At 72.2% G+C, this 50,857-nt stretch carries 51 protein-coding genes; 21 read left to right on the top strand and 30 right to left on the bottom strand.

Annotated elements, in window-relative coordinates; translation table 11 throughout:
* Positions 1-98: 98 nt before the first annotated feature.
* The 4 genes from ACZ6KY_RS02660 to ACZ6KY_RS02645 all read right to left on the bottom strand — a co-directional run bounded on the left by ACZ6KY_RS02660 (position 99) and on the right by ACZ6KY_RS02645 (position 2,975).
* Entirely contained in the window at positions 99-617 is a 519-nt protein-coding gene (locus tag ACZ6KY_RS02660) for a SixA phosphatase family protein (RefSeq protein WP_469308459.1), read from the bottom strand.
* A 217-nt stretch (positions 618-834) separates the two neighbouring features.
* Positions 835-1,050, bottom strand: coding sequence for a hypothetical protein (locus tag ACZ6KY_RS02655; protein ID WP_469308458.1), 216 nt, complete (start codon positions 1,048-1,050; stop codon positions 835-837).
* Between the two features lie 264 nt (positions 1,051-1,314).
* Complete coding sequence (locus ACZ6KY_RS02650; RefSeq protein ID WP_469308457.1) at positions 1,315-1,431, bottom strand: SGM_5486 family transporter-associated protein; 117 nt, start codon at positions 1,429-1,431, stop codon at positions 1,315-1,317.
* Positions 1,432-1,532: 101 nt separating this feature from the next.
* Positions 1,533-2,975, bottom strand: coding sequence for a CynX/NimT family MFS transporter (locus ACZ6KY_RS02645; protein WP_469308456.1), 1,443 nt, complete (start codon positions 2,973-2,975; stop codon positions 1,533-1,535).
* 112 nt (positions 2,976-3,087) lie between these two features.
* On the opposite strand from ACZ6KY_RS02645, the gene ACZ6KY_RS02640 reads away from it, so the two are divergent.
* Positions 3,088-3,774 (top strand): FadR/GntR family transcriptional regulator, encoded by a 687-nt coding sequence (locus tag ACZ6KY_RS02640; protein ID WP_469308455.1) that lies wholly within the window; start codon positions 3,088-3,090, stop codon positions 3,772-3,774.
* A 294-nt stretch (positions 3,775-4,068) separates the two neighbouring features.
* Here ACZ6KY_RS02640 and ACZ6KY_RS02635 read toward each other — a convergent pair whose 3' ends face one another.
* The 3 genes from ACZ6KY_RS02635 to fabG form a co-directional block, all read right to left on the bottom strand.
* A complete protein-coding gene (locus ACZ6KY_RS02635) occupies positions 4,069-4,428 on the bottom strand; it encodes a hypothetical protein (RefSeq protein ID WP_469308454.1) in 360 nt (119 codons plus the stop codon).
* A 154-nt stretch (positions 4,429-4,582) separates the two neighbouring features.
* Positions 4,583-5,350: an enoyl-ACP reductase FabI gene (gene fabI / locus ACZ6KY_RS02630; protein WP_469308453.1), complete on the bottom strand. Its 768-nt coding sequence runs from the start codon at positions 5,348-5,350 to the stop codon at positions 4,583-4,585.
* A gap of 5 nt (positions 5,351-5,355) precedes the next feature.
* Positions 5,356-6,060 (bottom strand): 3-oxoacyl-[acyl-carrier-protein] reductase, encoded by a 705-nt coding sequence (gene fabG, locus ACZ6KY_RS02625; RefSeq protein ID WP_467761029.1) that lies wholly within the window; start codon positions 6,058-6,060, stop codon positions 5,356-5,358.
* Positions 6,061-6,339: 279 nt separating this feature from the next.
* Here fabG and ACZ6KY_RS02620 point away from each other — a divergent pair, with 279 nt between their 5' ends.
* The 3 genes from ACZ6KY_RS02620 to tyrS are packed head-to-tail and all read left to right on the top strand — an operon-like array spanning position 6,340 to position 10,567.
* Positions 6,340-7,863 (top strand): TldD/PmbA family protein, encoded by a 1,524-nt coding sequence (locus ACZ6KY_RS02620; RefSeq protein WP_469308452.1) that lies wholly within the window; start codon positions 6,340-6,342, stop codon positions 7,861-7,863.
* On the top strand, positions 7,860-9,254 hold the full coding sequence (locus ACZ6KY_RS02615; protein WP_469308451.1) for a metallopeptidase TldD-related protein: 1,395 nt from the start codon (positions 7,860-7,862) through the stop codon (positions 9,252-9,254). Before ACZ6KY_RS02620 ends, ACZ6KY_RS02615 begins: the two co-directional genes overlap by 4 nt.
* A gap of 44 nt (positions 9,255-9,298) precedes the next feature.
* A complete protein-coding gene (tyrS, locus tag ACZ6KY_RS02610) occupies positions 9,299-10,567 on the top strand; it encodes a tyrosine--tRNA ligase (RefSeq protein WP_328556309.1) in 1,269 nt (422 codons plus the stop codon).
* A gap of 78 nt (positions 10,568-10,645) precedes the next feature.
* Here tyrS and ACZ6KY_RS02605 read toward each other — a convergent pair whose 3' ends face one another.
* Complete coding sequence (locus ACZ6KY_RS02605) at positions 10,646-10,930, bottom strand: GlsB/YeaQ/YmgE family stress response membrane protein (protein ID WP_328556308.1); 285 nt, start codon at positions 10,928-10,930, stop codon at positions 10,646-10,648.
* A 243-nt stretch (positions 10,931-11,173) separates the two neighbouring features.
* Here ACZ6KY_RS02605 and ACZ6KY_RS02600 point away from each other — a divergent pair, with 243 nt between their 5' ends.
* Both ACZ6KY_RS02600 and ACZ6KY_RS02595 read left to right on the top strand, forming a co-directional pair.
* Positions 11,174-11,560 carry a DUF3099 domain-containing protein gene (locus tag ACZ6KY_RS02600; RefSeq protein ID WP_469308507.1) on the top strand — a complete coding sequence of 129 codons (387 nt, stop codon included), beginning with the start codon at positions 11,174-11,176 and terminating at the stop codon, positions 11,558-11,560.
* Positions 11,561-11,898: 338 nt separating this feature from the next.
* A complete protein-coding gene (locus ACZ6KY_RS02595; RefSeq protein WP_469308450.1) occupies positions 11,899-12,153 on the top strand; it encodes a hypothetical protein in 255 nt (84 codons plus the stop codon).
* Between the two features lie 13 nt (positions 12,154-12,166).
* On the opposite strand, the gene moaA is transcribed toward ACZ6KY_RS02595, so the two are convergent.
* The 3 genes from moaA to ACZ6KY_RS02580 all read right to left on the bottom strand — a co-directional run bounded on the left by moaA (position 12,167) and on the right by ACZ6KY_RS02580 (position 15,330).
* The gene (moaA, locus tag ACZ6KY_RS02590) at positions 12,167-13,156 is read right to left on the bottom strand and encodes a GTP 3',8-cyclase MoaA (protein WP_469308449.1); all 990 of its coding nucleotides are present in this window, start codon (positions 13,154-13,156) and stop codon (positions 12,167-12,169) included.
* Between the two features lie 183 nt (positions 13,157-13,339).
* The gene (locus tag ACZ6KY_RS02585) at positions 13,340-14,977 is read right to left on the bottom strand and encodes a solute symporter family protein (protein ID WP_469308448.1); all 1,638 of its coding nucleotides are present in this window, start codon (positions 14,975-14,977) and stop codon (positions 13,340-13,342) included.
* On the bottom strand, positions 14,974-15,330 hold the full coding sequence (locus tag ACZ6KY_RS02580; RefSeq protein ID WP_469308447.1) for a DUF485 domain-containing protein: 357 nt from the start codon (positions 15,328-15,330) through the stop codon (positions 14,974-14,976). The genes ACZ6KY_RS02585 and ACZ6KY_RS02580 overlap by 4 nt, the downstream gene beginning before the upstream one ends.
* 375 nt (positions 15,331-15,705) lie before the next feature.
* Between ACZ6KY_RS02580 and ACZ6KY_RS02575 the strand changes: the two genes are divergently transcribed.
* The 3 genes from ACZ6KY_RS02575 (at position 15,706) to ACZ6KY_RS02565 (ending at position 20,039) form a co-directional block, all read left to right on the top strand.
* The gene (locus ACZ6KY_RS02575) at positions 15,706-17,232 is read left to right on the top strand and encodes a S8 family peptidase (protein WP_469308446.1); all 1,527 of its coding nucleotides are present in this window, start codon (positions 15,706-15,708) and stop codon (positions 17,230-17,232) included.
* A 106-nt stretch (positions 17,233-17,338) separates the two neighbouring features.
* On the top strand, positions 17,339-18,760 hold the full coding sequence (locus ACZ6KY_RS02570; RefSeq protein ID WP_469308445.1) for a CoA transferase: 1,422 nt from the start codon (positions 17,339-17,341) through the stop codon (positions 18,758-18,760).
* A gap of 79 nt (positions 18,761-18,839) precedes the next feature.
* Entirely contained in the window at positions 18,840-20,039 is a 1,200-nt protein-coding gene (locus tag ACZ6KY_RS02565) for a CopD family protein (RefSeq protein ID WP_469308444.1), read from the top strand.
* Positions 20,040-20,126: 87 nt separating this feature from the next.
* Here the strand turns inward: ACZ6KY_RS02565 and ACZ6KY_RS02560 are convergent, their stop codons facing one another.
* From ACZ6KY_RS02560 to ACZ6KY_RS02525, 8 genes are all read right to left on the bottom strand, one after another.
* The gene (locus ACZ6KY_RS02560; protein ID WP_469308443.1) at positions 20,127-21,170 is read right to left on the bottom strand and encodes a zinc-dependent alcohol dehydrogenase family protein; all 1,044 of its coding nucleotides are present in this window, start codon (positions 21,168-21,170) and stop codon (positions 20,127-20,129) included.
* A gap of 40 nt (positions 21,171-21,210) precedes the next feature.
* Positions 21,211-21,882 carry a lysoplasmalogenase gene (locus ACZ6KY_RS02555; protein WP_469308442.1) on the bottom strand — a complete coding sequence of 224 codons (672 nt, stop codon included), beginning with the start codon at positions 21,880-21,882 and terminating at the stop codon, positions 21,211-21,213.
* Positions 21,879-22,808, bottom strand: coding sequence for a sterol desaturase family protein (locus ACZ6KY_RS02550; RefSeq protein WP_469308441.1), 930 nt, complete (start codon positions 22,806-22,808; stop codon positions 21,879-21,881). Before ACZ6KY_RS02550 ends, ACZ6KY_RS02555 begins: the two co-directional genes overlap by 4 nt.
* A 142-nt stretch (positions 22,809-22,950) precedes the next feature.
* Positions 22,951-23,661 (bottom strand): VIT1/CCC1 transporter family protein, encoded by a 711-nt coding sequence (locus ACZ6KY_RS02545; protein ID WP_469308440.1) that lies wholly within the window; start codon positions 23,659-23,661, stop codon positions 22,951-22,953.
* Between the two features lie 96 nt (positions 23,662-23,757).
* Positions 23,758-24,999 carry an amidohydrolase family protein gene (locus ACZ6KY_RS02540; protein ID WP_469308439.1) on the bottom strand — a complete coding sequence of 414 codons (1,242 nt, stop codon included), beginning with the start codon at positions 24,997-24,999 and terminating at the stop codon, positions 23,758-23,760.
* Entirely contained in the window at positions 24,996-26,279 is a 1,284-nt protein-coding gene (locus ACZ6KY_RS02535) for an amidohydrolase family protein (RefSeq protein WP_469308438.1), read from the bottom strand. Before ACZ6KY_RS02535 ends, ACZ6KY_RS02540 begins: the two co-directional genes overlap by 4 nt.
* 9 nt (positions 26,280-26,288) lie before the next feature.
* Positions 26,289-27,173 (bottom strand): SDR family NAD(P)-dependent oxidoreductase, encoded by an 885-nt coding sequence (locus ACZ6KY_RS02530; protein ID WP_469308437.1) that lies wholly within the window; start codon positions 27,171-27,173, stop codon positions 26,289-26,291.
* Complete coding sequence (locus ACZ6KY_RS02525; protein ID WP_469308506.1) at positions 27,173-27,970, bottom strand: acetoacetate decarboxylase family protein; 798 nt, start codon at positions 27,968-27,970, stop codon at positions 27,173-27,175. The genes ACZ6KY_RS02530 and ACZ6KY_RS02525 overlap by 1 nt, the downstream gene beginning before the upstream one ends.
* Positions 27,971-28,938: 968 nt before the next feature.
* Between ACZ6KY_RS02525 and ACZ6KY_RS02520 the strand changes: the two genes are divergently transcribed.
* From ACZ6KY_RS02520 to ACZ6KY_RS02495, 6 genes are all read left to right on the top strand, one after another.
* The gene (locus ACZ6KY_RS02520; RefSeq protein WP_469308436.1) at positions 28,939-29,892 is read left to right on the top strand and encodes a TerD family protein; all 954 of its coding nucleotides are present in this window, start codon (positions 28,939-28,941) and stop codon (positions 29,890-29,892) included.
* A gap of 123 nt (positions 29,893-30,015) precedes the next feature.
* Positions 30,016-31,014 carry a DEDDh family exonuclease gene (locus ACZ6KY_RS02515; RefSeq protein ID WP_469308435.1) on the top strand — a complete coding sequence of 333 codons (999 nt, stop codon included), beginning with the start codon at positions 30,016-30,018 and terminating at the stop codon, positions 31,012-31,014.
* A gap of 78 nt (positions 31,015-31,092) precedes the next feature.
* Positions 31,093-31,326 (top strand): hypothetical protein, encoded by a 234-nt coding sequence (locus ACZ6KY_RS02510; RefSeq protein ID WP_467761010.1) that lies wholly within the window; start codon positions 31,093-31,095, stop codon positions 31,324-31,326.
* An 89-nt stretch (positions 31,327-31,415) separates the two neighbouring features.
* The gene (locus tag ACZ6KY_RS02505; protein ID WP_469308505.1) at positions 31,416-32,207 is read left to right on the top strand and encodes an SURF1 family cytochrome oxidase biogenesis protein; all 792 of its coding nucleotides are present in this window, start codon (positions 31,416-31,418) and stop codon (positions 32,205-32,207) included.
* 103 nt (positions 32,208-32,310) lie between these two features.
* The gene (locus ACZ6KY_RS02500; protein WP_469308434.1) at positions 32,311-34,125 is read left to right on the top strand and encodes a glycoside hydrolase family 15 protein; all 1,815 of its coding nucleotides are present in this window, start codon (positions 32,311-32,313) and stop codon (positions 34,123-34,125) included.
* 14 nt (positions 34,126-34,139) lie between these two features.
* The gene (locus tag ACZ6KY_RS02495) at positions 34,140-34,895 is read left to right on the top strand and encodes an SDR family oxidoreductase (RefSeq protein WP_469308433.1); all 756 of its coding nucleotides are present in this window, start codon (positions 34,140-34,142) and stop codon (positions 34,893-34,895) included.
* 523 nt (positions 34,896-35,418) lie between these two features.
* Here the strand turns inward: ACZ6KY_RS02495 and amaP are convergent.
* The 5 genes from amaP to ACZ6KY_RS02470 form a co-directional block, all read right to left on the bottom strand.
* A complete protein-coding gene (gene amaP / locus ACZ6KY_RS02490) occupies positions 35,419-35,997 on the bottom strand; it encodes an alkaline shock response membrane anchor protein AmaP (RefSeq protein WP_469308432.1) in 579 nt (192 codons plus the stop codon).
* 6 nt (positions 35,998-36,003) lie between these two features.
* Complete coding sequence (locus tag ACZ6KY_RS02485) at positions 36,004-36,690, bottom strand: DUF6286 domain-containing protein (protein ID WP_469308431.1); 687 nt, start codon at positions 36,688-36,690, stop codon at positions 36,004-36,006.
* Entirely contained in the window at positions 36,687-37,106 is a 420-nt protein-coding gene (locus tag ACZ6KY_RS02480) for an Asp23/Gls24 family envelope stress response protein (RefSeq protein ID WP_469308430.1), read from the bottom strand. The genes ACZ6KY_RS02485 and ACZ6KY_RS02480 overlap by 4 nt, the downstream gene beginning before the upstream one ends.
* 3 nt (positions 37,107-37,109) lie before the next feature.
* A complete protein-coding gene (locus tag ACZ6KY_RS02475; protein WP_261703263.1) occupies positions 37,110-37,295 on the bottom strand; it encodes a hypothetical protein in 186 nt (61 codons plus the stop codon).
* An 84-nt stretch (positions 37,296-37,379) separates the two neighbouring features.
* Positions 37,380-37,862, bottom strand: a complete 483-nt coding sequence (locus tag ACZ6KY_RS02470) for an Asp23/Gls24 family envelope stress response protein (protein WP_351537614.1) — start codon at positions 37,860-37,862, stop codon at positions 37,380-37,382.
* An 87-nt stretch (positions 37,863-37,949) separates the two neighbouring features.
* Between ACZ6KY_RS02470 and ACZ6KY_RS02465 the strand changes: the two genes are divergently transcribed.
* Positions 37,950-39,107, top strand: a complete 1,158-nt coding sequence (locus tag ACZ6KY_RS02465; RefSeq protein ID WP_469308429.1) for a hypothetical protein — start codon at positions 37,950-37,952, stop codon at positions 39,105-39,107.
* A 57-nt stretch (positions 39,108-39,164) separates the two neighbouring features.
* Here the strand turns inward: ACZ6KY_RS02465 and ACZ6KY_RS02460 are convergent, their stop codons facing one another.
* From ACZ6KY_RS02460 to ACZ6KY_RS02450, 3 genes are all read right to left on the bottom strand, one after another.
* Positions 39,165-39,968, bottom strand: coding sequence for an enoyl-CoA hydratase/isomerase family protein (locus ACZ6KY_RS02460; RefSeq protein ID WP_469308428.1), 804 nt, complete (start codon positions 39,966-39,968; stop codon positions 39,165-39,167).
* A gap of 146 nt (positions 39,969-40,114) precedes the next feature.
* Positions 40,115-40,336 (bottom strand): helix-turn-helix domain-containing protein, encoded by a 222-nt coding sequence (locus ACZ6KY_RS02455; protein WP_006123601.1) that lies wholly within the window; start codon positions 40,334-40,336, stop codon positions 40,115-40,117.
* A gap of 374 nt (positions 40,337-40,710) precedes the next feature.
* Positions 40,711-42,309, bottom strand: coding sequence for an ABC-F family ATP-binding cassette domain-containing protein (locus tag ACZ6KY_RS02450; protein WP_469308427.1), 1,599 nt, complete (start codon positions 42,307-42,309; stop codon positions 40,711-40,713).
* 450 nt (positions 42,310-42,759) lie between these two features.
* On the opposite strand from ACZ6KY_RS02450, the gene ypfJ reads away from it, so the two are divergent.
* The gene (gene ypfJ / locus ACZ6KY_RS02445) at positions 42,760-43,650 is read left to right on the top strand and encodes a KPN_02809 family neutral zinc metallopeptidase (protein ID WP_469308426.1); all 891 of its coding nucleotides are present in this window, start codon (positions 42,760-42,762) and stop codon (positions 43,648-43,650) included.
* Between the two features lie 177 nt (positions 43,651-43,827).
* Positions 43,828-44,241 (top strand): VOC family protein, encoded by a 414-nt coding sequence (locus ACZ6KY_RS02440; protein ID WP_469308425.1) that lies wholly within the window; start codon positions 43,828-43,830, stop codon positions 44,239-44,241.
* Between the two features lie 49 nt (positions 44,242-44,290).
* Here ACZ6KY_RS02440 and ACZ6KY_RS02435 read toward each other — a convergent pair whose 3' ends face one another.
* The 3 genes from ACZ6KY_RS02435 to ACZ6KY_RS02425 all read right to left on the bottom strand — a co-directional run bounded on the left by ACZ6KY_RS02435 (position 44,291) and on the right by ACZ6KY_RS02425 (position 48,081).
* Positions 44,291-45,694: a hypothetical protein gene (locus tag ACZ6KY_RS02435; RefSeq protein WP_469308424.1), complete on the bottom strand. Its 1,404-nt coding sequence runs from the start codon at positions 45,692-45,694 to the stop codon at positions 44,291-44,293.
* Positions 45,695-46,164: 470 nt separating this feature from the next.
* Entirely contained in the window at positions 46,165-47,292 is a 1,128-nt protein-coding gene (locus ACZ6KY_RS02430; protein ID WP_469308423.1) for an alpha/beta hydrolase family protein, read from the bottom strand.
* 105 nt (positions 47,293-47,397) lie between these two features.
* Positions 47,398-48,081 (bottom strand): class II aldolase/adducin family protein, encoded by a 684-nt coding sequence (locus ACZ6KY_RS02425; protein WP_469308504.1) that lies wholly within the window; start codon positions 48,079-48,081, stop codon positions 47,398-47,400.
* Between the two features lie 245 nt (positions 48,082-48,326).
* Between ACZ6KY_RS02425 and ACZ6KY_RS02420 the strand changes: the two genes are divergently transcribed.
* The 3 genes from ACZ6KY_RS02420 (at position 48,327) to ACZ6KY_RS02410 (ending at position 50,732) form a co-directional block, all read left to right on the top strand.
* Positions 48,327-49,073 (top strand): lysozyme, encoded by a 747-nt coding sequence (locus ACZ6KY_RS02420; RefSeq protein WP_469308422.1) that lies wholly within the window; start codon positions 48,327-48,329, stop codon positions 49,071-49,073.
* Between the two features lie 178 nt (positions 49,074-49,251).
* Positions 49,252-50,493 (top strand): inorganic phosphate transporter, encoded by a 1,242-nt coding sequence (locus tag ACZ6KY_RS02415; protein ID WP_469308421.1) that lies wholly within the window; start codon positions 49,252-49,254, stop codon positions 50,491-50,493.
* Between the two features lie 20 nt (positions 50,494-50,513).
* Positions 50,514-50,732, top strand: coding sequence for a hypothetical protein (locus tag ACZ6KY_RS02410; RefSeq protein ID WP_328556277.1), 219 nt, complete (start codon positions 50,514-50,516; stop codon positions 50,730-50,732).
* Positions 50,733-50,857: the final 125 nt, after the last annotated feature.

Genomic DNA, 50,857 nt, shown 5'->3' with positions numbered 1-50,857 from the left:
ACCCAACAACCACCCCCCCCCCCCCCCCCCCCCCCCCCCCCCCCCCCCCCCCCCCCCCCCCCCCCCCCCCCCCCCCCCCGTCCGTCGTAGGGGCGGGTTCACTCCGTCGGGGCCCAGTAGTCGGTCAGGGCGCCCGATCCGGGCTCCAGGGACTTCCAGGGGCCGTCGAAGGACAGCACCGCGAAGGCGGCGGTATGGAAACCGTGGGCTTGCATCCGCGCACGGGTGTCGCCCTCGGCCTGGCCCGCCAGGACATCGGCGAGGCCGTGTACACCCGGGTTGTGACCGATCAGGATCACGTTGTGCGCGTCGTCCGGGGTCTCGTTGAGCACGGCGATCAGCTCGCCCGGCGAGGCTTCGTAGAGCCGCTCCTCATAGACCGTTTTCGGCCGGTGCGGGAGCTCCTGGACGGCGTGCTTCCATGTCTCGCGGGTCCGGATCGCGGTGGAGCAAAGGGCCAGGTCCAGGGGGATGCCGATGTCTGCCAGCCTGCGTCCGGCGACGGCGGCGTCCATGCGGCCCCGGTCGGCGAGCGGCCGCTCATGGTCGGACATCTGCGGCCAGTCGGCTTTCGCATGCCGGAAGAGGACGATCCTGCGGGGTTCTGCGACGCTCATGCGTCCCAGCTTCGCACGAAACATGCCATGGGGCGCAGGGAGTTGATGCGGTCCCCCGGCGGGGGTAATGCCCTGCCCCGTCAGGGGTGATGCCGTACCCCTTGGGAGGTGGAGCGGTCTCCCCGGGTTGCGGACGGCGTCCGGCTGTGCGGGATGGCGCGATCCGGAATGGCTCAGTGGGGCGTGGCTTGATTGCGGTGGGTGGGGCCTCGGCGGCTTACGGAGTGTTGTGCAGGAACGTCTGCTGGACGCGCTCGAACATGTGGGTGATCGCCGGGTCGCTGCCCGCGGCGTGCGCGTCCGCCGGGTTGAGGATCATGAGCAGCAGGGAGATGAAGGCGAGCGTGGGCAGGGCGAGGGCCCACCAGGGCAGCCGGATGTCCACGCGGCCCGTGGTCGCCGGGTGGGGCCGGGTGTGCGTAGGGGCCGACATGCCGCCTCCGTGAGTCTTCGAGTGGTCCTGGACCGCGTCTCACGGTCACAACTCGAAGTTACGGACTCAGCGGCCGGCAACCCATCCGGTGATCCACCCACTTGACCCTGACACTCGCCCCCTAGGGGATGGGGGGTTAGCCCTACCTCCGGGCGAGAGGGCGGTTCCGCGTCCGGGGCGGCGCGTTCTGGAGGGGCGTGCGGGCGCTACGGCACGGGTGCGGCGACGGTCAGGGTGACGCCGTCTGCGGCGGGGCTCCGCCGATCACGGGGACGCGAAGGACGCGATGATGCCGATGATCACCGTGATGGCCAGCATCGCGCCGAGCACGAGCAGCAGCTTCTTCTGGCCGTTCTGGGGGTTCGGGTCGAGCACAGGCATGCGGCAAGTCTCGCACCCTTCGTCCGCCGTGCCGCCGCCGGGGGCCCGTTTCCCGTCTCCAGGTCACCAGGGCACCGGCCATGGGCCACCGGGTCACCGGGTCACCGGGCGGCCTCGTCCTCCACCGTGCGGTTGCGGCCCGCCAGGATGCCGACGCCGATCTGCGGGACCATGAGCCCGGCCATCATCGCGAGCGGCAGGCCCCATCCGCCGCTGTGCTGGTACAGCACACCCACGAGCAGCGGGCCCGGGATCGAGATCAGATAGCCGGTGCTCTGCGCGAACGCCGACAGCTTGGCCACACCGGCGCCGGTCCGGGCCCGCATGCCGACCATGGTGAGGGCCAGCGGAAAGGCGCAGTTGGAGACACCGAGCAACAGGGCCCAGGCCCAGGCACCCGCCGCCGGAGCCAGATAGAGGCCCGCGTATCCGGCGAGTCCGCAGAGGCCGAGGGCGACCACGATGGGCCCCTGGTGGGGCAGGCGGGTGGCGAGGCGCGGGATGACGAAGGCCAGCGGCACGCCCATCACCATGGTGACGGCGAGGAGCAGTCCGGCGGTGCCGGCGGCGACGCCCGCGTCGCGGAAGATCTGTGCCATCCAGCCCATCGTGATGTAGGCGGCGGTGGCCTGGAGGCCGAAGAAGACGGCGAGCGCCCAGGCCGTACGGCTGCGGGTGATGCGCAGCCCGTCGGGCTCGTGCCGGGTGACGACGGGACCAGTGACGACGGGACCAGCGGGCCCGAGATCACCGGTGCGGGCCGCGGTGGCAGCGGCAGGCACCAGATCACCGATACGACCGGTGCCGGACGCGACGGACCCACGGTCACCGGCACGGACCGCGGCGGACGCGACGGACCCACGGTCACCGGTGGGAGAATCGGCGCCCCGCGCGCGTGCCAGCAGAATCCACGGGACGACGGCCGCCGCCGCGAGGCCCGCCCACACCACGAGCCCGGACTGCCAGTCGCCGCCCAGGGCGTCGGTCATCGGGACGGTCACCGCGGCGGCGGTCGAGGTGCCGAGCGCGAGGGCCATCGAGTAGAGGCCCGTCATGGAGCCGACCTTGTCGGGGAACCAGCGCTTGACGATCACCGGCATCAGGACGTTGCTGACGGCGATGCCCATGAGCGCGAGCGCGCTGGCGGCCAGGAAGCCGGCCGCGCCCCCGATGTACGGGCGCACGGCCAGGCCCGTCGTGATGGCGACCATGCCCCCGCAGACGACGGCGGCGGACCCGAAGCGGCGGGCGAGCCGCGGTGCCATCACGCCGAAGACGGCGAAGCACAGGGGCGGTACGGAGGTGAGCAGTCCGGCGACGCTGCCGCTCATGCCGAGGCCGTCGCGCACCTCTTCGAGGAGGGCGCCGAGGCTGGTGATGGCCGGACGCAGGTTGAGCGCGGCGAGGACGATGCCGGCGACCACGAGTCGCGTCGTCCACGCGCGCGTGACGGGCGTTTCGGGTGTCGTTTCGGGTGCCGTGCTCTCGGTGGAGCGGCGTATCGCTGGGGACGTCGTCGCCGTCCGGGTCTCCTCGATGGCCATGACGCCCATCATAGAATCATGGGATGATTGGCTGTCCAATCCTGCTGCGTTAATCTCCGGAACCTCCGGCCCCGCGCGAACGACCACACCCGGGCCCGTACGAAGGACCGTCATGCCGCTGAGCCATCCCCGCCGTTCGGCCCTGTCCGAGCAGGTCATCGCCGAGCTGCGGAACCAGATCACCTCGGGCGAGTGGCCGGTGGGCTCCCGTATCCCCACCGAGCCGGAGCTCGTCGACCAGCTCGGCGTCGCCCGCAACACCGTGCGCGAGGCGGTCCGGGCGCTCGCTCACAACGGGCTGCTGGACATCCGGCAGGGCTCCGGCACCTACGTCGTGGCGACCAGCGAGCTGGCGGGCGTGATGCACCGCCGGTTCGCGGACGCCGACCCGCGACACATCGCCGAACTGCGTTCCACGCTGGAGTCGAGTGCCGCCCGGCTGGCCGCCGAGCGGCGCACCGAGCGTGACCTCAAGCAGCTGGACGCCCTCCTCGTACGCCGGGAGGAGGCCTGGGAGTCGGGCGACGCGGAGGCCTTCGTGGCCGCCGACGCGACCTTCCACATGGCGGTGGTGGCCGCGTCCCGCAACGACGTGATGACGGCGATGTACGCGGATCTGGGCGAGGTGCTGCGCGACTGGCTGCGCGAGGACGTCGGCAAGGAGCTGACGCCGGACACGTACATGGACCACGACCGGCTCGTCGACGCGATCAGGACGGGCGACGCGGAGGCCGCCGCCGCGGAGGCGGCGAGCTATCCGTTCCAGTGCCGCCCCGGACGGCCGGGGGGCCAGGGGTAGGCGCGGGCGCCCCCCGCGCCGGGGGGGCCGGACGGATCTTGACCGGCAGGCACGGACCGGGGCGGCCGGCGGCGCGGGCCCGCGGCTGCCGGGAGGGCCGGAGGGCATGACCAGCAGGCGCGGCCCGAAGCGGCCCGCAGGCGCCGGACCGGGCGGCTGAGAGGCGCGGGCCCCGGCGGCCCGCAGGCCCCAGGCACCCGGCCCGGACGACCGGCAGGCGCAGGCTCCGGACCCGGGCGGCCGGACGTCACGGGACCCGCACGTGCGGGCACCGACTGCCGAGCGCGCCGGACCTCATGTCCCGTGGGTGATCCAGACCGTGCGGATCTCCTTCCAGCAGCGGCCGGTCAGCCGGACCGTCATCGCGGGTCCGACGTCGACCGGGGCGCTGTCGCTGTCGATGTCCCACCAGCGGGCGCACTCGACGTGCAGACTGACGCGGTCGGTGCCCACATAGAGGTTGTGGCAGTACGCGACGACATGGGAACCGGTGACGGTGGTCCGGCACTCGGCGCCGAACGGCTGGGGTACTGCGGGCGTCCGGGTCCCCTCGGTCGCACCCTCCACGCGCGGCTGGGGCATCGCTTCGTACGGTACGGCCATCACCAGAGCGACAGCGGCGAACACCGGGGCAAAGCGGCGGGACAGGCGCACAAGGGGACCTCCTCGGCCGTACGGCTGCGGGGCGGTGCGTTCTCCCAGCGTGCGGGTCACGGGGTCCGGGCCGCCCGGTCGAATGGGCCGAACGGGCGACGCCCCGCTCCCCGCGCGCTGCGGGAAACGGGGCGTCGATACGGGGCGTAAGCGTTTACGCGCCGATGGCGTGCAGACCGCCGTCCACGTGGATGATCTCGCCCGTGGTCTTCGGGAACCAGTCGCTCAGCAGGGCGACGACACCCTTGCCGGCCGGCTCCGGGTCCTTGAGGTCCCACTCCAGGGGCGCGCGGGTGTCCCACACCGAGGCGAGCTCGCCGAAGCCCGGGATGGACTTGGCGGCCATGGAGCCGATCGGGCCCGCCGAGATGAGGTTGCAGCGGATGTTCTGCTTGCCCAGGTCGCGCGCCATGTAGCGGCTGGTGGCCTCCAGGGCGGCCTTGGCCGGGCCCATCCAGTCGTACTGCGGCCAGGCGTACTGCGCGTCGAAGGTGAGGCCGACGACGGCACCGCCGTTCTGCATCAGCGGCAGGCAGGCCATGGTCAGCGACTTCAGGGAGAACGCCGAGACGTGCATGGCGGTGGCGACCGACTCGAACGGCGTGTTGAGGAAGTTGCCGCCGAGGGCGTCCTGCGGCGCGAAGCCGATGGAGTGCACGACGCCGTCGAGGCCGCCCAGCTCCTGGCCCACGATGTCGGCGAGACGCCCGAGGTGCTCCTCGTTGGTGACGTCCAGCTCGATGACCTTGGTGGGCTTCGGCAGCTTCCTGGCGATGCGCTCGGTCAGCGTGGGCCGCGGGAACGCGGTCAGGATGATCTCGGCACCCTGCTCCTGGGCCAGCTTGGCGGTGTGGAAGGCGATGGAGGACTCCATCAGCACACCGGTGATAAGGACGCGCTTGCCCTCGAGAATTCCGCTCATGGTGATCAGTGACCCATTCCCAGTCCGCCGTCAACCGGGATGACGGCTCCAGTGATGTACGAGGCGTCGTCCGAGGCGAGGAACCGCACCGTCGCGGCGATCTCCTCGGGCTGCGCGTAACGGCCCAGCGGTACCTGCGACACGATGTTCGCGCGCTGCTCTTCGGTGAGCGACTGCGTCATGTCCGTGTCTACGAAGCCGGGCGCGACGACGTTGAAGGTGAGGTTGCGCGAGCCCAGCTCCCGGGCGAGCGAACGCGCGAAGCCGACCAGGGCGGCCTTGGACGCGGCGTAGTTCGCCTGCCCCGCCGAGCCGAGCAGCCCGACGACCGACGAGATCAGCACGACGCGGCCCTTCTTGGCCCGCAGCATGCCACGGTTGGCGCGCTTGACCACGCGGAAGGTGCCGGTGAGGTTCGTGTCGATGACCGAGGTGAAATCCTCCTCGGACATCCGCATGAGGAGCTGGTCCTTGGTGACGCCGGCGTTGGCGATCAGGACCTCGACCGGGCCGTGCTCGGCTTCGATCTCCTTGTAGGCCTGCTCCACCTGCTCGGTGTCGGTGATGTCGCACTTGACCGCCAGGAAGCCGGCCGGCGGCTCACCGGACCGGTACGTGATCGCGACCTTGTCGCCTGCGTCGGCGAATGCGCGGGCGATGGCGAGGCCGATGCCCCGGTTGCCTCCGGTGACGAGAACCGAGCGGCTCAACGGATCACCCTTTCGTTAGCGGACTGAAACCCCTGCAATACAGGCGCCTTCCCCGAAAACCTATCGGTCCGCCAGGCCTCCCAGAGAATCGGGCACCGACAGTGGGTTCGGGTGACTGCTGTCGGGTCTCTACAGAAAGCCATGGCGGTACGGCCGGAAAGCCGAGGCGGTACGGCCGAAAGACGCGCCGGACGCGCCCGGTCCCGCAAAGGCGTGGCCGCCGGACCCGCCCGCGCGACATGATCGGACCCGACGGGCCACGACAGCAGGGAGACCTCGGTGCCTCATTCCATCGACGAAGCCTTCACGGCGCTACCGCTGCGCGCACTCGCCGACGCCGCGCTCGCGCGGGCGCGGGCGCTGGGCGCCGACCACGCGGACTTCCGGTTCGAGCGGGTGCGCAGCGCGTCCTGGCGGCTGCGCGACGCCAAGCCGGCCGGGTCGTCGGACACCACCGACCTGGGCTACGCGGTACGGGTCGTGCACGGCGGGACCTGGGGGTTCGCGTCGGGCGTGGATCTGACGATGGACGCGGCCGCGAAGGTCGCCTCGCAGGCCGTGGCGATGGCGAAGCTGTCGGCCCAGGTGATCAAGGCGGCCGGTTCCGACGAGCGCGTGGAGCTGGCCCAGGAGCCGGTGCACGCCGAGAAGACGTGGATCTCGTCGTACGAGATCGATCCCTTCTCCGTGCCGGACGAGGAGAAGGCGGGGCTGCTCGCGGACTGGAGCGCGCGGCTGCTGGCGGCCGACGGCGTCAACCACGTCGACGCGTCCCTGCTGACCGTGCACGAGAACAAGTTCTACGCGGACACCGCCGGGACCGTGACCACGCAGCAGCGGGTGCGGCTGCACCCGCAGCTCACCGCGGTCGCCGTCGACGAGTCCAGCGGCGAGTTCGACTCGATGCGGACGATCGCGCCGCCGGCCGGGCGCGGCTGGGAGTACCTGCTGGGCACCGGCTGGGACTGGGACTCCGAGCTGGAGCGGATCCCCGGGCTGCTCGCGGAGAAGATGCGGGCGCCGAGCGTCGAGGCGGGGGTGTACGACCTCGTCGTCGACCCGTCCAACCTGTGGCTGACGATCCACGAGTCCATCGGGCACGCCACCGAGCTGGACCGCGCGCTCGGCTACGAGGCCGCGTACGCCGGTACCTCCTTCGCCACCTTCGACCAGCTCGGCAAGCTCAGGTACGGCTCCGATCTGATGAACGTGACGGGTGACCGCACCGCCGAGCACGGCCTCGCGACCGTCGGGTACGACGACGAGGGCGTCGAGGGCCAGTCGTGGGACCTCGTGAAGGGGGGCACGCTCGTCGGCTACCAGCTGGACCGGCGGATCGCGCGACTGACCGGCTTCGAGCGGTCCAACGGGTGCGCGTACGCCGACTCGCCCCGGCATGTGCCCGTGCAGCGGATGGCCAACGTGTCGCTCCAGCCGGACCCGGGCGGGCTGTCCACCGAGGATCTGATCGGGGGCGTCGACCGCGGCATCTATGTCGTCGGCGACCGGTCCTGGTCCATCGACATGCAGCGCTACAACTTCCAGTTCACCGGCCAGCGCTTCTTCAGGATCGAGAACGGCCGGATCACGGGTCAGCTGCGTGATGTCGCGTACCAGGCGACCACCACCGACTTCTGGGGTTCGATGGCCGCGGTGGGCGGCCCGCAGACGTATGTCCTGGGCGGTGCCTTCAACTGCGGCAAGGCCCAGCCGGGCCAGGTCGCCGCGGTGTCGCACGGCTGCCCGTCCGCCCTCTTCAAGGGCGTCAACATCCTCAACACGACTCAGGAGGCCGGTCGATGAGCGCCCGTACGAGCAAGCCGCATGAGGTCGTCGAGCGCGCCCTCGAACTGTCCCGGGCCGACGGCTGTGTGGTCATCGCCGACGAGCAGTCCACCGCCAACCTGCGCTGGGCGGGCAACACGCTCACCACGAACGGGGTGACGCGCGGGCGCACGCTCACCGTTATCGCCACCGTCGACGGCCGCGAGGGCACCTCGTCCGGTGTGGTCTCGCGCTCGGCGGTGACCGCAGACGAGCTGGAGCCGCTGGTGCTGGCGGCCGAGGCGGCGGCGCGGGGCGCCGGTCCCGCCGAGGACGGCCGACCGCTGGTGACGGGCGTACCGGAGTCCCCCGACTTCACGGACGCGCCCGCCGAGACCTCTTCCACCGTCTTCGCCGACTTCGCTCCTGCGCTCGGCGAATCGTTCGCACGCGCGCGTGCCGGCGGCCGTGAGCTGTACGGGTTCGCCAACCACGAGCTCGTCTCCAGCTACCTCGGTACGTCGACGGGGCTGCGGCTGCGGCACGACCAGCCGAACGGCACGCTGGAGCTCAACGCCAAGTCCCCGGACCGTACGCGTTCGGCATGGGCGGGACGCTCGACGCGGGACTTCAAGGACGTCGACCCGGCGGCGCTGGACGCGGAACTGGCCGTACGGCTCGGTTGGGCCGAGCGGCGCGTCGAGCTGCCCGCCGGGCGCTACGAGACGCTGCTGCCGCCGACCGCCGTCGCGGACCTGCTGATCTACCAGATGTGGTCGGCCGCCGCCCGGGACGCGGCCGAGGGCCGGACCGTCTTCAGCAAGCCGGGGGGCGGCACCCGGATCGGCGAGCGGCTCACCGAGCTGCCGCTGACGCTTCGCAGCGACCCGAACGAGCCGGGTCTGGAGTCCGCTCCCTTCGTCCTCACGCACTCCTCGGGCGACGACGCCTCCGTGTTCGACAACGGGCTGCCGCTCAAGGCCACCGACTGGATCCACCAGGGCGAGCTGCGGCATCTGTCCACCACCCGGCACAGCGCCGAGCTGACCGGGCTGCCGGTGACGCCGACGATCGGGAACCTCGTCCTCGACGGCGGCGAGGACCGCTCCTTGGAGGAGATGGTCGCCGCGACCGAGCGCGGTCTGCTGCTGACCTGCCTCTGGTACATCCGCGAGGTCGACCCGGCGACGCTGCTGCTGACCGGGCTGACCCGGGACGGCGTCTACCTCGTCGAGAACGGCGAGGTCGTGGGCGAGGTGAACAACTTCCGGTTCAACGAGTCGCCGGTGGGCCTGCTGGGGCGGGCCACCGAGGCGGGGCGGACGGAGAAGACGCTGCCCCGGGAATGGAGCGACTGGTTCACCAGGGCCGCGATGCCCGCCCTGCGGGTGCCGGACTTCAATATGAGCTCTGTCAGCCAGGGCGTATAACCTCGTACCTGATTCACGAGACCACTCAAGGAGATACGAGAACCGTGACGGACATCGTCGACGAGCTGAAGTGGCGGGGGCTGTTCTCCCTGTCCACCGACGAAGATGCATTGCGCAAGGCGCTCGCGGACGGTCCCGTCACGTTCTATTGCGGCTTCGACCCGACCGCGCCCAGCCTGCACGTCGGTCACCTGGTGCAGGTGCTCACCATGCGCCGGCTCCAGCAGGCGGGGCTGCGGCCGCTCGCCCTGGTGGGCGGCGCGACGGGTCAGATCGGTGACCCGCGCCCGACGGCCGAGCGCACGCTGAACGACCCGGAGACGGTCGCCAACTGGGTGACACGGCTGCGTTCGCAGATCGAGCCGTTCCTGTCCTTCGAGGGCGAGAACGCCGCGGTCATGGTGAACAACCTGGACTGGACGGCCGGTCTGTCGGCGATCGAGTTCCTGCGGGACATCGGCAAGCACTTCCGCGTCAACAAGATGCTGACCAAGGACTCCGTGGCCCGGCGCCTGGAGTCCGAGGAGGGCATCAGCTACACGGAGTTCAGCTACCAGCTGCTGCAGGGCATGGACTTCCTGGAGCTGTACCGACGCTACGGCTGCACGTTGCAGCAGGGCGGCAGCGACCAGTGGGGCAACCTCACGGCGGGCCTGGACCTGATCCACCGCCTGGAGCCCGGGGCCCATGTGCACGCGCTGGCGACGCCGCTGATGGTCAAGGCGGACGGCACCAAGTTCGGCAAGACCGAGGGCGGCGCCATCTGGCTCGACCCCGAGATGACGACGCCGTACGCGTTCTACCAGTTCTGGCTGAACGTGGACGACCGGGACATCTCGACGTACATGCGCATCCTGTCCTTCAGGTCCCCCGAGGAGCTGGAGGAGCTGGAGAAGCAGACCGAGGAGCGCCCGCAGGCCCGTGCCGCCCAGCGCGCGCTGGCCGAGGAGCTGACGACGCTGGTGCACGGCGCCGACCAGACGGCCGCCGTGATCGCCGCGTCCAAGGCGCTCTTCGGTCAGGGCGAGCTGTCCGACCTCGACGAGCGGACGCTGAGCGCCGCCCTGTCCGAGGTGCCGCACATCCAGGTCGCCGAGGCGGGTCTCGTCGTGGACCTGTTCGCCGAGGTCGGCCTGGTGGCCAGCAAGTCCGCCGCGCGCCGCACGGTCAAGGAGGGCGGGGCGTACGTGAACAACGTCAAGGTCGCCGCCGAGGACGCGGTCCCGGCGGCCGAGGACCTGCTGCACGGGCGCTGGCTGGTGCTGCGCCGGGGCAAGAAGAGCCTGGCCGCGGTCGAGGTCACGGGCGGCTGAGCGTTCCGACGACAGCGAGGGCGCGGGCCGCTTCCCGGATCGGGAAGCGGCCCGCGCCCTTCGTCCGTCCGGGCGGGGTCACGCCCGCTGCTGCGCCTTCTTGTTCCCCCACAGGGCCATGTACGCCATGTCGCCCAGCGCCACGATGACGATCGCGGCGATCAGCTGGAACAGGTGACGGGTCCAGTCGATGCCGGACGTCGCCGCGACGCCGAAGGCGCGCGCGAGGGCATTGCCCACGATGGCGCCGAGCATCCCGAAGATGGTGGTCAGCCAGAGCGGGCTGTGCTGCTTCCCGGGAATGATCGCCTTGGCGATCAGGCCCAGCACGAACCCGACGATGATCGCCCACAACCAGCCCATGTCCGCCTCCTTGTACCGCTCCCCGTGAGCAGTACCGTCAGTCTCTTGCCGTCCGCCATACGGCGCATGTCGGGCGGAGCCGTACGCGCTACGACGCACCATGTCCACCCGTTCAGGACATCCCCCGGTCTCGTAGGCGGCGCAGACGCGGCGTAACGTGGAAGGAGTCCGGGCCCGCTTCCTCGACGGGTTCGTCCGGGTACGGACCGGGGAGCGTGCGACGCAGGCGGGTGGTGGAGTGTGATCAGGAAGCAGAGCAACGTCCAGGTCTTCCGGATCACGGGAGCCAGGCAGAGCCTGGACGACGATGTGCGCGGCCGGCAGCGCCGCTATGTCATCTCGATGTCCGTGCGTACGGTGTCCGTGATCCTGGCGGCCACCCTGTGGAACGTCGAACGGCCTGTCGCTCTCGTCGCGCTGGTTCTCGGGATTCTCCTCCCGTACGTCGCCGTGGTCATCGCCAACGCCGGACGCGAGAACGCGCCCTCGCTCCCCTCGACATTCGTCACCGCCCCGCTGCGTCCGATGATCACACCACCCCGGCAGGACGGCTCCGGGGAAGCGTCTCCCCAGGGCGCCGAAGCCGGTCCCGGGGCGCCGCTGGGGGGCGAACCGCACCACCCGGGCTGAGTTCCGGACCGGGGTCGAACCGACCCCGAACTCGCCGCGGGGCAAGGCCGGTTCAGCCTCGGCCGGGCATCGGAGGTTTCTCCGAAAACGGAATATCGCCGCGCAAACAAGCTCAAGAAAAGCTCAGATCAATCATGTTGTTCCGGTGCCGGGCGGCGGGTTACCCGTGACATACTTCGTACGCGCTCCGCATCCCCCGTCGGAGCGACGGACCGACGCCGGGCAGCTCCCCCCGTGGCTGCTCGGCGTCGCCTTTGTATGCCCTCGGAGCCCCATCCATGAACGGCCGGCCCACCGCGCGGAACGCGTGACGCGAGGCCTCGGCTAGGGTCGGCAGGGTGATTCTGAACGCCCCCGACTCCGGTCCCGCCTCCCCCGTCTGCTCGGCCAAGGCCTGCCGCGCGGATGCCGTGTGGGTGCTCGTCTGGAACAACCCGAAGCTGCACACGCCCGAGCGCCGCAAGACGTGGCTCGCGTGCGAGGAGCACCGCGAGCACCTGTCGGGTTTCCTCGGTGTGCGCGGGTTCCTGAAGGACGTCGTGACGCTCGACGCGTGGGAGGCTTCCCAGCCGGTCGAGCGCGGCGAGGAATAGCCGGCGGACCGCGTCAGCCGCCGATCGCCGACATCGGGCGGTCGGGCTGTACGAACGAGGGGTCGTCCAGGCCCGCTCCTGCCTTCTTGCCCCACATCGCGAGGCGCCAGAGGCGGGCTATCTCCTCGTCGGGCGCGCCCGAGCGCAGCGCGGCCCGCAGATCGGTCTCCTCGGTGGCGAAGAGGCAGGTGCGCACCTGTCCGTCGGCGGTGAGGCGGGTGCGGTCGCAGGCCGCGCAGAACGGGCGGGTGACCGAGGCGATCACGCCGACGCGCTGCGGGCCGCCGTCGACGATCCAGCGCTCGGCCGGTGCGGAGCCGCGCTCGTCGGCGCCTTCCTCGGTGAGCTCGAAGCGGGTGCGCAGCGAGGCCAGGATGTCGCCGGCGGTGACCATGCCGTCGCGCTTCCAGCCGTGCTGGGCGTCCAGGGGCATCTGCTCGATGAAGCGGAGTTCGTAGTCGTGCTCCACGGCCCAGGCCAGCAGGTCCGGGGCTTCGTCGGCGTTCAGGCCCGGCATCAGGACCGAGTTGATCTTGACGGGGGTCAGGCCCGCGTGGTGGGCGGCTTCGAGGCCCTCGATGACGTCCTTGTGGCGGTCACGGCGGGTGAGGGTCTTGAAGACGTCGGGGCGCAGGGTGTCCAGCGAGACGTTCACCCGGTCCAGGCCCGCGGCCTTGAGGGCGGTCGCGGTGCGCTTGAGGCCGATGCCGTTGGTCGTGAGGGACATCTGGGGGCGGGGGGCGAGAGCCGCGACCCGCTCGACGATGCCGGGCAGACCGGGGCGCAGCAGGGGTTCGCCGCCGGTGAAGCGGACCTCCTCGATGCCGAGGCGGGTGACCGCGATCCCTATCAGGCGGACGATCTCGTCGTCCGTGAGCAGATCGGGCTTGGCGAGCCACTGCAGGCCCTCTTCGGGCATGCAGTAGGTGCAGCGGAGGTTGCACCGGTCCGTCAGTGAGACACGCAGGTCGGTGGCGACCCGGCCGTAGGTGTCGATGAGCACGCGGGCCCCCTCCCTCGATGCCGATCTCGTTTTCCGGACACCTGTGAGCCTACGTGACAGGACGGACAACGACGGCGGTCCGATCGCACGAGACGCGGCGCGGGCCCGTCGTAGGGACCTACCAGTGGTGATCCACCGGTGGCCTACGGCGGGCCCGCGCCGTGCCGGTGTCCGAGCCGGTGTCTAGTGCGCTCCGGTGCCCGTCAGGGAGCGGACCTCCAGTTCGGCGTACTTGCCGGCGTCCGGCTCCTCCTTGGACAGGACGGTGCCCAGCCAGCCCAGCAGGAAGCCGACGGGGATGGAGATGAGGCCCGGGTTCTCCAGCGGGAACCAGTGGAAGTCGACGTCCGGGAACATCGAGGCGGGCTTGCCCGAGACCACCGGGGAGAACAGCACGAGGCCGACCGCCGTGACCAGACCTCCGTAGATCGACCAGAGCGCGCCCGGGGTGGTGAACCGCTTCCAGAACAGGCTGTAGAGGATCGTCGGCAGGTTGGCGGAGGCGGCGACCGCGAAGGCGAGCGCGACCAGACCGGCGACGTTGAGGTCGCGGGAGAGGGCGCCCAGCAGGATGGACACGGCGCCGATGCCGACGGTCGCGTACCGGGCGGCCGCCATCTCCTGCTTCTCCGACGCCTGCCCCTTCTTGATGACGTTCGCGTAGATGTCGTGCGCGAAGGAGGAGGACGAGGCGAGCGTCAGTCCCGCGACGACCGCGAGGATCGTGGCGAAGGCGACGGCGGAGATGGTGGCGAGCAGGACCGCGCCCCAGGTGGAGTGGACGCCGCCGAGGTGCAGGGCGAGCAGGGGCGCCGCCGTGTTGCCCGCCTTGTTGGAGGCGATGATCTCGTCCGGTTTGATCAGCGCGGCGGCGCCGAAGCCGAGGGCGAGGGTCATGAGGTAGAAGGTGCCGATGAGGCCGATCGCCCAGTTGACCGACTTCCGCGCGGTCTTGGCGGTGGGCACGGTGTAGAACCGGATCAGGATGTGCGGGAGGCCCGCGGTGCCGAGGACCAGGGCCATGCCGAGCGAGATGAAGTCCAGTTTGGTGGTGGACGTGGCGCCGTACTTGAGGCCGGGTTCCAGGAACGGGGAGCCCTTGCCGCTGTTCTCGGCCGCCTTGCCGAGCAGGTCGGAGATGTTGAAGTGGAACTTCAGCAGCACCAGGAAGGTGAGCAGCAGGGCGCCGACGATCAGCAGGACCGCCTTGACCATCTGCACCCAAGTGGTGCCCTTCATGCCGCCGATGGTGACGTACACGATCATCAGGACGCCGACGAGCGCGACGATGCCGATCTTGCCGCCGTCGCTGGTGATGCCGAGGAGCAGCGAGACGAGGACGCCGGCGCCCGCCATCTGGGCCAGCAGGTAGAAGATCGACACGACGATGGTGGAGGTGCCGGCGGCGGTACGGACCGGGCGCTGGCGCAGGCGGTAGGCGAGGACGTCGCCCATCGTGTAGCGGCCGGAGTTGCGCAGCGGCTCGGCGACCAGGAGCAGGGCCACCAGCCAGGCGACCAGGAAGCCGATGGAGTAGAGGAAGCCGTCGTAGCCGAACAGGGCGATGGCGCCGGCGATGCCGAGGAAGGACGCGGCGGACATGTAGTCGCCGGAGACGGCGAGGCCGTTCTGGAAGCCGGTGAACTGGCGGCCGCCCGCGTAGAAGTCGGCGGCGTCCTTGGTCTGGCGGCCGGCCCAGACGGTGATGACGAGGGTCGCGGCGACGAACACCGCGAACAGGGTGATGATCAGCGGCCGGTGCTGGCTCGCCTCGCCCGCGGCCAGCATCGTGGTGTGCGCGGTCGTCCGTACGGAGCTCATGCGCCGCCCTCCATCCGGGACTTGATGGCGTCGGCCTTGGGGTCGAGCTGGGTGGCCGCGTGCCGCGAGTACCACCAGGCGATGAGGAACGTGGTGAGGAACTGGGCGAGGCCGAGCACCAGGGCGACGTTGACGTTGCCGAACAGCTTGGTGCCCATGAAGTCGTCCGCGTAGTTCGAGAGCAGCACGTACAGCAGGTACCAGAGGATGAATCCGACGGTCAGCGGAAAGGCGAAGGAGCGCTGGGAGCTGCGGAGTTCACCGAATTCGGCGCTCTCCTGCATCTCGACGAACGCCTCGGTGGACGGGAGCGGGGCTCCGGTTTTCGCGGGTGGTGGTGCGTCGGTGGCCACGGTGTCTCCTCGCGTTGCGGGTGCGGTTACGACGGTGGGCGGGTGCTGGTCGGGGGCGGCGGACGGGGGCGGTTCGGGTGCGGACATGGGACGTCGACCTCACAGCGGCGGGCATCACGTGACGGATTGCGACGATGCCCATCCGTTCCGTGACCCAAACGGGGGGCTCGGTCGTCCACGGGCTCCCTGCCCAAGGGCACGGCGCCACGCGTGGACCGGTTCAACTCCCCTGGCTTCTTTCGGAAGTCGCGGCCGCAAGTCATTGCTGGCCCGGTCGGCGGCGGGATAGCTTCGGCCTGCACCATTCCGTCATGCACCTGCCCGAGCACCATCCGTGTTCGGGCAGCTCCGTTTTCCGGATGATGTGGAGATCCCATGGCTCATCTGCGTTCCAGACGCCGTCTCGCCCTCGCCGTGCCGGTCGTTCTGTCGCTCACCGCCTCGCTCGGCTTCCTGCCGGGCGCCGCGTCGGCCACACCTCTCACCGCGCCCGCCGCGACGACCGCGGACGGGCCGAACCTCTCGTACGTGGTCAACACGCCAACGGACCACCGCACGATCGAGTCGGTGAAGAAGGCGATCGGCGCGGCCGGCGGCAGCGTCGTCATCGCCTACGAGCAGATCGGGGTGATCGTCGTCCACTCCGCGAACCCGGACTTCGGGCGGCGGATCCGGACGGTGCCCGGAGTGCAGTCGGCCGGTGCCACGCGCACCTCGGCGCTGAGCGCCGCGGGAACGACGGACGAGGGCGCGGTGCAGGTGCTGTCGGCCGCCGAGGCCGCCAAGGTCGCGAAGACCGCCGCCGCGGGCGAGGAACCGCTTGAGGCCGATCAGTGGGACCTGCGCGCGATAGGCGCCGACAAGGCGGCCGCGATCAACCCGGGCAGCAAGAAGGTGACCGTCGCCGTGATCGACGTCGGCGTCGACGACACCCACCCGGACATCGCGCCGAACTTCTCCGCCTCGCAGTCCGCCAACTGCGTGGGCGGCAAGCCGGACACGACGTACGGCGCCTGGCGCCCGGTGGACGCCGACCACTACCACGGCACGCATGTCGCGGGCGAGATAGCGGCGGCCCGCAACGGCATCGGCGTCGCGGGGGTCGCGCCCGGTGTGAAGGTCGCGGGCATCACGGTGGCCGAGCCCGACTCCACCCAGTTGTTCTACCCGGAGAGCGTCGTGTGCGCCTTCGTGTTCGCCGCCGACCACGGCGTCGAGATCACCAACAACAGCTATTACGTTGACCCTTGGCTGTACAACTGCGTCGACGACCCCGACCAGAAGGCCATCGTCGACGCCGTCAACCGGGCCCAGCTGTACGCCCAGCGGAAGGGCACGCTGAACATCGCCGCGGCCGGCAACTCCAACGACGACCTCGACTCGAACGCGCTGACCGACACGTCCAGCCCCGACGACTCGACCGCCACGACGCGGACGGTCGACCCGCACAAGTGCTTCGACATACCGACCCAGTTGCCCGGTGTCGTCACGGTCGCCTCGACCGGCGTCAAGGGCGCCAAGTCGTACTTCTCCAGCTACGGCGACGGTGTCATCGACGTCGCGGCGCCCGGCGGCGACCGGTACCAGATCCCGGACACGCCGTCGCAGAACGGCCGCGTCCTCTCGACGCTGCCGAACAACACGTACGGCTGGCTCCAGGGCACCTCGATGGCGACGCCGCACGTCGCCGGCGTGGCCGCGCTGCTGAAGTCCAAGTACCCCTGGGCGACGCCGGCCCAGCTCCAGATCCTCCTCAAGGCCCAGGCGGACAACCCCGGTTGCCCGACGGACCCGTACGACGGGAACGGTGACGGCGTCGTCGACGCGACCTGCGTGGGCGGCAAGCAGGTGAACGGCTTCTACGGATTCGGGATCGTCAACGCCCTGCGGGCGGTCAAGTAGCGCCTGCCGAAAGCCCGTGGCCCCGGTCGTCCTGTGCGGCGACCGGGGCCGCGCCGGCGCCGGGGCGCCTTCCATGTTGATCGCGTCCACGCTGCATAGTGCCGCTATGACGCATTCACCGATGGCCGTTGTGTGGGAGGAGCTGGGCGGAGACCCGGCGCTGCTCCCCCGGGTTTCGACCGTGAAGCGCGCGGGTGCGCTGGAAGCCCGGCTGCCCGTACGCGAGTTGGCGCGCGCCTGCGTGGGCGCCTGCGCGCTGGCGGCCGCCGAGTTGGGGGCCCGGCGGGCCGGGCTCGCGCGGGTGCCGCGGGTGAGCGTGGACGACGGCGCCGTCGCCACCGCCTTCGTCAGCGAACGGCATCTGCGGATCGACGGGCGCGCACCGGTCAGCTTCGCGCCGCTGTCCCGGTTCTGGCGGACCGCGGACGGCTGGGTGCGGACGCACGCGAACTATCCGCATCACCGGGCACGGCTGCTGCACGCGTTGGGGGCGGCGGACGACGCGACCGTCGAGGACGTGGCCGGGGTGCTCGCCGGGCGGTCCGCGCGGGAGATCGAGGAGACGGTGTACGCCGCCGGTGGGCTCGCCGTCGCGCTGCGCACGGCGAAGGAATGGGCCGCGCACGAGCAGGCTCTCGCCCTGGCGGAGCGGCCGTTGATCGAGCGGGACCGGGCTGCCGAGCGCGGTGGGCCGGCCACCGCGGGCGCGCGGACCCTCGCCCCGCTGCCCGATGGGAGCCCGCTGCTGCCCGCCGCCGGGGTGCGCGTCCTGGACCTGACCCGGGTCATCGCGGGCCCGGTCGCCACCCGCGCACTCGCCCTGCTGGGCGCCGACGTGCTGCGCGTGGACACGCCGCGGCTGCCCGAGGACCCAGACGCGCACGCGGACACGGGCTTCGGGAAGCGCTCGACGGTGCTCGATCTGGTGGCCGACCGGCGCGCCTTCGACGAGTTGCTGGCGGCGGCGGACGTCGTCGTCACCGGGTACCGGCCCGGCGCCCTGGACCGCTTCGGGCTCTCCCCCGAGGCGCTGGCCGGACGCCGTCCCGGCCTCGTCGTGGCACAGGTGTCCGCGTGGGGCGCGTACGGGCCCTGGGGCGGGCGGCGGGGCTTCGACAGCCTGGTGCAGGTGGCCACCGGGATCGCCGTGAGGGAGGGATCGCCGGAACGGCCGGGCGCGCTACCGGCGCAGGCTCTCGACCACGGCACCGGGTATCTGCTGGCGGCGGCCGTCCTGCGCGCGCTGACCGAGCGGGAGGAGCACGGCCGCGGGTGCGTCGTACGGCTGGCGCTGGCGCGGACCGCGATGTGGCTGACGGACGGGGTCGGAGAGGAGGAGGCGTCCGGCGCGGGGCCGGGCCCCGTGGCGGGAGAGCCGTACGACCGGCCGGACGCCTGGCTGTCCGAACGGGACAGCCCCCTCGGCCGCCTCGGCCACGCCCTGCCCCCGATCTCCTTCGCGGGCGGCCCCGCCAACTGGTCGCGTCCGCCGGGCCCTTGGGGGACGGACACCGCGCGGTGGGCGTGAGCCTCGCGCCCTCGTCCTCGAACACCGCACGGGTTACGGTGACTTGCCCGGATCTGTGACCGCTGGCGAGGATCGTGGGGTGGCGTTGATACGACCGACGGCCGAGGCGGCGGACGCGAGCGGGGCGGCGCGGCGGCGGGCCACCCGCCGGGCCGTCGCCGTCCTCGCCCTGGTGGCCGTCGCGGCCCTGATCCCGTTGCTCGGCCCGCGCACCGCGCTCACCGGCACGGGAGAGGCCCCGGCGCCCGGTGTGGGTGGCATCGCCCTGCTGCGGGCGGTGCTGTTCGCCGCGCTCTGCGTCCCCGTGGGGGAACTGTTCGCGGCCGGGCTGGCGCGCCGGGTGCCCGGTGCGCCGGCGGTGCGGGCGCCCCGCAGCTGGGCGGCGCCCGCGGCCGCCGCCGGGTTCGTCGTCGCGCTGGGCCTGGCCTCCGTCGTGGCGACGGGCAATCTGCTGCCGCACCGCCTCTCCGACCTGGACGTCGGCGGCCTGTACCGGACGCGGGACGGCAGGCTGGCGCTCGTGGAGGTCAACGCGTTCGCGGTGGCCTGGCTCTGCGCCCGCTCGCTCCGGCCCGCCGCCCAGGTGTGGCCGCCGGCCGTGGTGCTCCTGGCGGAGGCGCTGCGCGCGCATCCCGCGCCGGAGCACGACGCACTGATCGGCTCCGGTCTCACCCTCGTTCATCTGACGTGCGCGGCCCTGTGGGCGGGCGGTCTGCTGCACGTCCTACGACTGCTGCACGTCCTGCGCGCCGCGCGGGGCGGACCTAGCGGGGTGGGTGAGGCCGGGCCCGCACGGGACGGACCCACCGGAGCGGGTGAGGCCGAGGCGCGGTGCGGAACCACCACGGATGAGGCCGCGGCAGGTGAGGCGGGGGCCGCTCAGGGCGAACCCACCGGAGCGGACGACGCCGAGGCCGCGCGGGACGGACCCACCGGAGCCGACGAGGCCGGTGCCGCGTTGTTCGGGGTCTACGCGCGCGTGGCGGTCGTCCTGTTCGCGGTGATCGCCGCGTCGGGTACCTGGAGCGCGCTGCGCCGGATGCCGCCCGGCACGATCCTGGACCAGCTGACGTCGACGGCGTACGGGCGCACCCTGCTCGCGAAGGTGCTCCTCGTGGCCGCCGTCGCCGTACTGGCCCTCTGGGCGCGGCTGCGGCTGCGCCGCGCGAAGGACCCGCTCAGCGCCTGCTCCCCCGCGCGCGCGGAGATCGTGGCGCTGGCCGTGGTCGTCGCGGTGTCGGGCCTGCTGACGGCGCTCCCGCTGCCCATCCGGTGGTGAGCCCCGGACGGGCGGCGGGAGCGGGCAGCCGGATGGGGCGGCAGGAGGCAGCCAAAAGACGGCGAGCCCGTGGGTACCGCCCGGGCGTCAGTGGCTGACGAGGACCTTCAGCGCGGTCCGCTCGTCCATCGCCTTGTAGCCCTCGGGCACGCTCTCCAGTCCGATGGTCATGTCGAAGACCGGCGACGGGTCGATGGTCCCGTCGAGGACGTCGGGCAGCAGCTCGGGGATGTACGCGCGGACCGGGGCGACTCCGCCGCGCAGGGCGATGTTCCGGTCGAACATGACGCCCAGGTCGAGGCCCGTACCGCTGCCGTGGGGCACTCCGACGAAGCCGATGGCTCCGCCGTCGCGGGTGATGTTCACGGCCGTGCTCATGGACTGCTCGGTGCCGACGGCCTCGACGACACAGTGCGCGCCCTGGCCCCGGGTCAGCTCGCGCACGGCCTCGACGGCCGCCTCGCCGCGCTCGGCGACGACGTCCGTGGCGCCGAAGCGGCGGGCGATGTCGGTGCGCGCCTGGTGGCGGCCGAGCGCGATGATCCGCTCGGCGCCGAGCCGCTTGGCGGCGAGCACGGCGCACAGTCCGACGGCCCCGTCCCCGACGACGGCGACGGTCGAGCCCTTGCGGACGCCGGCGCCGAGGGCCGCGTGGTGGCCTGTGCCGAGGACGTCGGAGAGCGTCAGCAGCGCGGACAGCAGGTGGTCGTCGGAGGCCGCCTCCTTGGGCAGCTGGACGAGGGTGCCGTCGGCGAAGGGAACGCGTACGGCCTCGCCCTGGCCGCCGTCGTAGCCGACCGCGCCCCAGAAGCCGCCGTGCCGGCACGACGTGGTGAGTCCGTCGCGGCAGTACTCGCACACGCCGTCGGACCACATGAAGGGCGCCACGACCAGGTCCCCGCGCCTGACGCCGGTCACCGCGGAGCCCGTCTCCTCGACGATGCCGAGGAACTCGTGCCCGATCCGCTGGCCCGGCTGCCGGGCCGCCTCGCCGCGGTACGCCCACAGGTCGCTGCCGCAGATGCAGGAGCGCAGCACCCGCACGATCGCGTCGGTGGGCAGTTGCACCATGGGCTCGGGTACGTCCTCCACGCGCATGTCGAACGGGGCGTGGATGGTGGTGGCGCGCATGGCGAGGGTCCCTCTCGTGCGGAGCGTGGGCGAGATGCGCTCAGGGGGTGGTCGAGCGCATCTCACCGTACGCCGCCGCGGGCGCGCGTCGCGCGGCGAGGGGGCCCAGCACACCTTCGACCAGCAGGAACTGGGCCACGACGTACGTGAGCATGATCCAGAAGGCGGCCTTCGGCAGCTGCGGCCAGTCGGCGACGCCGGTGGCGATGAGTGTGTCCGAGAGCATGAAGAGCGCGCCGCCGAGCGCCGCGACGGGCCCGAGCCGTGTGGCCCCGTACGCCATCGCGGTCAGCAGGAGGCTGTAGCCCGCGACGGGGACGCGCAGGCCGGCCGGCAGACCGGGCCACAGGAGGACCACGAGGGCGACCAGGACGGTCGCGTACGCGCCGAGGAGCCGTGCGCCGCGCACCCGTGCCGTTCTGCGGAAGAGCACGATGTAGCACACGTGCCCCGCCGCGAAGGAGGCCATGCCGACGAGGAAGGCGGGGTCGGCGTCGGACATGAGCGCCAGGTCGCCGCACCAGCCGAGGAGCAGGGCCGCCACGAGGAGCCGGGGTGCGCCGCGCGCCCCCGCGTACGCGGCGAGCAGCGGCATCAGGAGCGGCTTGGCGACCTGGTGCCCGAGGTCGAATCCGGCGAGCAGCGAGAGGAGATCCACGGCCGCCGCGAGCGCGAAGCACACGAGCAGGACGCGCGCGGGGCGCGGGCTCACGCGGCGGCCTCCGTGACCGAGGTCCGCGTGGCCGGCTCCGTGACCGAGGCCTGCCCCGGAGGCTCCGTGACCGGGGTCTGCGCTGCGGCGGCCGGTGGCGCGGGCTGCCAGCCGGGGCCGCCGAGGAGCCGTCCGGCGCGCTCGCGCCAGTTCGCCGCCGCCCGCACGTCCCGGGCGATGGCGGAGTACTCGTGGGTGGCCACGCGCAGCGGGTTGTACGTGGTGATGTTCTTGGTGAGGCCGTAGACGGGCCGTTCGGTCTCCGCGACCCACGATCCGAAGAGCCGGTCCCAGACGATGAGGATGCCGCCGAAGTTGCGGTCCAGGTAGCCGCCCTGGGAGGCGTGGTGGACGCGGTGGTGGGACGGCGTGTTGAAGGCGGACTCGAACCAGCGGGGCATCTTGTCGATGCGCTCGGTGTGGATCCAGAACTGGTAGACGAGGCTCACCGACGAGCAGAACGCGAGCGCGGCCGGGTGCACCCCGAGGGCGACCATCGGGAGGTAGAAGGGCCACGACGTGAGGCCGGTCCACGGCTGGCGCAGGGCGGTGGTGAGGTTGAACTTCCTGCTGGAGTGGTGCACGACGTGACAGGCCCACAGGACGCGGATCACGTGGTGGCCGCGGTGGGACCAGTAGTAGAAGAAGTCCTGTGCGAGCAGCGTCAGCGGGATCGTCCACCACAGGACGGGCACCCGCAGCGGGGTCAGTTCGTAGACCGCCGAGTAGACCGCGACGATCGGGATCTTCCACAGGAAGTCGAAGAACAGGCTGCCGAGTCCCATGCCGAGACTGGTCGCGGCGTCCTTCGTCTCGTACCCCGCGGCGTCGTCGTCCGGATGGATCCGGACGCTCACCATCTCGATCACGGCGAGGAGCACGAAGGCGGGTATCGACAAGAACACGACATCGGGCAGGTTCGGCATGGGTGAACCGTAGATGCGCTGGTCGGCTGCGTACAGAGGCTGTTACCGACAAGTATTACCGCCGGTACGCGCTTGCTTCTCGGTGATCTCCGCCAAGGGCCGTCCCGCATCCGGCCGTACGGTCACACACGCGCCGGTACGTTCATACGCCCGCCGCTCCGAGCAGGGCTCCGGCCGCGTACGTCACCGCCATGGCGAGCGCTCCCCCGGCCGTGTTCCGCAGTACCGCGCGCCGTGGGTCCGCCGAGCCCAGCCGTGCGCTGCTCCAGCCGGTGAAAGCGAGCGCGGCCAGCACGGAGACCACGGTGACGCCGAGCCGCCAGGCCGCCGGCGGCAGCACGATCGCCAGCAGCGGCAGCAGGGCTCCGGCGGTGAACGCGAGGAAGCTCGCCCATGCCGCGTGCCACGGGTTGGTCAGGTCGTCGGGGTCGATGCCGAGCTCCTCGGACGCGTGGGCGCGCAGGGCGTCCCGCTCGGTGAGCTGTCCCGCCGCCTCGCGGGCCACCTCCCTCGACAGGCCGCGCTGCTCCAACAGCTCGGTCAGCTCCTCCAGTTCGGCCTCCGGCTGTTCCCTGAGCTCCCGCTTCTCCATGGCCAGGGCCGCCAGCTCCGAGTCCCGCTGGGTGGAGACGGACACGTACTCGCCCGCCGCCATCGACATCGACCCGGCGAGCAGTCCCGCGAGGCCCGCGGTGAACAGCGCCGCGCGGTCGCTGGTGGCCCCGGCCACGCCGACGACCAGGCCCGCGGTGGAGACGATGCCGTCGTTGGCGCCCAGGACGGCGGCCCGCAGCCAGTTCAGCCGCGAGCCGAGGGTGCCGCCGTGGGCCTCGTCGTGCGTCGGTTGCGTCACACGGGGAGGATCGCACCCCGGGGCCGGGGCCCGCCGTACCGACCCGGTGGTGCCCCGGTCCGCACGGGCCGGGAAGTCCCCGGCTGTCGGCGGCGCTCACCACACGCGCACCGAGCCTCCTCTCGCGAACGCCGGGCTCGTCGCGTCGGCGGGCGGGGTACCGAGCGGTTCGGCGATCTCGGCCACCGTGGGGCCGACCTTCGCGGCGATCTCGTCGAGATACGCCAGGTCGAAGCCGTAGACGCGGGCCGCGTTGCCGCCGGCCATGGCGGCGATCTCGGCGCGGGGCAGGCCCGCGTAGGCGATGCGCAGGCCCTCGCGGGTGTAGGGATGGGTGCCTTCGTCGTGCGGGTAGTCGCTGCCCCACATGATCTTGTCGAGGCCGATGCGGTCGCGCAGCGGCACCTCGTGGGGGCGCATGAAACTGGCCCCGACGAAGCAGTTGTCGCGCCAGACCTCGGAGGGGCGCTCGCCCATCGTCGCGGCCAGCCCCGCACCGAACTTCGACTCGGCGGTCGACGCGGTCGACGCCCTGCCCGCCGCCGCGACCAGCCGCCCGTGGTAGTAGTCCAGCATGTCGAGCACCCCGGGGATCCAGCCCGAGCCCTGCTCGGTGAGCACCAGTCTCAGGCCGGGGTTGCGGCGGAACGCGCCGCCGAACACCAGGTGCCACAGCGCCCGGTGCGAGAACCAGGTCGTCTCCACCATGTACACGGCGCGGGCTGCGGGTTCGTCCCCGAGCGGCGGCGAGGCGGAGCCCGCGTGGTGGTTCACCGGGACGCCCAGTTCGGCGCAGGCCGCCCAGATCGGGTCGTACGCCGACGAGTACAGCTCGGGCAGGCCCGAGCCGGGAGGTGTGCCGGGCAGCAGCAGGCCGCCCTTGAGGCCCGCGCCCGCTGACCGGTGGATCTCCTCGACCGCCGCGCCGACGTCGTTCAGGAGGATCTGGAAGACGCCCGCGCGGCGGCCGGGTGCCGCCGCGCAGAAGTCGGCGAGCCAGCGGTTGTGGGCCCGCAGGCCCGCCCAGCGCCGCTCGAACTCCTGCGCCGTCGGGGCCGGTGCCATCAGGGAGGCCGACGGGAAGAACGGCGGGATGGTGTTCGGGAAGACCACCTCCGCGACGATGCCGTCCTCCTCCAGCTCCGCGACGCGCCGCCCGGAGTTCCAGTTCCGGTCGGCGGTGTCGGCGAGCAGGTCCTCGTACGGGTTGACGTAACCGGCCGCCCAGGCGTCGAAGTCCTCGTGGTACCGGCGCTCCAAGTACGGCTTGTAGTCGAGGAGATCGGCGCCCGCGTGGCAGTCGGCGGAGATGACGGTGTAGCGGTCCTCGGCGGTCATGGGCTCACTCCCAGCACGGGGAAGTCGTGGTCCGTCAGCCAGTGGCGGCCCACCTCGCGGGAACGCGCCCAGGACGTCTCGACCGCCGACTGGTCCTCCGGCTGCCCCAGTTCGGCCGGGGTGGGGCCGATCCGCCGTGCGAGCGGGGCCAGTTCGCCGACGTCGAAGCCGAAGGCCTCGGCCGCCGCGAGGCCGAGCATGCGGCGGGTCTCCGCCACCGGGATGTCGTGGAAGGTCTTCGCCAGCCACGCCCGGGTGTCGGGCCAGGTGCCCTCGGGGTGCGGGAAGTCGCTGCCCCAGAGGATGTTGTCGACGCCGATCTCGTAACGCTGGGCGAGTTCGCGGCGTTTGGTGTTGGTCGCGCAGATGAAGACCTGCCGGTCCAGGTACTCGTGCGGGGGCCGCTTCAGCTCGGCGAAGGGCGACAGCTTCTTGCCGCCGTGCGCGCCGAGATAGAGCCGGTCCATGAACCACAGCAGGTTGGGCAGCCACCAGCAGCCCGACTCCGCGACGCCGAACCGGAGTCCGGGGTGCCGTTCGAAGGCCCCCGACCAGAGCAGGAACCAGAGCGGGCGCGCGGGCCACCAGGTGACCTCGGAGACGTAGATCCCCAGATGGTCGCCGTACTCGTGGCGCGGCGCGGCACCGGAGTGGGTGAGCACGGGCATCGCGCACTCGGCGGCCGCGGCCCACACGGGGTCGTAACGGCGGTCGTGGTAGGGCTCCTTGTCGACCCACATGGAGGGGATCATCAGGGCGCCGAGGCCGGACTCCTTGGCGCGGTACACCTCGGCGACCACGCGCCCGGTCTCGCCGGTGACCGGCAGCAGGGCCACCCCGCAGTGCCGTTCGGGGTGTTCGGAGACGAAGTCGGCGAGCCAGCGGTTGTGGGCCTGCGCGCCCGCCATGCCGAGTTCCGGGTCCTGGTCTCCGGAGAGGCCGAGGCCGACGCCGAAGGGCGCTGCGGTCCGGCTGTCCACGGCGTCCGCGTCGGGGAAGACGACCTCCGCTGCCACCCCGTCGCCGTCGAGCTCCTTGAGACGCTGCGCGGTGTCCCAACCGCCGCGCAGGCCCTCCTCGTTGTCGTGGAACCACTTGTCCGCGAACGCCTCGTTGCGGATGCCCAGGCGCGTCATCTCCTCGCGGCGCCGGCCCTGGCCCGCGAGGAACTCGTCGAAGTCCCGGTGGAAACGGGGGTCCAGATAGGGCCGGTACTCCTCGGTGGGGAGTCCGGCGTGGCAGTCGGAGGAGATGATCAGATACGGGTCCTGTTCGGTCACCGCGCCCCCTCAGTCGAGGATGAAACTTTCCAGGTACGACGGATCGGCCCGGTCGAGCATCGACTGCGACCGTGCCCGGATCTGCCGGTCGCTGTGCTCGCTCTCGGGCAGCAGCCAGAAGCGGTCCTCGCGGATCCCCTCGGCGACCAGGTCGGCGACCTGTTCGACGGGGGTGAACCGCACGTCGTGGCCCGCCTCCTTCATCGCGGCCTCCCACTGGCCGAGGCTGCGGTACGGGGTCCTGCGGGGCCGCTCCTTGGCGTACCGCGCGGGCCGGTTGCGGTGCGACTCCCACAGGCCCGTGCGGAGCATGTGGGGTCCGGGGAACAGCACGGAGGCGCCCACGCGTGCGTGCTCCGCCTTCAGATGTGCGTACAGCGACTCGGTCATCGTCACCACGGCCGCCTTGGTGACGGCGTACACGGAGGCGGTGGGCAGCGGGGCGATCCCGCCGTCGCCGGACGAGGTGTTGACGACGTGGCCCGGTTCGCCCGCGGCGATCATCCGGGGCACGAACGCCTGGATGCCGTGGAAGACGCCCCAGACGTTGACGGCGAAGGCCCACTTCCAGTCGTTCGGGTCGTGCTCCCACATCCGGCCCTCGGCGCCGGAGCCGACACCGGCGTTGTTGCACAGGACGTGCACCGCGCCGTACGTGGCGTACACGTCCTCGGCGAGCGCGACGACCTCGGAGCGCTCGCCGACGTCCACCACGCGCGCGTGGACGTCGGCGCCGTCCTCGCGCAGCTCCGCGGCGGCCTTCTCCAGGGCGCCCTCCTCGACGTCGGCGAGGACCACCTTCAGTCCGTCGGCCGCGAACCGCCGTGCCATCGCGAGCCCGATGCCGCTCGCCGCGCCGGTGACGACGGCGACCCGCCCTGCGCGCAGTTCCATCAGACGCTCCCCTCGGGCGGCCCGTCGAGGATCTGGCTCGGATCGTCGTAGCGCTGGTGGATGTACGGCAACAGGGCCCGGCCGCTGACGCGTTCGGCGACCCTGCCCGTCTGGTCGGTGGTCTTCTCGCCGATGGTGATCTCCACCAGCCGCCGTACGGGAAGGTCGGCGACCGGGTCGTACATCGACTCGCGCAGGACGACGTCCCCGGTGACGCGCTCCAGTTTGCGGACCTTCTCGTTGCGCACGCAGTGCACGAGGACCGGGTCGGCGTCGAAGCCCGAACCGTCCACCGCGGGAAGGAACTTGAAGTAGAAGTCGGTCTTCCGCGCGGGTTCGGGCAGCGGGAGGGCCCCGCTCACCGCGCCGCGCACCTCGACGAAGGCGATGCCGTGCCGGGCGAGCACGGCGCGCACGACGAGACCGTCGCGTTCGACCGTCACCTCGCCGAGCTTCTTGGGCTCCCCGAAGACCTCGCGGCCGCCGACCAGGGCCCGCTCGTGGGTCATCGGCATGACGAGCGGATACCAGCCCTCGACGTCCTCGTGCGCCGCGGCGACGGCGAACGAGCCCGCGCCCAGCGGATATCCGGGCAGATCGACCTTGCTGATGTTCACCCGCACCAATGGCCGTGCGGTGGGCTTCAGCGGGGGCGGCAGGACCGCCGCGACCGCGTCGGGGTCGCTCTCCCAGACGGCCACCACACCGGTGGACCAGATGTCGGGGAGGCTGGAGCTCGCGGCGCGCGAGGCGGCGATCTCCGCCTCGGTCCGTGCGCCGTACCTCACTCGTGCCATGTCCGTACCGCCCTTCGTAGGCGCTACCTGCTGGGGCGCGCAGCACGCTTGCACCGCGCGGGCGAAAGGTCCATAGCCATGCGCCGACCGATCGACCCCACCGACCCGTTCCTGAAGCCCGCCGCGCCCCGGCTCCGTCGCGAACTGCCCGTCGGACCAATGAAGTTGCTGGCGCTCGGTACCGATCGACGGGAGGACTCCGTGAAGGCGCTGCTTCAACTGCCGGCCCGGCGGACGCCACTGCCGCCGCGGGACCGGGACGATGTGAAGCTGCTGCCGGCCCACGCGCCCACCACACTGGAACGGCTGCCCGCGGACATCCCCGTCCGCGAGACGAAGGCCCTGGCGCTCGGCAGCCTCCTGCTGGACCGGCGCACGCGCCCGGCCGTGCGCCCGCTGCTCGCCGCGCACCTCGACACGGCGACCGACGTACTGCGGCTGCTGCGGGTCCGGTCGGGCGGCGAGGCCGATCTCCTCGAACCGCGCCGCTTCCGTTCGCTTCCCCGCCCGCTGCGCCGCCAACTCCTCGCCGTACTCGACGGGTTCGAGGCGCCGCCGCTGGTCGAGGACGTACTGCGGCATCCGGTCGGACGGAAGCGCGCCGCCGAGGTCCCGCACCCGTACGAGCGGCACGACCGGCACCCGAAGGCCGCCCTGGCCTTCGCCACGCTGCACGCCACCGACACCTCCGTCTCAACGCTCTGCGAGGCCCTGCTGCGCACCGCGGCCGCGCACCGGAGGCGGTACGGATCGACGGCACGCGTATCAAGCCCCACTCCTTCACGCTCGACGACACCCGGGCCCCGCCGGCCGAGGCGGTCGCCGGCGGCGTCTGCGCGCTCCTGGAGGCCGAGGCCGCGCGCCGGCCGTCGTCCGCCCCGCGCTTCGACCTCGCCGTCCTCGACGCGGGGCTCGCGGGCCCGGCCGTCCCCTCCGCCGAGCACGCGTCCGCGAAGGCGCTGGTCCCGGTGCCGCGCGGCAGCTTCCAGCCGCTCCCGGAAGGGGAGGTCCTGCGCCTGTTCCCGCGCTGGAGGCAGCCCGCCGGGATCCGCGTGGACCTCGATCTGTCCGTCGCGCTGTACGACGAGGACTGGACGTTCGTGGGCGGGTGCGACTACACGAACCTGGTCCACGGGGAGCGGGCCGCCGGCCGCTCCGGGGACCTGACCTCGGCCCCAGCGCCCGACGGCGCCACCGAGTACGTGGACCTGGACCTCGCGGCGCTCGCCGCCGGCCCGGCGCGCTTCGCCGCGCCCATCGTCTTCAGCTTCGACGGCATCGCCTTCGAGTATCTCCTCGACGCCTTCGCCGGCTTCATGGCACTGCCCACGAAGGACGGACGCGACGCCTCGTACGACCCCCGCACCGTGCCTCAGCGCTACGGCCTGGAGGGCGATTCACGCGTCCACGTGCCCCTGCCGGTCGACCTGGAGCGCCGCACGTTCCTGTGGACGGACCCGCATCCGCCGGCGTCCGAGGGCTTCCACGGCGTGTACCGGCACAGCGCCGGCCTCGGCCGCGTCGGCAAGGACCTGTTCCCGTACTTCACCACCGGCCGTACGACCCTGTGGGACCTGGCGGTGTGGCACGCGGCGGCCCGTACGGACGAGGTCGCGGTGGTCCGGCGGGCACCGTCCGGCGACGAGCTGTGGCACTGCACGCGCGCGCAGGGCGAGACGGACCTCGCCTTCGCCGCCCGCGTGCGCGTTCTGGAGCCCCCGGAGCGGCGGCGGCCGGCCGAGGACCCGGAGGGGCTCGGCGCCGGGGCGGCCGCGAAGAGGCATGTGCCGCTCGCCCTGGCGCACGGTGGTGTCGCCCCGCAGGGCGCGAGCGGATCCGCGTACCGGCTGCCGCCCGGCCCGGTCGACGGCTGCGGTCTGGCCGCCCTGAAGGCGGAGGATCTGGTGGCGGCACTGGGCTGAGCGCGTCAACGCCGTGCCCGGTTACCGGGTCCGTACCGGGGGCCCGGTGACGGGCTCCCGGGGGCGCCGGATCGGGGAAGCCGCGGGCCGGAGTGTCAGTCGGGGCCCGTATCCTCATTGACCATGCTCGAAGACCTCACGACCGCAGCGTCCCCAGCCTCCTGGCCGGCCGCGTATCCGCAGGGATACGCGGTCGTCGACGTGGAGACCACAGGGCTGGCCCGCGACGACCGGATAATCTCCGCCGCCGTCTACCGGCTGGACGCGCGCGGCGAGGTCGAGGACCACTGGTACACGATGGTCAATCCGGAGCGGGACCCGGGCCCGGTGTGGATCCACGGTCTGACGAGCGAGATGCTCGATGGGGCTCCGCTCTTCCAGGACGTCGCCGAGGAGTTCGCCGCCCGGCTCGACGGCCGGGTGCTGGTCGCGCACAACGCGGTCTTCGACTGGTCGATGATCGCCCGCGAGTACGCGCGCGCGGAGCGCGAGGCGCCGGTGCGTCAGCGCCTGTGCACCATCGCGCTCTCCAAGGAACTGGGCCTGCCGCTGCCCAACCACAAGCTGGAGTCGCTGGCCGCGCATTTCGGTGTCGTACAGCAGCGCGCCCACCACGCGCTGGACGACGCGCGCGTGCTCGCCGAGGCGTTCCGGCCGAGCCTGCGGGCCGCCGCGCGCGAGGGGGTGCGTCTGCCGCTGCTCGAATGCCTGCCGCTCAAGGAGTGGTCGGACAGCCCCGCGGCACCGCGGATCGGACGGCAGTCCGGGGGCTACGCGTCCGGCGGCTACCCGTCCGGCAGTTGGCGCCCCTCCCGCAAGCGCCCCGCATGCCCCCATCCCAACCCAGGACGATACGAGCCGGACAAGCCGCTCAAGCAGGGCATGCGGGTCGCGTTCTCCGGGGACACGTCCGTCGACCGCGAACTGCTGGAGGACCGGGCCGTCGAGGCCGGGCTGCATGTCGCGACGAGCCTGTCCCGGCTCACCAGCCTGCTGGTGACGAACGACCCGGACTCCAGCACGTCGAAAGTGGCCAAGGCCAAGCAGTTCGGGACACCGGTGATCGACGAGGCCGCGTTCGGGCAACTGCTGCGGGACGTCGAACCCGCGTCGGAAGGGTGACCGACGTACGGGTGATTGACGGGCGACTCGCCCGTCACCCGCTCGCCCGCACCGCCCCGGCACCCCACCCTGTGGCGCATGGCGAGATGCGAAGTATGCGGCAATGACTACGGAATGACCTTCGAGGTGCACGCGCAGGGCGCGGTGCACGTCTTCGACTGCTTCTCCTGCGCGATCCACCGGATGGCCCCGATCTGCGAGCACTGTCGCGTCCAGGTCATCGGCCAGGGCGTCGAGGTCGAGGGCCACTGGTACTGCGGCGCGCACTGCGCCCGCGCGGAGGGGAATGCGGGGATCGTCGACAGGGTGTGAGTCCCGGACCGGCCCCGGACAGGGCATCGCACGGCCCTCGGCGGGACCCTCCCGTCGAGGGCCGAATCATGCCGAGTACCGTCAATGGGGTGTACCGCTTCCTGTTGTCCCGGCAGTGGGTGATCCTCACCCTCGTGGCCCTCGCGCTCATCCCGACGATGATCAAGCTGGGCTTCTGGCAGCTTCACCGGCATGAGCACAAGGTCGCCCTGAACACGGTGATCTCCGACTCGCTCGCCGCGAAGCCGGTGCCCGCGGAGACGGTCACCGCGCCGGGACAGCGGATCCGGAACGACGACCTGTTCCGCCGGGTGACCGCGAAGGGGCACTTCGACACCGCGCACGAAGAGGTCGTCCGGCGCCGCACCAACGCCGACGGCGAGGTCGGCTACCACGTCCTGACCCCGTTCGTCCTGGCCGACGGCCGCGTCCTCATGGTCAACCGCGGCTGGGTCCCGGCGGACGGCGCGCAGACCGCCTTCCCGAAGATCCCGGCCCCCGCCCGGGGCGAGATCACCGTCACCGGCCGGCTGATGGCCGACCAGACGACCGCCGACAGCGGCATCAAGAACGTCCGGGGCCTGCCCGCCCGTCAGGTCATGCTGATCAGCAGCGGGCAGGAGTCGCGGCGGCTCGGCGAGCAGGTCCTCGGCGGTTACATCGAGGAGACCGCGCCGGAGCCCAAGGGCGACTCCCCCGAGCTGATCCCGGACCCCGAGCACAGCGACATCGGCCCGCACATGGCGTACGCGATCCAGTGGTGGCTCTTCTCCGCGGGCGTCCCCGTCGGCTTCGTGATCCTGGTCCGCCGCGAGCGGCGTGACCGGGCGGAGGCCGCCGCCGCGCGGACCGCGCCGGAAGCGGAACCGGCGACCGTGTAGCGCCGGGGACGGAGCGCGCGCCGCCGTCCTGGAGGCGCCCGGAAGCGCCCACGCCACTCTGGCGGCCCGATTGATCGTCACCCCGGTCGGGAACCCGTCCACCGTGGACCGACACATCGAGGACTACGCGCTCATCGGGGACGAACAGACCGCCGCTCTGGTGGGCCGCGACGGCTCCGTCGACTGGCTGTGCCTGCCCCGCTTCGACTCCGCGGCCTGCTTCGCGGCCCTGCTGGGCGACGAGGACAACGGTCACTGGCGGATCGCGCCCGAGGGGGCGGACGTGTGCACCCGGCGCGCGTACCGCCCGGACACACTGGTGCTCGACACCGAGTGGGACACCGCCGAGGGCTCGGTCCGGGTGACCGACCTGATGCCGCAGCGCGAGCACGCCCCCGATGTCGTACGCATCATCGAAGGTCTCAGCGGCACGGTCCGGATGCGCAGTCTGCTCCGGCTGCGCTTCGACTACGGCTCGGTCGTGCCGTGGATGCGCCGCGCGGACGGCCACCGGGTGGCGGTCGCGGGGCCGGACTCGGTGTGGCTGCGCAGCGAGCCGCCCGTGGACACCTGGGGCAAGGACTTCCGCACGCAGTCGGAGTTCACCGTGGCGGCGGGCGAGAAGGTCGCCTTCGTCCTGACCTGGCACCCCTCGCACCGGCCCCGGCCGCCCCTGTGCGATCCCTTCGAGGCGCTGGAGACCAGCGTCCAGGACTGGCGGGCGTGGGCGGCGCACTGCCGTTACGACGGGCCGCACCGGGACGCCGTCGTACGCTCCCTGATCACCCTCAAGGCCCTCACCTACGCGCCGACCGGCGGCATCGTGGCCGCCCCCACCACCTCGCTGCCCGAGGAACTCGGCGGTGTCCGCAACTGGGACTACCGCTACTGCTGGCTGCGCGACTCCACGCTCACCCTCGGCGCGCTCCTCGCGGCCGGCTACCACGAGGAGGCCGAGGCGTGGCGCGACTGGCTGCTGCGCGCGGTCGCGGGCGACCCGGCGGACCTCCAGATCATGTACGGCCTCTCGGGGGAACGCCGGCTGCCGGAGTACGAGATCCCGTGGCTGTCCGGCTTCGCCGGCTCCGCGCCCGTCCGGGTCGGCAACAGCGCCGTGGAGCAGTTGCAGCTCGACGTGTACGGCGAGGTCATCGACTCGCTGTCACTCGCCCGGCGTTCGGGCCTGCCGTCCAGACCGCACATGTGGCGGGTGCAGTGCGCCATGATGGAGTTCCTGCGGGTCGCGTGGCAGCAGCCGGACGAGGGGATCTGGGAGGTGCGCGGCCCCCGCCGGCACTTCGTCTACTCGAAGGTGATGGCCTGGGTGGCCGCCGACCGCGCCGTGCGCACCCTGGAGGACGATCCGACGCTCGAGGGCGATCTGGAGGCCTGGCGGGCGATGCGCGACGAGGTGCACCAGGAGGTGCTCGAACGCGGCTTCGACCCCGTCCGGAACACCTTCACGCAGTCCTACGGTTCACCCGAACTGGACGCCTCCCTGCTGCTCATCCCCCGGGTAGGTTTCCTGCCCCCCGACGATCCGCGGGTGGTCGGCACGATCGACGCGGTCCGCGCCGAGCTCGCCCCCGACGGCTTCCTGGTGCGCCGCTACAGCGGCGCGTCGACCGGCGTCGACGGACTCCCGGGCGACGAGGGCACGTTCATCGTCTGCTCGTTCTGGCTCGCGGACGCGCTGCATCTGACGGGCCGTACGCGGGAGGCGCGCGAGCTGTTCGAACGGCTGGTCGGCCTCGCCAACGACCTGGGACTGCTGTCCGAGGAGTACGACCCGGTCGCGGGCCGCCAGCTCGGCAACTTCCCGCAGGCCTTCAGCCACATCGGTCTGGTGGTGTCCGCCCTCAGCCTGTTCGGCGTCGAGGAGGCGGGCGAAGCGGAAGAGGTCACGCCACCTGGATAGGGGAGGATGGGGCCATGGATCTTGGACTGAAGGATCGTGTGTACGTCGTCACGGGAGCCACCCGGGGCCTGGGCAACGCCGCCGCGCGTGAACTCGTCGCCGACGGCGCGAAGGTGATCGTCACCGGACGCGACGCGAAGAGCGCGGCCGAAGCCGCCTCCGCGCTCGGCGCGAACGCGGTCGGGATCGCGGCCGACAACGGCGCCGCCGAGACCCCGGCCCTGCTGATCGCCGCCGCCCGTGACCACTTCGGCGGCTTCGACGGCATCCTGATCAGCGTCGGCGGACCGCCGCCCGGGTTCGCCGCGGACAACACCGACGAGCAGTGGATGGTGGCGTTCGAGTCGGTGTTCCTCGGTGCGGTACGGCTGGCCCGCGCGGCCGCCGCGGAGCTCGGCGAGGGCGGTGTCGTCGGCTTCGTGCTCTCCGGCTCGGTGTACGAACCGATTCCCGGGCTGACCATCTCCAACGGTCTGCGTCCGGGCCTCGCGGGCTTCGCCAAGTCCCTCGCGGACGAACTGGGCCCGCGCGGCATCCGGGTCGTCGGGCTGCTGCCGTCCCGCATCGACACGGACCGCGTCCGCGAACTGGACGGGCTGTCCGCCGACCCCGAGGCCACCCGCGCGGCCAACGAGTCCCGTATCCCGCTGCGCCGCTACGGCACCCCGCAGGAGTTCGGCCGCACGACCGCGTTCCTGCTCTCCCCCGCGGCGTCGTACCTCACGGGCATCATGGTGCCGGTGGACGGCGGAATGCGAAGCGGCTTCTAGACCCGGCCACCGGGCCCGCCCGCAAACGCAGACGAGCCCACCCGGGCCACCGCGAAGCCGGGCGGACCGGCGGGGCACCCTGCCCGGAAGCCGACGGCCCCAGCAAGGGCGGCCGGTCCGGACGGCGACGGCGGTGGCCGCCGGGTGGGCGGCGTGCCCACGGGCCGGAAACGGGTGCGCTCTGCCGCCCGTCCCGGAAGCGGCGGGCCGGGCAGGGCGTCCTACCCGAGACGGGCGGGCCCGGCGGCGCAGTCTGCCGAAAGCCAGCGGGGCCCGGCAGGGCGTCCTGCCGAAAGCAGGCGCCGCTCACGTCACGCGCTCCGCGCGGTACTCGACCCCGCGTAGGCGGACCTCCGCGGGCACAGCACGGCGAGACCGCTGCGGCGAAAGAGCCCGGCAGGGCGTCCTGCCGGGAAACGGGCGGGCCCGGCGGCGCAGCCTGCCGAAGGCGGGTGGCTCGGCGGCGCGTCCTCCCGGACTCCGGTGGGGCCGGCAGGGGCGCCCGCCCGGAAGCCGGCGTCGCTCAGGTCACGCGCTCCGCGCGGTGTTTGACGCCGCGTAGACGGACCTCCGCGGGGAGCGTGGCGAGGCCGGCCGAGTCCCGTGCGTGCGCGAGTGCCTCCACGGTCAGCAGGTGCAGCGCGTGCCCGGGGTCCACATGCGGTTCCAGCAGGAGCCGCACGCGTGCCTCGGGCAGGCTGCGCCGGCCGGTCAGATGGACGTGCGCCTGGTCGACCCCGCCCAGCCGGGCGGATTCGGCGGCCAGCACGCCCTCCAGGGCCCGGCCGCGCAACAGCGCGCCCGCCCCGTCGCCGGTGTCGACGAGCACGTCGGCGAGCCTTCGGCGCCGCACGACGGCGACCAGCCACCACAGGGCGAGCAGCAGAAGCACCGCGAGCGCGGCGATGACGGCGGGCCACCACCAGCCCTGGTCCCGCCACTTGGTCCGATCGGCGGTGCTGAGCAGCACGTCGTGCCGCCCGTCGTAGATCCACCACGACGGCGGCCGTACGCCGAGTCCGACGGCGAGCACGGAGCCGCCGAGGACGAGCAGCACGAGCCCGATGAAGCCGATCAGTACGCGGTTGACGATCCGGAGCACGGACCCTCACCCCTTCCTTCCGGGGCGCGCGACATGCACCGACAGGGCGGGCGAACGGGCCAGTCCCAGCCCCTTGATGCCGTCGGCGAGCGTGGTGTCGAGGTCGGCGCGCACGTCGTCGAGTTCCCGGAAGTGCGACACCGCGCGGACGTCGACCTTCCGGCGCTTCACGCGTACCCGGACCGACTGCACACCGGCGACCTCCATGGCCCGGTCGCGGAGCGCCATCGCGGCGGCGCCCCGGTGCAGCCCGGCCCGGACATCGGCGTGGGTGCGCCGCATCGGCAGCACGTCCCGCAGTCCCGGTGTGGCCGCGAGGACGATCAGCCAGAGTCCCACCACTGCGGCGATCCCGGCGCCGACGAGGACCGCGGTGCCGTCGAGCGGCCGTTCGGCGAGCTGCTGGGCCACCCACGTGCGCCAGCGCAGGGCGGACCGCCCGGCGCGCACCGCCACGACGTCGTACAGGAAGGCGCCCGCGGCGACGAGGAGCAGGAACGCGAGGATGCCCGCCGGGATGCGGCGCGCGGACCAGAACCGGCCCTGCCGGCCGTCCTCGTCGTCGACGGTGTTCAGCGGTTCGTAGGCGGCCGCGGAGGCGGACTGCCCGAGCGCGCCCGCGTCGTCCCCCTTCTCCGGCTTCTCCAGTACGGGCAGCTTCCGGGTGTTCTCGGAGCCCTGGGGCTCGCTCATCGCGTCCTCCCCTGTACCGCGCCTGGCCCGTGTGCCAGATGCAGCCGCTCCACCTGGACGGCCACCTCCGGCACTTCCATTCCCGCCAACGCCCTTACCCGCTCGGCGACATGACGACGCACCTCACCGCACTGGGCACCGATGTCGGCCGGGTAGCCGAGTTCGAGGCTGACCCGGACCTGGGCACTGTGCGTCGGTGTCCCGTCCGCTCCGCCGCCGGCCGACTGCCGCCGCACGACGACCGTCGCGTGCGGGGGTACGGCGTCGGCGGGCAGCGGGGGCAGTGCCTCGCGCGCCGCCTGCGACGCGATCTTCGCTACGACGCGGTCGGCGATCCGGGTGGCGCCCCGCTCGGGGGCCGCGACGGTCGCGAGGCCCGGCCGGGTCTCACCGAGCCGGTCGACATGACCTGGCACGCGTCACCGCCGCCGGTCGTCACGGGCGCGGAAGAAGTCGCCGATGTCCAGGTCACCCTCCAGGAGCCGTCCGACGACGAACCCGACGGCCCCCAGGGCGGCCACCAGGAGGAAGGCACCGAAACCGCCGAAGTACCCGGCGAAGGCCAGCGCCATTCCGGCGATCATGCCGATCACGGCCAAGCTCATGGTGCGCTCCTCAGCAGTCGGTGGCCGCGTGATCACTTGTGATGCGGTGACCCGGATGTCCGGGGCGTTCCGGTGACCCGCGGGTCACTGGAGCCGCGACTCCGGCTCCTCGTCTTCTTCCTCGGGAAGCTTCACATCACTCACCGCGATGTTGACTTCCACCACTTCGAGGCCGGTCATGCGCTCGACGGCCGCGACGACGTTCTCGCGTACGTCCCGGGCCACGTCGGCGATCGACACGCCGTAGTCGACGACGATCTCCAGATCGAGCGCCGTCTGCAGCTCGCCGACCTCGGCCTTCACACCCCGTGTCACGGATTTGGACCCGCCCGGCACCCGGTCGCGCACCGCTCCGAAGGTCCGGCTCAGCCCGCTGCCCATCGTGTGGACACCGACCACGTCACGGGCGGCGAGCCCGGCGATCTTCTCCACGACTCCGTCGGCGATCGTGGTCCGTCCCCGCGTGGCGGGATCTCCGCCGCCGCGCCTGGTGGGCTTGCGGGTCTGCTGGCTCTCCTTCTCGATGTCGGGGCTGTCCGTCCGGTTCCGCTCGGTCATGTCGGTCATCGCCGTACGTCCCTTTCGGTCGTCCTCCTCTGCTCACAGTAGGTCGGGTCGCGCGGTCGCGCGCCGTGGATGGGGCAGGCTGGGGTGATGACGGCGGACCGATGGACGCAAGTGGTACGGCATCAGCTCGGGCTCGGCAGACTCCTGCCGCTGGGCCTTCCGCGCGACGGCGCGTGGATCACGGAGGCGGCGGCCGAGTCGGCGCTGCGGCGCGCGGCGGCCGGTGTGGACGGTGTGCGTCTCGGCGCGCTCCGGATCGCGCTCGCCGATCCCGACCGGGCCGGGGCGCCCGCGGTGCCGCTTCCGCCCAGTGCGCTGCCGCCCGGCCCGCTGCGTGTCACGGCGGAGTTCCTGGCCTCGGTGGATCCCACGTCCCCGGGCGTCGAACCCCTTCCGGCCACCGCGGCCCGGCTGCGCCTGACCCTGGCCACCGCGGCGACACAGCGGCTGGGTCTCGACGTCACCGAGGTGGACCTGCGGGTGACTGACCTGCTGGAGGAGGACGAGGCGTCCGCGGCGCTCCCGGCGGACGAGGAACGGGAGACGCCCAAGGCCCTCCCGCCGAGCCAGGAACGCGAGGCGCTCGCAGCGATCCCGGCGAACCAGGAACGCGAGGCGCCCCAGGCTCTCCCCGCGAGCCAGGAACGGGAGGCGCCCGCAGCGGTCCCGGCCGACGAGGTACGGGGCACACGGACCGCCCGCCCGGCCGACAGCGCACGGGAGACGCAGGCCACCGAGCCGGCCGACGACGTACGGGAGACACAGGCCTCGGTACCTGCCGACGACGTACGGGTGTCACAGGCCGCCGTGCCGGCCGACGACCTACCAGACAGGGCCACCGCCGTACCGGCCGACGACGTAGGGGACACACGGGGCGCCGCCGTCGCGCCGGACGGCCCACCGAGCACGTCCGTCACCGTGCCGGCCGACGACGCGCGGAAGGCGGTCGTGCCGAAGGACCCCGAGCAGGCCCGGATCGCGGCGGCCGCTCTGGCCGTCCCGGGCGTCACCCGTCTGACGGACGTCCTGGGCCAACCGGTCCACGTCGAGACCGCGCCCGCCGCGGAACCGGCCCTGCCGCGCCGCCACATCCGCGTCGAACTGGCGGTCTCCCCGGACGAGCGGGCGGTGGACGTGGCACGGGCGGTCAGGACGGCGATCACCGAGGCCGCACGGGACACCCCGTCCGTGGCCGTACTGGTGACCGCCGTGAGCCGGGACGCCCGTCCTTACGCCCGTCCTTAGGGAGCCAGGACGTCCGCCGTCGGTGGGTGTCCTGGCTGGGCGGGCCTCAGGGGGTGTCTACTCCCCCACGCCCGCGAGGTCGCGGAGCCGGCGGGCCTGGGACGCCCGCTCGGCGGTGCGCTGCTCCTCGTACGACCGGTCCTGTGCCCCGCGCAGCAGGGCCTTGGTCTCGATCACGGCGTCCCGCGGCGCGGCCAGCAGGGCCGCGGTGAGGTCGAGCACCGCGGCGTCGAGCTGCTCACCGGGCACGGCGAGGTTGGCGAGCCCGGTGCGCTCGGCCTCCTCGGCCGGCACGAAGCGGCCCGTGGCGCAGATCTCGAGCGCGCGGGCGTATCCCACGAGGCTGACCAGCGGGTGCGTTCCCGTGAGGTCGGGCACCAGGCCGAGGCTGGTCTCGCGCATGGCGAACTGCACGTCGTCGGCGACGACGCGCAGGTCACAGGCGAGCGCGAGCTGGAACCCCGCACCGATGGCATGCCCCTGTACGGCGGCGATCGACACGAGGTCGCTGCGCCGCCACCAGGTGAACGCCTCCTGGTACTCGGCGATGGTCGCGTCGAGCTCGGCGTCGGAGCCGCGCGCGAGGTCGATGAACGACGGTTCCCCGTCGAAGCCCTCGGGCGTGAACGCCTGCCGGTCCAGCCCCGCGGAGAAGGACTGGCCCTCGGCACGCAGAACGACCACGCGGACGGAGCCCGGCAGTGACCGGCCGGCCTGCGTCAAAGCCCGCCAGAGAGCAGGACTCTGGGCGTTGCGCTTGGCCGGATTGGTCAGCGTCACCGTGGCGGTCGCGCCGTCGACGGTGAGCCGTACGCCGTCCTTGTCGAGTACCGGGTCGAGATCCTTGTCGAGCGAAGCCATGGGGTGCCTCCGATGGGTGCGGTCGGATCAGCTGCGCACCCCGCGAAGACACGAGGGAACGCACCTAAGTGACTGCACAGTAACCACCCGGTCGGTCACCCGACCGACCGGGTGGTCACCACCGAAGCCGATGGGGACGCCCGGCCTCAGGCCGAGGCGGCCTTCTTGCCCCGCGTCGCTCCGCCACGCCCTCGGAGCGTGACACCCGACTCGCTGAGCATCCGGTGCACGAAGCCATACGAACGGCCGGTCTCTTCGGCCAGCGCTCGGATGCTCGCACCGGAGTCGTACTTCTTCTTCAGGTCTGCCGCGAGCTTGTCGCGCGCGGCGCCGGTAACCCGGCTGCCCTTCTTCAGAGTCTCGGCCACCCGGTCCTCCTCATGGGAAGTGCGCTCTGGACTCTCATGATCACCCCTTTCGGGCGTCATGGCCACCCATTCGGCAAGGTCCGTAAGACACGGTTTTGACGACAGGAGTCCGTCCCCACGAGTGGAATCAATGATTCCGGCCGATGCCGTCCGTACAGCCGAACGGGTTCCCCCACGAAGTGCCTGGTCAGCGACGCAAGACGGCCGAGCCCCTGGGAACAAGGGACTCGGCCGTGAAATCGATGTAGGACACACCTCGGTACGAGGAGATCTCACACAGATGATGGATCACGGATCGGCCGAATGATCCATACGCAGTGGATCAGTCATTCGATCACGTGGCGCGGACCCCCTCCCGGAGGCCGCGCACGGGCTCAGGCGAGGGCCACCAGGTCGGCGTAGTCGGAGCCCCACAGGTCCTCGACGCCGTCCGGCAGCAGGATGATCCGCTCCGGCTGGAGCGCCTGGACGGCGCCCTCGTCGTGGGTGACGAGAACGACGGCACCCTTGTACGTGCGCAGCGCGCCGAGGATCTCCTCGCGGCTGGCCGGGTCGAGGTTGTTCGTCGGCTCGTCGAGCAGCAGGACGTTCGCGGACGAGACGACGAGGGTCGCGAGCGCGAGCCGGGTCTTCTCGCCGCCGGACAGCACGGCGGCCGGCTTGTCGACGTCGTCCCCGGAGAACAGGAACGAGCCGAGCGTCTTGCGGACCTCGACCAGGTCGAGGTCGGGGGCGGCGGAGCGCATGTTCTCCAGGACCGTGCGCTCGGGGTCGAGGGTCTCGTGCTCCTGGGCGTAGTAGCCGAGCTTGAGTCCGTGGCCCTCGATGACCTCGCCGGTGTCGGGCTTCTCGGCGCCGCCGAGCAGACGCAGGAGGGTCGTCTTGCCGGCGCCGTTCAGGCCGAGGATGACGACCCGGGAGCCCTTGTCGATGGCCAGGTCGACATCGGTGAAGATCTCCAGGGAGCCGTACGACTTCGACAGGCCCTCGGCCATGAGCGGGGTCCTGCCGCAGGGCGCGGGCTCAGGGAAGCGCAGCTTGGCGACCTTGTCGGAGACGCGGACCGCCTCCAGGCCGGCGAGCAGTTTGTCGGCGCGCTTGGCCATGTTCTGCGCGGCCACCGTCTTGGTGGCCTTGGCGCGCATCTTGTCGGCCTGCGAGTTCAGCGCGGCGGCCTTCTTCTCGGCGTTCTGGCGCTCGCGCTTGCGGCGCTTCTCGTCGGCCTCGCGCTGCTGCTGGTAGAGCTTCCAGCCCATGTTGTAGACGTCGATCTGGGCGCGGTTGGCGTCCAGGTAGAACACCTTGTTGACGACCGTCTCGACGAGGTCGACATCGTGGGAGATCACGATGAAGCCGCCGCGGTACGTCTTCAGGTAGTCGCGCAGCCAGACGATGGAGTCGGCGTCGAGGTGGTTCGTCGGCTCGTCGAGGAGCAGGGTGTCGGCGTCCGAGAAGAGGATGCGGGCCAGCTCGATACGGCGGCGCTGACCGCCGGAGAGCGTGTGCAGGGGCTGGCCGAGCACCCGGTCGGGCAGGTTGAGCGCGGCGGCGATGGTGGCGGCCTCGGCCTCGGCGGAGTACCCGCCCTTGGTGAGGAACTCCGTCTCCTGGCGCTCGTACTGCCGCATGGCCTTCTCGCGGGTGGCGCCCGAGCCGTTGGCGATGCGCTGCTCGTTCTCGCGCATCTTGCGGATCAGGACGTCCAGGCCGCGGGCCGACAGGACGCGGTCGCGGGCCAGGACGTCGAGGTCACCGGTGCGCGGGTCCTGCGGCAGGTAGCCGACCTCGCCGGAGCGGGCGACAGTGCCCGCGGCGGGCTGGCCTTCGCCCGCGAGGACCTTGGTGAGGGTCGTCTTGCCCGCGCCGTTGCGGCCGACCAGGCCGATGCGGTCGCCCTTCGTGATGCGGAAGGTGGCGGACTCGATGAGGATGCGGGCGCCGGCGCGCAGCTCGATACCGGAGGCGGAAATCACGGACAGACTCCAGGGCAGGGTCGTTGGCGGGGTGGACGGCTGAGGACGTTCCCGCCGTCTAATGCGCGAGGAGAATGGCCATGGGCCAAGTCTAACGGGGCGGTGCAACCGCTTTTCCGGTGTGCGGGCGTCGCGCACTGTGACACTCGCCCCGCCGCGCGGTGCCTCTCGGGCGCATCTTCGGCGCCTTCGCGCGGTGTCGAGGGGGCGCGGCCCGGGTGATCCGGCCCTGGTGCTCCACGGCGACGATCACGCCGGTCCCGCCGGTCCCGCCGGTCCCGCTGTGATGATTCTCGCCGGTCCGGCTGTCCGGGGCAGGAGGCCGGACAGGAGGCCCGGCCGGGCTGCCGGGGCGTACGTCGCCCGTTCGGACCTCGGGCCGGAGCCGGGGGTCCGGGTGCGTATGAGGATGGCGCCACGGAGCGACGCACGGCAGGAAGTGGTGTGCCCATGCAGTTCGACGACGACGCCGATCTGGACACCTCCGAGGTGCAGGACGTGCGCGGCAGCCGGATCCCCGGCGGCCGGGCGACCATCGGCGGCGGCCTCGCCGGCCTGATCGCCCTGGTCGTCGGACTGCTCTTCGGAGTGGGTCCCGACCAGCTCGGGCTCTCCTCGGACAGCGACCAGCCAGGGACGACCGCCTCCTCCCTCGCGCAGGTGCAGCAGACCTGCCGCACGGGGCGGGACGCGAACTCCCAGGAGGACTGCCGGACCGTGGCGGTGGTCAACAGCGTCCAGGCCTACTGGACCCACGAGTTCGCGCGCAGGGGAGGCGCCTACACGCGCGCGCCGACGGTGTTCTTCAGCGGCCGGATCAACACCGCGTGCGGCACCGCGTCGTCGTCCGTCGGACCCTTCTACTGTCCCCGTGACCGCAAGGTCTATCTGGACCTCGGTTTCTTCGACGATCTTCGTACGAAGTTCGGCTCCAGCGGCGGACCGTTCGCGCAGGCGTACGTGGTGGCGCACGAGTACGGGCATCACGTGCAGAACCTGATGGGCACGCTGGCCCGGTCGCAGGACGGCGTGACCGGCGCGGACAGCAACGCGGTGAAGGTGGAGCTCCAGGCCGACTGCTACGCGGGGGTGTGGGCGCGGCACGCGACCACCACCCCGTCCTCGTCGACGGGCAAGCCGTTGCTGACCTCGCTGACGGACGCCGACATCCGCGACGGCCTGGACGCGGCGGCGGCCGTGGGCGACGACCGGATCCAGTCGAGGTACCAGGGCCGGGTGACCCCGGAGACCTGGACGCACGGGTCGGCCAAGCAGCGCCAGCAGTGGTTCTACCAGGGCTTCACCAGCGGCGACATGGCGCAGTGCAACACGTTCCGGTGAGCATGAGCCGTACGGGACGCCGGGACCGTGGGACGCCGGGGCCCAGGACTGCGGGGCGCCGGGCCGAGCAACACGGCGGGAGCCGGATTTCCGGGCCGCGGGGCGTTGTCAGTGGCCGGTGCCAGACTGAGCAGCGGATCGAAATCCGGCAGTGTGTGACGAGACGGAGTGATCGGCATGGCTGGCATGAACGGCGCGCGCCCGAGCATCTACCCCTCGATGCTGTACACCGATGCGAAGGCGGCCATCAGGCAGCTCACGGAGGCCTTCGGCTTCACCGAGCTGTCCGTCTACGAGGGGGAGGACGGCTCGGTGATGCACGCCGAGCTGGTGCAGGGCAACGGCGCGGTGATGCTCGGTTCCAAGGGCCGCGGCGGCCGCTTCGACGAGGCGATGAAGAGCGCGGGCCCGTGCGGGGTCTACATCGTCGTGGACGACGTCGACGCACACCACCAGCGGGCCGTGGACCACGGCGCGGAGATCCTGATGGTCCCGACCGACCAGGACTACGGCTCGCGGGACTACATGGCCCGCGACATCGAGGGCAACATCTGGAGCTTCGGCACGTACGCCCCGGAGATAGGCGCGTAGACCCCGCCGGGCTGCGGCCCGCGCGCCCGCTCCTGGCCGGCGCCCCCGGTCAGCTTCCCCCGGTGTGCACCTGGAAGGCCGCCCGGCGTACGGCCTTGGCGAGGGCCGGGTCCGGGTGGGCGGCGGCGAGCGCGACCAGTACCTGCACCGTGCGGGGGTGCCCGACGGCCCGCACCTCGTCGAGCAGCGCGGGCACGGTGGGCTGCACCGCGGACTCCAGATGGCGGACGAGGAGCGGGGCCTCGCCGTGGTCGGCGACGGCGGCCGCGGTGTCGACCCACAGCCAGGTGGACTCGGCGCGGGTGAGGACCTCGTGGGCGTCCTCGGGGTCGTAGCCGTCGTGCTCGGCGAGCCACAGCAGGGCGTAGGGACGCAGCGGGGTCTCCTCGACCACGGCGCGCACATCGGGCTCCGCGGGGGCGCCGACCACGCGCAGCGCCTCGAAGGCGAGGCCGCGCGTGAGGGCGTCCTCGCCGCGGGCGGCGTCGATGAGTTCGGTGACGGCGCCACCGACCGGGCGGGCGGCGAGCCAGGCGCGGTACTCGGCGCGGGCGGCGTTGGGGCGGAGCTGGGCGCAGCCGCGGAGCATGTCCTCGGCTGACTGCTCGATGTTCCCGGCGGGGCTCTGCGCGGCGACGCAGATCTGCTCCAGCTTGACCCAGACCGCCCAGCTGCCGAGCGGGGTGAGGGTGGCCTGTCCTTCGCCGTAGGTCAGCGCGCCGACGGAGGCGAGGGCGTGCAGGGCCCAGTCGAGGAGGGGGGCGAGGGGGGCGTCCGGGACCTCGGCGGGCTCCGGGGCGGGCACGGGCTCGGGGCCGTAGGGGATTTCGCAGCGCTCGGTGCGCAGTTCCGTGACGCGCTGTCCGAGGAGGTCGAGGAGCTGGTCGACGGGGACGGGCCCGGCGGAGAGCTGGAGGAAGGAGAGCACCTGGGGCATCGCGGAGACGACCTCGGCGACGGCCGCGGGCTCGCGGTCCACCGGCTCGGGATACGCGAGGGACCAGGCGTCGAAGAGCGCGACCCAGCCGCGCAGGACGGCGCTGTCGTCGCGGCTCCAGGCGCGCAGCCGCCATCCCGGGCGGGCGGTGTCGCCGTGCACCTCGATGAGGCCGGACAGGCGGGCGGTGTCCCAGTCGGCGCGGACCTGAACCGGGGTCAGTCCGAGATCCGCGGCGGCCCGTTCGGCGGTGGCGTCCGAGAGGGCGCCCTTGCCGCCGGGGTTCGCGCCGTCGCGCCCCGGGCGCAGGGCTGCGTCGGCCCAGCGCGCGACGCGCGCCGCGTCGGACAGGCCGGTGCGCGCCATGCGGGCGAGTTCCGCGGGCGGCGGTGTGCCTTCCGGCGGTCGCGGTGCGGGGCGGCGCGTGCGGCGTTGGGTCACCGCTCGGGGAGCGGCCGCGAGGGACCGCGGGCTGACGAGTCGGAGCCTGGAGTCGCGCGGGTTACGGGACGTCACGGGTGCAGTCTTGCGGTTGACGGTCCGAAAACCCAAACGGAATGCCGTCGCAGGCCACGGGGGCGGTGGGAGTGGGCCCTTCCCGGGGTGCCCGACACGCGGGGAAGAGTGCCGCGCGGAGTTGTTCAGGACCGAACCGGAAGCGTGCCTTCGCGTGTCCCGGGACGCGCCGAGGTGCCTCCCTCGCACAGAGCCTCGGCACAGCCGTCGGCCCGCCCACAAGGGGGCGCGCGACGGCCTCACCCCGGGCGTGCGCAGGGAGCTTCGCTCCGGGAGCGTGTGCCGGTTGCGCTCCCAGGGCGTGCGCGGGCTTCGCGCCGGGCGCGCGCGACGGCTTGGCTGCGGGCGGGCGCCGGAGGGGCGCCGTTGCGGCGCGAACGTGCCGACCCGTTCCAACAGCGCGCCGTGGCCGTCTCGGCGCCGTGCGGTGGCCGTCTCGGCCACATGCCGTGGCTCGGATCGGGGACGGATCACATCAGGGGGGTGAGGAAGCGGCGCAGGGCTTCTTCGTAGGTTGCCGGGTCGGCGTTCCACATGGCGCCGTGCGGGGCGTTCGGAACGGTGTGCAGGGTGACCAGGTCGGGGCGGCTCGCGGCGAGGCGGCGGGACGGAGCCCAGGGGGCGATGGTGTCGTCCGGGCCGTGCACCAGCAGGGTCGGCACCTTGACCTGTGCGGGGTGCGCGGCGTGCGCGATGCGGTCTCCACGGACGCCGGTGCGGCCCTGGGCGGCACGCACCGCGAGCGGCAGCAGGAAGCTCGGGGTGTGCCGGGCGCCGGCGAGGGCGCGCAGCGTGGTCTCCCAGTCGAGGACCGGCGAGTCCAGGACGAGCCCGGAGATCCGCTCGCGCAGCGCGGAATGGGCGGCGGCGCGGAGCGCCATGGTCGCGCCGGTGGACCAGCCGTACAGGACGACGCGCTCGGCGCCGTACCGCACGGCGTACCGGATGGCCGCGTCGAGGTCGCGCCACTCGGTCTCGCCGAGGTGGTTCAGGCCGTCCGGGGGCCGGGGTGCCCCGAGGTCGCCCCGGTAGGCGAGGTCGAGCACGGGGAAGTGCCGGCTGTTCAGGAACTCCATGACGTTCATGGGGTGTTCCCGGGTGGCGCCCAGGCCGTGCACGGTGATGATCCAGGTGTCGCGGACGGCGGGCACGAACCAGGCGGGCAGGGCACCGAGTTCGCCGGGCACGTCGACGTCGGCGTGTTCGAGTCCGAGGGCGGACCCGGGGTCGCCGACGTACAGGTTCGGGGTGAGCCACACCTTGTCGCCGGATTCCAGTGATCCGTGCGTGACGCGTTCCAGCCGGCGCACGACGGTGTCGGCGGTGTGCGGGACGGAGTTCTGGAGGGGGCCGACGACCGCGTGGGAGCCGTCGCCCGCGAGGCCGTAGGTTCCCGGGCGCCGGGACGCGAGGGCCCGGGTGAGGGTGATGCCGCCCGCCGTCGTGGCGTGCACGGTGAGCCGGTGCTCGGTGGGCAGGGGCTTGCCCGGCCTCGTCTTCAGCGCGGCGTCGCTGGCGAACCGGCCCGCCGCCACGGAGGCCGCGCCTGCCGCAATGGCTACGGTGACGGCCGCTGCCGTGGCTCTTAGGATGCGCACCCGACCAGTTTCCCGGGGGACCCGGCCATCGGCCAGCGGGAGAGCCCCCAGGGGTGACGGCCGACGCTCACCGGACCCCTGCCGCGGGGCCGGTCCGGCGGGGCTCTAGCGCTTCTGGCCGTATCCCCGAAGCCGCTCCCCCGCTTCCTGGAGCTGGTCCGGTGAGAGCAGGGCGGGCGCGAGGCCGGGCACGGAGGAGGAGAGGAGCCAGACGCGGCACATCCATTCCAGTTGGGCCGTGCGGTCGTACGCCTGGTCCAGCGAGGCTCCGTAGGCGATGGTGCCGTGGTTCTGGAGGAGGCAGGCGGTGCGGCCGGCCAGGGCGCGGAGCATGTTCTCGGCCAACTCCGGCGTGCCGTACGTCGCGTAGGGGGCCACGCGGACCGGGCCGCCGAGGTCCGCGGCCATGTAGTGGATCAGCGGGAGCTCGGGGACGAGGACCGAGACGGCCGTCGCGTGCGCGGCGTGGGTGTGGACGACGGCCCGCGCGCCGGTCACGCGGTACACCGCGAGGTGCATCGGCAGTTCGCTGGTCGGGCGCAGCGAACCGATTGTCCGCCGGCCGTCGAGGCCGACGCCGACGATGTCGTCGTGCGTCAGCCGGTCGTAGGGCACGCCCGTGGGTGTGACCAGGACGGTGTCGCCGACACGGACCGAGACGTTGCCCGAGGTGCCGACGACCAGCCCGTCGGTGACCGTCCGGCGGGCCGTCGCGACGAGTTCGTCCCAGGCCTGCCGAAGGGCGTCCCGCGCGGCCGACCCGTCCCGCTCGTCGCGTTCGTCCGCCATCCGTGGGTCCTCCCGCCCGTCCCGTGCGTCCCGGTGCCGCTCACTCATGACGCGATCCTGCCAGGCGCGGCGGAAGACGCACCCCGGGCGGGCGCACCTCAGGGCGGAAGCCGAGCCTCCGTAAGAGTGCGCACAGACGTATGCCGCCCCCGCCGGCGAATGGCCGGGGATCGACGGGCGGCACGGGATCTTCCCGTAGCCTCTGGGGGATTTGTCGCACCACGTCGCCATTTCCGGGGGGAAATGTGGCTCGTGATCACAAACCGTTCCGTCGTCGTGCCCGCGTCGCCGCGACCGCCGTCGCGGCGACGCCGGCCCTGGGGGGCACCGGTCTCACCGCGCTCCCGGCCGAGGCCGCGGGCGACACCAGGGGGCACGACGTCTCCTCTCACCAGAAGAACGTGGACTGGCGGAGCGCGAAAGCGAAGGGCGCGCGGTTCGTCTACGTGAAGGCGACCGAGTCCACCACCTACCGCAACCCCTACTTCGCCCGGCAGTACGACGGCGCGCGCGACGCGGGCATCCTCCACGGCGCGTATCACTTCGCGGTGCCGGACCAGTCCTCCGGCGCCACGCAGGCCGCGTACTTCGTACACAACGGCGGGGCGTGGCGCGCGGACGGCTGGACGCTGCCGCCCGCGCTGGACATCGAGTACAACCCGTACGGCAAGAGCAAGTGCTACGGGCTCGGCAAGGCCGGAATGGTGAACTGGATCAGGGCCTTCAGCGACGAGATCCGCCGGGAGACCGGCCGTCGGCCTGTGATCTACACCACAACGCACTGGTGGAACGCGTGCACCGGATCCAGCCGGACATTTGCCGCGGATCACACGCTGTGGCTGGCCCGCTACGGCTCGGCGGACGCCGGGGCACTGCCCGCCGGATGGTCCGCGTGGACCTTCTGGCAGTACGGCGACGGCGGCAGCCTGCCGGGTGACCAGAATCTCTTCAACGGATCCCCGGCCCGACTCAAGCGACTCGCTCTCGGGTAGCGACCCAAGCGGAGCCCGAGATTCCGCATCCGTTCGAACCCGTGGTGTCGCCCCTTCGGTGCAAGCGGAGGGGCGATTCACTATTTGAGACACCATGACGCCCGACCCAGTTCACCTTCCGTTCATCCAGGTTGCCTACGGTCCACCTGCCACTGACGTCCAACAGAAGCCTGGGTAAATGGAACACATCACGCTCCTCCTCGGAATCGTGATCGTCACCGCTCTCGTGTTCGATTTCACGAACGGTTTCCACGACACCGCCAACGCGATGGCCACCACCATCTCGACCGGCGCGCTCAAGCCCAAGGTCGCGGTGGCCATGTCCGCCGCGCTCAACCTTGTCGGCGCCTTCCTCTCGGTGGAGGTCGCCAACACGATCTCCAAAGGCCTCGTCGATGAATCCGGCATCAAGCCGGAGGTGATCTTCGCCGCGCTCGTCGGCGCGATCCTCTGGAACCTCGTGACCTGGCTCGTCGGACTCCCGTCCAGCTCCTCGCACGCCCTCATGGGCGGCCTGGTCGGCGCCACCATCGCCTCCGCCGGTACCGGCGCCGTGCACGGGGACGTCCTGGTCGGCAAGGTGCTCCTGCCCGCGGTCGCGGCCCCGATCGTCGCCGGCCTCGCCGCGATGTTCGCCACGCGACTGTCGTACAAGCTCAGTGGTGACGCCGACACCAAGGCCACCAAGAAGGGCTACCGCGCCGGCCAGATAGCCTCCGCGGGCCTGGTCTCGCTGGCCCACGGCACCAACGACGCGCAGAAGACGATGGGCATCATCACCCTGGCCCTGGTCGCCGGTGGCGCCGTCGCTCCCGACTCCAACCCGCCGGTCTGGGTCATCCTGTCCGCCGGTCTCGCCATCGCGCTCGGCACCTACCTGGGCGGCTGGCGCATCATCCGCACGATGGGCAAGGGCCTGACCGACCTCCAGCCGCAGCAGGGCTTCGCCGCCCAGACCAGCGCGGCCACGGTCATCCTGGCCTCCTCGCACATCGGCTTCTCCCTCTCCACCACGCACTCGGTCTCCGGTTCCGTGATGGGCGCCGGCCTCGGCCGCAAGGGCGGTGTGGTCCGCTGGTCCACCGCCAAGCGGATGGTCGTCGCCTGGGTCCTCACACTGCCGGCCGCCGCCCTGGTCGGCGCGCTCGCCGAATGGGTGACCGGTTTCGGCGCCTGGGGCACCACGCTCGTCGCCGTCTTCCTGGTCGGATCCAGCTTCGCGATCTGGCGCCGCTCGCGCCGCGAGGTGATCGACCACAGCAACGTGAACGACGCCGAAGAGCCCGCCGGTGTGGTGACCCAGGCCATCGCCGCCGTCACCCCGCCCCCGGCCGGCACCGTGGCCGAGGAGCTCACGGCCACCATCCCGGCTCCCGCCGAGCCCACGGCGAGCCCGTCCGCGCCGTCCCCCGTGGCCTGAGAACCGAAGGAAGAAACAGCATGAACATCGACTGGTCAGCCCTCGGGTCCGTCTTCGGGGTCAGCCTCGGAGTGACCGTGGCCCTCGTCGCCCTCTTCACCCTCGGTGTCGCCGGCCTCTCCAAGAAGGAGTCGGCGCAGGGCGGTTCCGCGGTCGCGGCGGCCACCGGCGCGTACGTCTGCTTCGCGGCCTGCGCCGCGGCGGTGGCGTACGGCATCTCCCTGATCATCACCAAGTAGCCCGGCACGAGCGGCCCGAAACGGGGTCGCGCCGAGCGGTACCGCGGGGGGGGGGGGGGGGGGGGGGGGGGGGGCCGCCGCCCCACTCAGGGGGGGGTTTTCTACCCGTCGCCCCTCCTGCCAAC

Source organism: Streptomyces sp. NPDC042002 (assembly GCF_055588305.1).
This window is presented reverse-complemented; position numbering and strand designations above follow the sequence as displayed.

Excerpts from the sequence above, each read along its gene's own strand:
- ACZ6KY_RS02465 (WP_469308429.1), top strand. The coding sequence starts at position 37,950 with ATGACGGCGGACCGATGGACGCAAGTGGTACGGCATCAGCTCGGGCTC.
- ACZ6KY_RS02425 (WP_469308504.1), bottom strand. The coding sequence starts at position 48,081 with ATGGCGGACGAACGCGACGAGCGGGACGGGTCGGCCGCGCGGGACGCC.
- ACZ6KY_RS02440 (WP_469308425.1), top strand. The coding sequence starts at position 43,828 with ATGGCTGGCATGAACGGCGCGCGCCCGAGCATCTACCCCTCGATGCTG.
- ACZ6KY_RS02560 (WP_469308443.1), bottom strand. The coding sequence starts at position 21,170 with ATGCGCGCCACCACCATCCACGCCCCGTTCGACATGCGCGTGGAGGAC.
- ACZ6KY_RS02410 (WP_328556277.1), top strand. The coding sequence starts at position 50,514 with ATGAACATCGACTGGTCAGCCCTCGGGTCCGTCTTCGGGGTCAGCCTC.
- ACZ6KY_RS02525 (WP_469308506.1), bottom strand. The coding sequence starts at position 27,970 with ATGGCACGAGTGAGGTACGGCGCACGGACCGAGGCGGAGATCGCCGCC.
- ACZ6KY_RS02660 (WP_469308459.1), bottom strand. The coding sequence starts at position 617 with ATGAGCGTCGCAGAACCCCGCAGGATCGTCCTCTTCCGGCATGCGAAA.
- ACZ6KY_RS02460 (WP_469308428.1), bottom strand. The coding sequence starts at position 39,968 with ATGGCTTCGCTCGACAAGGATCTCGACCCGGTACTCGACAAGGACGGC.
- ACZ6KY_RS02470 (WP_351537614.1), bottom strand. The coding sequence starts at position 37,862 with ATGACCGACATGACCGAGCGGAACCGGACGGACAGCCCCGACATCGAG.
- ACZ6KY_RS02530 (WP_469308437.1), bottom strand. The coding sequence starts at position 27,173 with ATGGAACTGCGCGCAGGGCGGGTCGCCGTCGTCACCGGCGCGGCGAGC.
- ACZ6KY_RS02495 (WP_469308433.1), top strand. The coding sequence starts at position 34,140 with ATGGATCTTGGACTGAAGGATCGTGTGTACGTCGTCACGGGAGCCACC.
- ACZ6KY_RS02510 (WP_467761010.1), top strand. The coding sequence starts at position 31,093 with ATGGCGAGATGCGAAGTATGCGGCAATGACTACGGAATGACCTTCGAG.
- ACZ6KY_RS02650 (WP_469308457.1), bottom strand. The coding sequence starts at position 1,431 with ATGCCTGTGCTCGACCCGAACCCCCAGAACGGCCAGAAGAAGCTGCTG.
- ACZ6KY_RS02640 (WP_469308455.1), top strand. The coding sequence starts at position 3,088 with ATGCCGCTGAGCCATCCCCGCCGTTCGGCCCTGTCCGAGCAGGTCATC.
- ACZ6KY_RS02540 (WP_469308439.1), bottom strand. The coding sequence starts at position 24,999 with ATGACCGCCGAGGACCGCTACACCGTCATCTCCGCCGACTGCCACGCG.
- ypfJ (WP_469308426.1), top strand. The coding sequence starts at position 42,760 with ATGCAGTTCGACGACGACGCCGATCTGGACACCTCCGAGGTGCAGGAC.
- ACZ6KY_RS02570 (WP_469308445.1), top strand. The coding sequence starts at position 17,339 with ATGACGCATTCACCGATGGCCGTTGTGTGGGAGGAGCTGGGCGGAGAC.
- ACZ6KY_RS02475 (WP_261703263.1), bottom strand. The coding sequence starts at position 37,295 with ATGAGCTTGGCCGTGATCGGCATGATCGCCGGAATGGCGCTGGCCTTC.
- ACZ6KY_RS02515 (WP_469308435.1), top strand. The coding sequence starts at position 30,016 with ATGCTCGAAGACCTCACGACCGCAGCGTCCCCAGCCTCCTGGCCGGCC.
- fabI (WP_469308453.1), bottom strand. The coding sequence starts at position 5,350 with ATGAGCGGAATTCTCGAGGGCAAGCGCGTCCTTATCACCGGTGTGCTG.
- ACZ6KY_RS02415 (WP_469308421.1), top strand. The coding sequence starts at position 49,252 with ATGGAACACATCACGCTCCTCCTCGGAATCGTGATCGTCACCGCTCTC.
- ACZ6KY_RS02605 (WP_328556308.1), bottom strand. The coding sequence starts at position 10,930 with ATGGGCTGGTTGTGGGCGATCATCGTCGGGTTCGTGCTGGGCCTGATC.
- ACZ6KY_RS02655 (WP_469308458.1), bottom strand. The coding sequence starts at position 1,050 with ATGTCGGCCCCTACGCACACCCGGCCCCACCCGGCGACCACGGGCCGC.
- ACZ6KY_RS02550 (WP_469308441.1), bottom strand. The coding sequence starts at position 22,808 with ATGCCGAACCTGCCCGATGTCGTGTTCTTGTCGATACCCGCCTTCGTG.
- ACZ6KY_RS02485 (WP_469308431.1), bottom strand. The coding sequence starts at position 36,690 with ATGAGCGAGCCCCAGGGCTCCGAGAACACCCGGAAGCTGCCCGTACTG.
- ACZ6KY_RS02585 (WP_469308448.1), bottom strand. The coding sequence starts at position 14,977 with ATGAGCTCCGTACGGACGACCGCGCACACCACGATGCTGGCCGCGGGC.
- ACZ6KY_RS02575 (WP_469308446.1), top strand. The coding sequence starts at position 15,706 with ATGGCTCATCTGCGTTCCAGACGCCGTCTCGCCCTCGCCGTGCCGGTC.
- ACZ6KY_RS02645 (WP_469308456.1), bottom strand. The coding sequence starts at position 2,975 with ATGGCCATCGAGGAGACCCGGACGGCGACGACGTCCCCAGCGATACGC.
- ACZ6KY_RS02615 (WP_469308451.1), top strand. The coding sequence starts at position 7,860 with ATGAGCGCCCGTACGAGCAAGCCGCATGAGGTCGTCGAGCGCGCCCTC.